This window comes from Paenibacillus agricola, from assembly GCF_011440305.1.
Lineage (GTDB): Bacteria > Bacillota > Bacilli > Paenibacillales > NBRC-103111 > Paenibacillus_S > Paenibacillus_S agricola.
In genome coordinates, this window is record NZ_JAAOIW010000021.1 from 1 (window position 1) to 57671 (window position 57671).

Below are 57671 nucleotides of genomic sequence, written 5' to 3' on the forward strand. Positions count from 1 at the left end.
AATCGAACTCTTTCCTTATAAATCGGGTTATAAGAAAGAGGGGGAAGGCGAGCGAGTCCCCTTACTACAGCAGCGCAAATGGTCGCATGCATGGCTTATCGAAAAATTTGTGCACTGGTTGGATGGTGGGGAACCCATGGAAACGAATGTGGAGGATAACCTACAGTCGGTAGCCTTAATTTTTGCAGCCATTGAAAGTAGCCGAACCGGACAGCCTGTAAAAGTTCAAGAACTTTTGGCTAAAACCAAGAAGGATATCGAAATGGGCATCATAATTTAGTCTCAAACAGTTTAAGGGGGGTTAAGCCAGTGACCAGGAAAGATAGAAGATTCGTGTCTCCGGATGATGTCGAAACTTTAGTCCTTCCTTGGGGAAGGATTAAATGGCTGTCAGAACCAGGGGTTACCGGATCTGGCATCATGACGACCGGCGTGGTCGATCTAGAGGTTGGAAAAGGGCATGAGCGTCATAATCATCCCGATTGTGATGAGATTATTTATGTTACACAAGGTCAAGGCGAACAGTTCATTGAATTTGGAGATGGGAAGGTTGATACAAGAAACGTAAAATCGGGAGATCTAATTTTCATTCCCGCAGATTTATACCATGGCACATTAAACACGGGGGAAGGGGTCATGCAGCTTCTCGTCGTATACCAATCGGCCGGTCCGGAAGCCTTGCTGAAAACATTGCCTGAATGTGAAATTATACCTGCCAATCCTACTATCAAAGGATGATACATGATGGCCAAGAAAGCTGTTTTGATCGGAGCTTTAGATACGAAAGGTCAAGAATTCTCTTTTGTTCGGAACATACTTCAGGGCGCTGGTATTGAAACGCTGGTTATGGATACAGGGGTGCTTGGCACTCCTGTGTTCACCCCTGATATATCCAGCGATGAAGTGGCTGTTGCTGGGGGAACAACGGTTGCTTTGCTCCGAGAAGAGCAAGATCGCGGGAAAGCGATTGCCGCCATGACCTCCGGTGTTGCGAAGCTTGTCGCTCGTTTGGTGAAGGAAGATGCAGTTGCTGTGTTATTCGGAATGGGAGGTTCGGCCGGAACAACTGTAAGCGCATCAGCGATGCAAGCAGCACCGGTTGGTATCCCAAAGCTACTGGTTTCGACCGTTGCTTCGGGCAACACTCGTCCCTATGTCGGTGAGAAGGATGTCATGATGATGTATTCCGTTATTGACATTGCCGGTTTAAATTCATTATCCATACGTATTCTAAGGAATGCCGCTTATGCGCTTATCGGAATGGTCCAAGGCTTGCAGGCTGAAGCGCCAATTGCCGTTGGAACCAAGCCAATGCTCGGGATGACGATGTTTGGCGTTACAACACCCTGCTGTACCCAGGTTCGCGAGTCTCTGGAGGCCAAAGGCTATGAAGTCCTTGTCTTCCACGCAACAGGTACTGGTGGGCGGGCTATGGAGGATTTGATACGCAGCGGCTTTATACAAGGGGTATTAGACATTACTACAACCGAATTGGCTGACGATTTGGTCGGCGGCATATTCACTGCCGGGCCTACCCGCATGGACGCCGCAGGTGAAAGAGGAATTCCACAAATCGTATCCGTGGGCGCACTTGATATGGTGAATTTCGGTCCGTCTGAAACTGTGCCGCCGCAATTCAAAGATCGTACCTTTTACCAGCATAATCCAACAACAACGCTGATGAGGACAACAGTTGAAGAAAATAGGGAGCTAGGGAAGCGGCTTGCCCAGAAATTGAACAATAATGCTGCACAAACCGTAGTTATCTTTCCGCATGGTGGCGTCTCTCTGCTGGACATGGACGGAAAACCATTCGCTGGCGTCGCAGAACGCATGGCATTATTCGAGGGCCTTAAATCCGAGCTCAGCCCAGAAATTTTTTTGATTGAGACAGATGGGGCTATCAATGATCCAGCAGTCGCCGAGCGGATCGCCACCGAATTCCTGACCTTATTTAACAAGTAATTTTATTAAACAATTTAGAAAGGATGTTACGAATGCCAGTAGTTAGAGCGGAAGCATTGAGACGGTTACAAGCCCAGGTTGCAAGCAACCAATCCATTATCGGTGGGGGTGCCGGTACAGGGCTATCTGCCAAATGTGCAGAAGCAGGAGGTATCGACCTAATCATTATATATAATTCCGGACGTTTCCGAATGGCAGGAAGAGGTTCCCTGGCAGGGACTATGCCTTATGGCGATGCCAATCAAATCGTTGTTGATATGGGCAGCGAGGTTTTGACGATCGTGAAGGATACTCCCGTGCTGGCAGGTGTATGCGGCACTGACCCTTTCCGATTGATGGAGGTATTTTTACCTGAATTAAAACGAATGGGCTTCTCTGGTGTGCAGAACTTTCCAACAGTCGGATTAATAGATGGAGTATTCCGCCAAAATCTTGAGGAAACAGGAATGGGCTATGACCTCGAGGTCGAAATGATCCGCAAAGCACATGAACTTGACCTATTAACGGCACCTTATGTGTTTAATGAAGAGGAAGCCAAGAAGATGGCTGCAGCAGGTGCGGATATTCTGGTTGCCCACATGGGACTGACTACCAAGGGCAGCATCGGAGCCCACACAGCTTTATCATTAGATGAGTCAGTAGATCTTGTCCAACGCATCCACGATGTCGGTAGAGCTGTAAACCCCGACATTATCGTGTTATGCCATGGAGGACCTATCTCAGACCCTGAGGATGCCGCTTATGTTTTGCAACGCACGAAAGGGGTTGCCGGCTTCTTTGGTGCTTCCAGCATAGAACGGCTGCCCACAGAGGTTGCTATAACCGAGCAAGTCCGTAAGTTCAAGGAAGTCGCGCTTAACGGTTAACTGCAGCACATACGACGCCCGACTAGGACTTTCCTTCCCTTTGGAGGGCACCTGGTTGGCGTTTTTGTGTTATAATTTTTCACTAGCGTTTTAATCTGGCTAACTGGCCTTCCGACAAGGGCGAGCACGTTGTAACGGTGAATCCGGCCACCACCAAACGAAACAAGGAGAACTGCGATAATTCACCCTCTAAGAGTAACCCGAAGGATGCGCTTGCCATCGCTGACGTGGTCAGCCGAGGCTATTACTATGAATACTCGCGACAGGCTCATAGGATTCCATTATATGTTAATATTAGAAGACAAATTAGATAAAAGAATTGCCATGAGGAGGACATTAATGAAGCCATGGAATTGGATTGATGGGATATTGCTCATTCCTAATTTGACGATACTCACTCGAAAAGACATGGAGGGGCTCATTCATCATGAAATTGATGTGGAACATGGTTCTGTTATTCATCCGTTTATTAAGGAGAATAAGCTTGTGTTAGCAGATGTTTCGAGAATGGACTCGCTTGCAAATTCTTCATAGGAGCTGGTTGGAGGGGAAACCATTAGAGCAATTGCCTGAATCATAAAGCCGATCAGTGACGCTGTTTTTAATTAGATCATCCAGTTTTCCCCTCACATTGATGTTATATTTATTGCTATTGTTAATTTTTATTATTACTAATCCAATTACCGAGTAGTATACCACATAAAAATTGCTCTCAAACCAGCAGTGATACGTTACATATTTTTCAAAATGCCAGCCACACTTTGCCATCAAAACGGTTACGGCACGGTGGGCGTCTGGAAAGTACGCATAGTATGGACGATAAAAAAATAGTTCTTAATGGCCTGTTCTAGGATTATCACCTGATACTAGGTTCGATCTTTGGGGTGTATATAAGGTTACCGAATTTCATTTAGGAACCTATGAAATTGCTAGTACAAGTGCAACTATAACCAGTTTTAATAGTTCTGGCACAGGGTCATGGTTCCCAGGAAATCTAATTGCATTTCGCGATCAGTGTAACAATTACAAGTTTTTGCGTGAGCCGGCACTAGAAGACATGGAAGCGTTCAAGGAAAAGCCAAGAAACCATGGTATTCCTGTATTATTTCCACCTAACCGTTATGAGGATGGCAGCTTTTCCTTTAACGGCAGGATGTATTCGTTCCCCGTTAACGAAGAAAAGACAGACAGGCAATCACATACACTGCTTCTTTTATAATCGGGTTTGGGATGTGCTTGAATACGGTAATTGTTTTGCATCAAGATGTGAATGAAACGCATGAGGTCTACTCTTATTTTCCACATATCTTCAAATTTAGCATCAAATATACACTCTCGGACCATGGATTATCCCAAGAGGTAGTGATACAGAACTGCGGGGAAGACCCTATGCCTTGTATGCTGGCTTTTCATACTGCACTCAATGCACCTTTTTCGCCGAATTCCACTATTGAAGACTGCCAAATTACCATCGGGGAGAGGTAGGAGTTGGATGCACGCATGCTTCCGACTGGCCGTAAACAGCCGTTGGATGAGCGGGAGCTGTCGATGAAACACGGATCCGTCTCTCCATTTTTTGAGCCTATGGACAATCATTATACCGCTGTGCCGCAAAATGGAAAAAATTATGTCGAGCTTATAGACACACGTGAGAAGGTTCGCTTGATCTATGATGTGGGAACCGGATAGCTAGTTACTAGCCCAAAGAGGAGGTTAGGTAATTATGGACGTACACACATACGAGCGATGGCAGCGGGTATGGACTTGGTGGAAAGAGACAGCAACATTCAAACTGGAGCCCAACTGGTACACGAGTATAGCGGATGCGCCTATGGATGCACCGGACGGTACGAAAATCAGCGTCATGGATGAAGTACGGACGGATTATGATAGGCGTGGAGGCAAGTGGGACAAGGTACAGGAAATTACAGAGGAAGATTGCAAGCGAATATATGGACAAGATTAGACTGCTCAAAGAGCAGTCTTTCTTGAATTACAAGCTATAAATACGAGCCTCGTGTGGGCGAAGCATGACATGAGCTATGGAAGCTTCCTGTTGCACATCTATATAATTGGCAATAACCAGTTTTTTATTCGGATTATCAAAACCCGCCATACATGTAAAAGGAGTTTCGTGGTCAGCGTGGTTTAAAATAATCAACCAGCGAATGCCATCAAGCTCACGCGTATATACATAAAGATGCGGGTCTCCCTCGGAAAGATCTTGATAATCCCCATAAACCATCACTGGATTGGCCTTACGAAGTGCAATTAATTTCTGATAATATCGATAAATGGAATTTGGGCTTTCGAGATCCCGCTTTACATTGATTTCTTTGTAATTGGGATTCAATTTGATCCAGGGAGCTCCTGTTGTAAATCCAGCATTTGGCGTTTCGTCCCATTGCATAGGCGTTCGTGAATTATCCCGACTTAAGGGCAGCAGGCTTTCAAACACAACCTGAGGGTCGCTTCCTTTAAGGATTTCCTCCTCGTAACGATTCTTCATCGCGATGTCATTATAATCCCCGATCGAAGGAAAACGGACTCCTGTCATTCCAATTTCTTCGCCTTGATAAATATAGGGCATACCCGGCAGTGTATGCAGCATGGTCGCAAGCAGCTTTGCGGACTCTACGCGATACTGTTTATCATTTCCGTAACGGGTCACTTGACGAGTATGGTCATGGTTGTTCAGGAATTGCGAATTCCATCCTTTTCCGTTCAATCCCTCATACCAACGGTTTTGTATATCTTTGAACCGAAGCATATCCCATGATGGCATTTCATCAGCAACTTCAAAATGAAAAAGAGTATGGAGCTCATTACGGTCTTCTCCGACATACTTCAAGCCTTCTTCGGGCGTGACATAGGCTGCTTCTCCTACAGTCAGGATATCAAAATGGCTAAGTACCTTCTCGTTCATTTCCTTGAGATAGGTATGCAGACCGGGGTTATTGGTCAAATACCGGATATCCTGCGGATCGGCCGCATTGGGATAGCCGTCCGGTTTTGCCAGCAACGCGATAGCGTCAAGACGGAAGCCGTCGATACCTTTTTCCAGCCAAAAGCGCATCATCGCATATATGGCTTCACGAACTTCGGGATTTTCCCAATTTAAATCCGGTTGCTCCACGGCGAATGAATGAAAATAATACTGCTCTGTACGCTGGTCCCATTCCCACGCTGAAGGAGAAAAGTAGGACCGCCAATTGTTCGGTTCTTTCCCGTCCTCCGGCTGCTTCCATATATACCAGTCCCGCTTAGGGCTATGTGGCGATGACCGGGATTCAACAAACCATGGATGCTGGTCAGAGGTATGGTTTACGACAAGATCCATGATTAATTTCATTCCACGCTTATGTATTTCCAGAAGCAGGTTGTCCAAGATTTCAATCGTTCCCGCCTTCTCCATAATTGTATGATAGTCGGAAATATCGTATCCATTATCCTTGTCGGGTGATTGGTAAGCAGGATTCAGCCAAATGATATCCACACCGAGGTTCTTGATATAGTCAAGTTTTTCAATAAGGCCTTGAAGATCGCCGTAACCATCACCATCCGTGTCCAAAAAACTGCGCCAGTATACTTGATAAACTACCGATTCTTTCCACCATGTCCGTTTCATGTTGACAACTCCATTCCCTGTTTTGTTAAAAAAACCTTTCAAACTTAGAAAGGTTAAACTTTGTACCCTATTATTACTGAAAAGTATATCCCTTGTAAAGTAGGTGGCATGCTATTGATTTCTAGCTAATTTCCATTATAATAATTGTTTAAGCAATTTTTCGTTGCCCGAAAAGCATGAGGAGGATAGCAGATGTGGTTAAAACGAAGTTTATTTGCAAAGTTGCTGCTGGGCATGTTAGTTGCGTCGGTCATCCCCTTTTCGTTATCTAATATTGTCTCTTATCAAACTACCTCTCAGGGGATTGAACAAAATTCCATTCAATTAAATCAAAAAACGATGAGCTTAGGCATGGACAATGTTAAACAATACTTACAGGAATTAACCCTCGATTCGGTGGCTTATTATCAGGATGATGCGCTTATGAGCAACTTAAGACGAACGGAGGCATCTTCTTCCTTACTTATACAAATTAGGGAGCAGTTGAACAAATTATATGGAAATCGTCCTGAGATGCGTGCGGTTATGTACAAAAATGTCAGAATCAATCAAACATTCACTTTGCATGACAAAGTCGAGCTCGGTACAGAAATTAATTTTCCTGATATAGCGGTTCCCAAATTAAAAGGGCAGTGGGATGAGCGCAAGGAATTTGAAGTGAGCACCATCGGGAAAGAAAAAGTTTTGGCGTTGCACCGGTTGCTTGTAGATTACCCGGATTCTACGGTTTTGGGGTTGACGTCGCTTTACGTGGGCCTCGATAAAATTTCCTCAATGATGGATCCTCTGTCAGATATATCCAAAGGAGAAGTCACCTTTTTATATTTGCAGGATGGACAGACACTTCTCTACACTTCCGGCAAGGGAAATTCATTATTACATATCGATCAAGCTTCTTTTACAGACGCACAAGGCTCTCTAGCTGGAGAATTTAATGGAAGAGAAGGCATTTTTATTTTTCATAAAAACCAATACAAAGAAATGCCTCTAACCATAGTCAAATTTGTTCCAAGAGAAGCGATCAATGAGTCTGCCAATCAAATGCTTAACCGTGTTTTGATCATTCAAGTTCTGGCTATTGCCTTTGTTATCGTGTTGGCTTCATTGTTATCCTATATCACCATTTCACCCATAAAGCGGCTGCTTCAAATGATCGGGCAGGTAGAATCCGGTAATTTCAAAATGAAGCCGACTAATAACCAGGCTGACGAATTGGGCATATTGGAGCAGCGTTTTCAAACCATGATTCACAATCTGGACGAGCTTGTCATTCGGGAATACCGAAGCCAGTTGGAAATATCTACAGCTCGCCTTAAAATGCTTCAAGCACAAATTAATCCCCACTTTTTGTACAATACCCTGCAGTCTATAGGAACGTTAGCTTTACGTAATGGAGTCGAAGAAATTAGTGATAAAATTACGGAGCTTGGTTCCATTCTTAGATATAGTATGGATATTGAGACTGAACACGTCCCCCTATTGAAGGAAATTCGCCATGTCGAAGATTATTTATCGCTACAAAAAGGCAGGTTCAAGCATAAATTATCCTATACCCTGTCTTGTCCGGAAGAAGCTTTACAAGTGCTTGTGCCTAAGATGGTATTGCAGCCATTGGTAGAAAACAGTATTGTGCATGGAATTGAAAAGGGGAATGGCACTGGAACCTTGCACATCGGAATTGAAATGACCGGAGAAAAGCTTAATATACGGGTCATTGATAATGGAAAAGGAATAGATATGCCCACAATTCAGCAAATCAAGAAGGAATATGCCAGCTTCCAGCAATACAGAAAGGAAGGCGGCATTGGTTTGATGAATGTACTTTATCGCCTGCAGCTATACTACGCCGCCGGTTTTGAATGGGATATCGAAAGCATCCCCTATACTTCTACTGTCATATCATTGGGAATTACAACAGAAATCGTACAGGGGGGCAACGGGAATGAAAGTATTGATCGTGGATGACGAAGAGCATGTTCGGGAAGGAATTATGTTGGCTTTGGATTGGGAGAAAATTGGTGTCCAGGAGCTATTGTTCGCGGAAAATGGGTTGCAAGCTTTGGAATTGATTAAATTGCATGATTTTGCCGTTATTTTCTGTGATATGAACATGCCGGGAATGGATGGAACCGAGTTGCTGCTGCAGCTACGCCAGTTTAATCAAACGACACAGATCATCGTAGTAAGCGGTTATGATAATTTTGCATACACACACGCGGCACTGCTGGCAAAAGGTGTGGATTACCTGCTTAAGCCCTTACGAACAAGAGAGCTGGTGCAATCGCTTGAACGGGCTATGTCCGCATGGAAAGAACAAACAAGCCATTTGGATAAGGACATTGAAGCCGGGGAAAAGCTACGCCGAGCAAATGCCTTATTGGACGAGCAAAAATTAGTCGGATATTTCAAAGGGGAAACCGCATTTAACGAAGAAATCCGCCGTTTATTTTCGAGAAGGGGTCTTCGAGTCAACCAAGTAAAAGTGGCACTGATTTTGCCTATTAACAGATCCGAGCTCCTTTATGATCGCTTCCGTGGGGATTCGGAATTGCTTATTTTTTCACTGAATAATATTGCCCATGAAGTGCTAAACCGTTATGGAGCCCATTATTTATGCCGACTTGATGATTATCAATGGCTGCTATTGACCTTTTCCGAGGATCCTATGGGGGAAAATCAACATCATTATTATTTAGAGAAGGTGGCAAGCTCCTGGTTGAATACGCTGGGGCTTAAGGTTCTGGTCGGGCTTCATGAAGGAGTAGCCACGGTAGAGAATTTGCCTGAAGCCATCGGGGGAGCGAGGTTTGCCTTGCAAAGATGCGACATCCTTAATAACGAACCCGGCAACAATGTCCTGTCACATAAATTGCCTCGATTGACTGAACAGCAGCTATTATTGCATACGGCTTTTACACGGAAGGACAAGTCATTGGCGGTGGCTACCATCCGTTCATTTACCCGTATTTTGAGGGAAAGGATGTCTTTAAGGCTGAGGGATCTTCAAGGGTTTACTCATGAGGCGAACCTGATGCTCGAAAAGATGGGCGGTATTCAGCATGCGGAAATGAAAACAACCAACAAAATTATACCCTTGTGGATCGCGGATTTGGATGAATGGGAACGGCTATTAATCGATTTATATTCATCTCTTATTGATGAGAGCGAGGGTGAATTCAGTGCCCGCAGCATCGAAGCGATCTATGATTATATAACGAATCATTATGAAGAGGATATTTCCTTATCCATGCTGGGCGCCAAATTTAATTTTAATCCATGGTATATTTCAAGGAAATTTAAGGAAATTTACAAAACGACGGTAATAACCTACCTGACTCAGCTCCGAATCGGCAAATCCAAATCATTACTTTCAAGTACGAACATCTCCGTATCTGAGATGGCTAATATGCTGGGGTATACGGATGAAAACTATTTTAGTAAGGTATTTAAAAAACAGACGGGTATTTCTCCACTTCAATTTCGAAAAAGCCAAAGGGATGAAAATGGCCAGAATCCTGAAAAGTAAACCGTTCTATGAAAACCAGTCCCGATTTTCCCTTTTTAGGTTAAAATATTCTCTTCCGATACTTCTCGCTAACCAGTAAAGTTAGAGAAGAACGTGATCAACTACTTTGGGGGAATAAAGATGAATAGCTTTAGGAAAAAGACAATGAACCAAATATTGTTGCCTTTTATGTCAGTCGCTCTGCTCGCAGCGGTTGTTTCTGGCTGCGCTGGCGGGACGGAAGCCAACGATAATAAGGGCGCAAGCACTAAAGAGGGCACAAGCACTAAAGATACAGCGAAAAAGGCGACCATTAAAATCCTGCAAAACAAAATCGAAATCACTGATAAAGTAAAAGCTATGGTGGCCGATTATATGGTGCAGAATCCGAATGTCAACGTCGAGGTTCAAGTTGTTAAAGATTACAATACACTGATCAAAACCCGCTTCGCTGCCGGGGATGCGCCTGATATTTTCACCACTGCGGGATATAGCGCCATGGAGTCCTGGTCAGAAAATTTGTTAGATTTGTCGAATGAGCCATGGATGGCGAAGGTTTCCCCGATGACGGTGGAAGGAATGACATTCAAAGGGCAAAAATTAGGCTTCCCGATGGCCTACGAAGGCTTTGGCGTTGTTTATAACAAAGAATTGTTCGAAAAGGCGGGTATTAATAAGCTGCCAGCAACATTAACTGAGCTTACACAGGTAGCTGAGAAATTAAAAGCTGCCGGCATCACGCCTTATAAAGAAGCTTACCAAGAAACGTTTCCTTTGTACCATATTTATAATTTGGCATTTGCTTATGAAAAGGATCCAGCCGCCTCTTTGCTAAAATTACAAAAAGGTGAAATGAAAATTAAAGATCTTGCCAACATTAACAAGATGTTTGACGTTCTAGATTTGGGTATGAAATATGGAAAAGGACAGGAATCGATCGGCGTGAGCTATGACAGCCAAGTAGCAGATTTCGCTACAGGTAAAATTGCCATGATCCATAATGGAGTATGGACGATTGATCCTATCACGAAAGTAAATCCGAATGTTAAGATGGGGATGTTCGCGCTTCCTATCAATGACAATGCCGATGAAACGAAAATGCCCGTATCCGTACCAGGCTATTATGTCATCAACAAAGAATCGAAGAACATCGAAGAGAGCAAGAAATTCCTTGCTTGGCTACATACCAATGGCCAAAAATATCTGGTTGATTCCTTCAAATTTATCCCGGCATTTACGGATTTGAAAACCACCCCTGAACTTGGACCTTTGGCGGTTGATATGTCCCCGTATGTTACGAATGGAAAAGCTATTCCGTGGACACAAAATGCTTGGCCGGTCGGATACAAGGAAGATTCACCGAAACGGCTGCAAGCCTATATTGGCGCCCAAACCAACAGAGAGCAGGCCATTGCTGAATTGCAAAAGGATTGGGATAACCGAGTAAAAAAATAACATGATATACGAACAGGTTCCTGGTGAATGACAGTGCCGGGAGCCTTTTCATTTCCTTAATATAACTTTATTTCCTTAATATAACCATAAGAAAGGAGAGCGTAATTTGAGAACAAACACGAGACAATTCCTCGCATATCTAACTTTTGTCGCCCCGGCGGTTATTTTTTTTGCCCTGATCATCCTTATTCCGTTAGCTCGAGCTGTCCTTTACTCTTTCCAGGACTGGAATGGGATTAGCAGCCACATCGGATTTGCCGGCTGGGGAAATTATAAGCGGCTGTTTCAAGACGAGGATTTTTTGAAGTCCTTTATTTTCACCTTTAAATATGTGGCTGTTACGACCCTTTTATTCAATTTAGCGGGTCTTCTCCTTGCTTTGGTGCTCAATATGGCGTTCAAAACGAAAAACTTGCTTAGAACCAGCTTTTTTTTACCGCATGTCATTGGATCGGTCATCATCGGCTTCATTTGGCAATTTATCATTGTTCAACTGTTCGGCGAGATTGGAAAAGCAACAGGCTGGGGACTTTTTGAGAAAAATTGGCTCAGCTTGCCAGATTATGCATTCTGGTCGATCGTGCTCGTTGCTGTTTGGCATTCAGCAGGCTATTTTATGGTTATTTATTTGGCCGCTTTACAAGGAGTACCACAGGATCTGCTCGAAGCCGCAGAAATTGATGGCGCTGGCCGTTGGAGAAGATTTTGGAATGTGACGCTGCCGCTTATTCGTCCAGCTATGACTGTGTGTCTATTCCTGGCCATCTCAAGCAGCTTCAAAGCCTTTGACTTGAATTTTTCTTTAACAAGAGGCGGACCCTTTGGATCAACCGAATCGTTGGCATTGCAAATATATTCGGACGCCTTCGTGAAAAACCTGTTTACTTACGGAGCGGCAAAGGCCGTTATCTTTTTCCTGGTTTTAGCCAGCATAACCTTAGTTCAGGTTGGTGTTATGAAGCGCAGGGAGGTAGAAATGTGAACAATCAGCAGCATTATGGATTAAGCAAATTGACTTTGGAATTAATGATGATTGTATTGGGTTTGCTTTTTCTGTTCCCCCTTTATATTACATTTATCAGTGGATTTAAAACTTATAATGAAATTATGCAATCTGCATGGTCGTTGCCCCAGAGCTTTGATTTCCACAACTTTGCGACGGTCTGGAAGCAAATTAATATACCTGGCGTATTTATGAATTCATTAATAGTAACGGTTGCTTCAGTTGTATTCATTTTGCTGATTAGTTCAGCGGCAGCCTATCAATTGGTAAGACGGCCGGGGATTATTAGCAACATCGTTTTTTATTCCATTTTGTCATCCCTTGTTATCCCTTTTCAAACCTTAATGATCCCCTTGGTTAAGATTGCAAGCGAGTTGAGATTGATCGATTCTCTGTATGGACTTATTTTCGTCTATTGTGGTTTCGGTATTCCTCTAGCACTTTTTCTGTACCACGGATTTATTAAAGCCATACCGCGAGAATTGGAGGAAGCCGCCCATATCGACGGATGTGGGGTATTCGGTGTCTATTTTCGGATTCTACTGCCGCTTATGAAGCCGATAACGTCTACAATTGCAATTCTTCATACACTGTGGATATGGAACGATTTCTTGCTCCCGCTTATTATGCTGACCTCTGCCAAAAACAAAACGCTACCCTTAGCGTCCTCGATTTACTTCGGAGAGTACAGCAATGAATGGGGACTAGCAATGGCAGCTTTATCGTTCGCGATTATACCGATGGTTGTGTTCTTCCTGATCATGCAAAAATATATTATTCAAGGGATTACCTCAGGAGCCGTCAAGGGTTAAGCTAAGCTGCTGGCTCTATCAACCAGCAGTGGCAACTCGGTTCTATTTAATTTGTAAAAGTAAACTAGATAAAGGGAGAGAATGATGATGAGAATCGTGATTCTGGGTGATTTTCATTTAAAGCCCGAAGATTATGAGCTTACCCGATCAGCGATGGAGGATATTGCCAACTGCAAGCCGGATCTAATGATTCCGCTCGGAGACTTCGGAAGCCAAGGGAAAATCGGCTATATTTCTGGACTAGAAGAGGCTGAACCCTTTTTAAGGCAACCGGGAGTTCCTTTAAGACCGATTTTAGGTAACCACGATTTGGAGAGAGAATCAGGCAATGGTGAACAACTGAAAGGGACCATCGAAGAACATTTTTGCCAGATGTTTGAGTTAGATAAGCCTTATGGAGTGCTGGAATACGAGCACGTTCGATTCTTTTTTGCCTCAACTGAGCCCCAGCAGCCGGATTCCTGCTACGACGTGCAGGAGGTTTTTGCCACGGATGAACAGTTTGCCTGGATTAAGAATAAGTTAAAAGAGCGCCCAAATGTTCCTGTCATTTTCTTCACGCATGCTCCCCCGGTTGGGTCGGGGTTACGTACCGTACCGCGTGTGCATGTACGTTCGACAAATGCTTACTTGGATGAGAACCATGATCCTTACCGCTGGTATCATTTATTCAAGAATACGCCAGAGATCGTCATGTGGTTCTCAGCCCACTATCACTTAAGCCACATTCACCCGGATTCCCACACATACCGATTCGGTACACACTTTTTTATAACGGGGGTTCACGGAGGTTCCTTCACGCGAGATGGGATGAGGCAATCCAGAATCGTGGACATTCAGGAAGATTCCGTGCAGGTGTTAACACTTGATCACATCAAGCGGGCTGTGACCCATGATGTTGAATGGTTCCATAAGGGTCATATAAGGTCCTTGCTTAAAAAAACCGAGGTTTCTTTGTCCCGGGTTACCTCGATGTCAGTTGGCGAAGCCTCGGCCTTTCAAGGCGGTATTATCCCATTGTCTGGTGGTCGCTGCCTGGTCTCGACGGAAGATGGCTTTACCTGGGAGGCCGAACCCAAATACGAGGCTGTTTTCGGTACGTACCATATCGGTCCTGTATTAACGGGAATTGCAGCAACGGATGATTATATTTGGATGTCTTGGGGAAATTCGCTCGGTCGCAGCGAACGTCAAAGCCCTTGGCGGTTTGTTCGTGATGCCAATGGGGCGTGGCCGTTTACCAAACAGCAATTTAACGAAGAAGTCAGCGCTATGGCTTTATGCCCGGATGGTGGAGTGTGGGCGGCTTCAGGCTTGGCTTTGTGGAAGGTTTATGATTTCTCGGAGGTTGGGAAGCTATCCGTAGTAAGGGTAGCAGAGCTTCAGGAACAAAGCCGGAAATTGATTTCGGATGGACACTCGTTATGGTCATTGAGTAGCTCTGGAGTCTTGTATGGCTATGATGGCCAGAAGCAGTTGTTCGAGCCCTACATGGAAAATGTGCAGGCATGGGATTGTTGGAAAGTATGGGCAGCCGGACTTTGCATAGAGAATGGGGAGCTTCTGCTGAAGTCGTGGGAAGATCAAGATGAATATACAATGTCACTGAAGACCTTGCCCGTACAAAATGATGACATGAATCTCTTGGTATTATGCTTAGGAAACCACCATGTTTTAGTCCTTGTCGACGGACAGGTGTTCTTTGTCAAAGTGAACCAGCAGTCGATGAAAAGGCTTGAAACGGCGGAAGGGCGTGTGACTTCGATTGCGAGATCCTATAACGGTAGTCGAGAAGATGAATGCTCTTCGTTTTATATGGGATTGGATGCGAACAATATAGATACTCGACCTAAGCTTGAATTGTGGGAGAAGATTGTCCATCATTAAGGTTCTATCAGTATGGACCTGTAAAACAAAAGAGGCGAGTGAAATGGAAAGTATAGATCAACATCTTTGGAGCATCACACATTGGGAACTTTTTTGGAGATTGCTGTTATCCACGATATTAGGTGGCCTGATAGGAATCGAACGGGAATGGAGCAACCATGCAGCAGGCTTTCGCACCCACATCCTCGTTTGCCTGGGCTCTACCACCATTATGCTATTATCCATTTATGGGTTTTCTGAATATGTGAATGAACCCAATGTGCGAATCGATCCTGCCCGTCTTGCTGCACAGGTTATCAGCGGGATCGGCTTTCTCGGTGCAGGTGCAATAATGAGAAACGGTAACATTATCAAAGGATTAACAACTGCTGCATCCATATGGGTTGTTGCTGCTATCGGTTTGTGTGTAGGTGCAGGTTTTTTTACCGGGGCTTTGTTATGTACACTATTTGTCTTAATCAGCCTATATGTATTGAATAAGCTGGAAAGGTTTAAATTGAAGGATCGTAAAAACCGTGAACTTGAAATCGAAGTTATCGATCAAGCAGGTATTCTGGTGAAAATCAATTCCACCTTCAAGGAATATGGCATTGAAATAGTCAGTATGAAAGTTGTTTCTGACTATTTCACGTCCCGTACTGATAAAGAATCAACCACTTTAGTTATGCAATTCACACTGCAAGTAAAAAAACAAGAGAAGTATATGGCAGCTATCGATACCATCACCTCCTGGAAAACTATAGTTTCGATGAGCTACTGACCCATGCACTTAACATACTTTAAAAAACGCGCATAGCGCGTTTTTTTTATTATTGTTGTCTAATAATCCCTTATCACTTAGAGAAGGGGATACCCAACAATAGCCTATGTTGGCTGTTTCGTGATTCCAACTAAGTCTAGTAAGCGTGTCGAAAGTTTCAAATGAACTATTAGGAAAAGCTAGCATTGTCGGATAAATTGGAGGTGATGGATATTTTGATGAACCAACAAGAATTAGCACCTCACGAATCAATGGAGCTTCACGAAGTTCTGAACTTTAAAACGCTTTGCCTAGCCAAGTCGAAATTGATGCAAGGCCTCGTTTTTGACCAAGATCTCAAAGCACTAATGCAGAAAGATGTAGAGCAATCCATTCAAGCCATTGGTGAGCTGAAAGCCATCTATGCGAGAGCCCCTTTCCAAGTGCCGGTTCCACAAAGCCGCCCCACACGCATTTTAAATTGAGGTGAAATCACATGAATAACGATTATCAAGACCCAATTAACGCTTTAAATATGCCGGAAATGGCGGATATGACCTTTGCCATGGATTTCCTCTTGCGAGCTAAGGAAGGGGTAAGGAACACCGCAATCGCTTTAACGGAAACCGTATCCCTAGATGCAAGAGCGCTCCTGAAGAATCAACTCCATCAGGGCCTAGCGCTGCATCAAGAAATTTCTGGCTTTATGATGGGCAAGAAATGGTTCCACCCTTATGAGTTGGGTAAACAATACCAATTGGACCAACTTTCGGCGAAAAATACAGCCATGATCGGGCAAATGAATCTGTTCCCGGGCGATACGTCTCGCAAAGGCATGTTCGATCGGGCGCCAGATGAACACATTGGGGGAAGCCAAGTATGAAAGCGGTAACGTACCAAGGCATTAAAAATGTCCTCGTCAAAGAGGTGCCGGACCCGAAAATCGACAAGCCCGACGATATGATCGTGAGGATGACAAGTACCGCCATATGCGGATTGGACCTCCACCTTATTCACGGCATGATCCCTAACCTGCAGGAGAATTATGTCATTGGGCATGAGCCCATGGGCATTGTGGAAGAGGTAGGTCCCCATGTCACCAAGCTAAAGAAGGGCGACCGGGTGATCATCCCATTCAATGTTGCTTGCGGGGATTGCTTTTATTGCAAAAACCAATTGGAAAGCCAATGCGATAACTCCTACGAAAACGGGGAAATGAGCGCCTATTTCGGTTATTCTGGAACGACTGGTGGCTACCCTGGCGGGCAGGCTGAATATTTGCGTGTACCCTTTGCGAATTTCACACACTTCAAGATTCCCGATAGCTGTGAAGAGTCGGATGAGAAGCTGTGCTTAATTGCTGACGCTATGACTACTGCATCCTGGAGCGTGGACAACTCCGGGGTGAAGGATGGGGATACGGTTATTGTGCTGGGCTGTGGTCCTGTGGGGCTACTGGCGCAAAAATTTTGCTGGCTGAAAGGTGCGAAACGGGTCATCGCTGTCGATTATGTCGATTACCGCCTGCAGCATGCGAAACGGACGAACAACGTGGAAATTGTCAATTTCGAGTCAGGGCCGAATATAGGCAGCCACTTGAAGGAAATGACTAAGGGGGGCGCTGACGTCGTCATTGATGCGGTAGGGATGGACGGCAAGATGAGCGACCTGGAGTTCCTCGCAAGTGGCTTGAAGCTGCAAGGTGGTGCAATGGGGGCGGTTGTGATTGCTTCTCAAGCGGTTCGAAAAGGCGGTACCATCCAAATTACAGGTGTATATGGCGGGCGCTATAACGGCTTCCCTCTGGGCGACATCATGCAACGCAACGTCAACATCCGCTCTGGGCAAGCCCCTGTTATTCATTATATGCCTTATATGTACGAGTTAATTGCGTCAGGCAAAGTCAACCCGGTGACGTGTGACTCACGTAATCCCACTTAGCGAAGCGAAACATGGAAATGAAGTATTTGACACGAAGACTGATAGTTGCATCAAAGTTATTCTGAAGCCATTCCAAAGCAGATTAAGCAGTTGCACACCCCTTTTCTTAAAGGGTTCAAACTCTTCTTTGTAGTACATCTCTCCCAACAAATAAGCATCAGCAGCATCCGTCTTCACTTTACGGAGGCTGGACTTTCTAAGCCGATTGGAGATAAGCGGATTAATGACAATATACAGATAATGATGTTCCTCCAAGAACTGAACCACCGGACTTTGGTAATGCCCAGTAGCTTCTAGAACAAGCAAAGGACGTTGTCCGGACGTATGCTCTACATCGTGAACAGTTTGAAGTAGCTTCGCCAGTCCTTCACGGGTATGTTCGAATTGAAACGTTCCTCTGTACGGTTTACCGCGCTCTAAAAAGGCTTGTCCATGGCTCTCTCCTTTAGAAATATCTAACCCGATAACAGGATTCATCCAATCTCTCCTCGATATAGATTTACCGGTAGCCCCTAAGGGTACAACTTGTCGCTCCATAGCATCGCTTGGTATACGGGATCTCAGCCCTTAATCCTGAAAGCAAATGCAAAAAGGATCAACCAGAAAAAACTGGTTGACCTTATAATACGAACGGGCAGTTATGCTCAATGAGCGGTTGTGATAAAATGGAAAAAGAGGTGATTCCATTGTTGAGAAATATCGCGTTTACATTCTTACTAATAATTGGAGCGTTATTTCTGTTTATTGCTTCTATTCCGCTTTTTAATGCCTATCCATATAGTGATGGACCGAATTCAGGCCCTTCGAGCATTTGGGATCTGATTCGAATGATCTCATACCAATCATGGGCATTGTTTTTAATTATTGGACTAGTGTTTTTGATCTCTTCGGTTTTAGGGCTAAGAAAAAGGTTTCTCTTAAATAATTTTTTGCGCTAACTGGGAACTATAGCTCAATAATCATCAGGACGAGGCTGCTGGCATGAATCGGCAGCTTCGTTGCGCTAACGGGCAGTATAGCATGATGATAATACAGCTTAAAACAAACATATGCATAGCAATCCCCCCCCATATATTGTAAAATCCTTACTAGAGATAAGCAACGATAGCATTGGGGGAGTTGATAATTGTGGAAAAATTAATTTCACAAGCTCGTACATTTTTTAATGATCGTAGATTTGATTGGTCAATATGCGGTGGTGGGGCAATCGATTTATTTCTTGGTAAACAAACGAGGACTCATAAAGACTTAGATATTGTTGTATTTTGGGAAGATAGAAATTCAGTTATTGAATTAATGTTAACCTCGGGCTGGAAGGTATTCGAGGCATGTGGTGGTGGAGTAGTTCACGAGTTGTTTAACAAGCAAGAAATTCCTTTTGAAAAGCGAAATTTATTTTGTTTTACAGCAAATGAGAGCCGATGTAAGCTAGATCCTATTGGGGATGACAGGTATCGATTCGGACTTGAAGAGAAGGAGCAAAATGATTTTACATATGTAGAATTTCTTTTCAATAAGCGAGATGATGAATATTTTTATTTACCTGGTAAAGCGAATGTTAAACGACTCCTAAATAAGGCTTTACTAGTATCAAATGAAGTACCGCATTTAGCTCCGGAAGTTGTTCTTTTTTACAAATCAAGTTACTTAGATGGTTCTAATGCAATTGATCATAATCAGGATTTTGATCTATCTTTATCATTTTTTGATGAAGAGCAAAAACAATGGCTAAGAGAATCTCTTCAAAAGGAGTATCCTAACGGCCACACCTGGCTACAAAGACTCAGCTAACGGGTACGAGAGCTGAATACCAGAAAGGTTGCCTCGTCAAAAAAATTTAACAATCACGCGACCAAGGAGAGAAATAATTGGACAGCAAGCAATTCATTGAAAATATTAGAAAAACCAATAAACTCTCTTGGAAATAAAAATAAAAAGCCTTAGAGCAAGTATTTTAAGACCCGCTCCTCGGCTTTTTTTGGTTTTATTTTCTTTACGAAAGGACTTTAATTCTGGATGTCTTTTTTGTCAGATATCACTCCGAAACTTAGGCTTTAATGTATGGTTGCCCCTGTAAAACTTTTAATTGTTCAGATGTCCCCGTTACAAATTTTATAGGCGGGGCAAAAGTAGTGGAAATTCGCAGAAGTGGCAATGTAAAAAGTGTAAGAAAATAACTAATGTCATGCCTAGCCGAAGAGAATCCACAACTTATCATCAAAAACAAATGATATCTTGCCTGATTTAGCTGCTCAACTTTTAAACAGAACTCCTGTTAAACGCTCGTGTGAAATGTTAGGGATTGGTTCCAAGACCTATTACTCTAAATTAGAATGGCTTTATAGAAGATGTTTGGAGTTTCTTGAACGACACGAAGCAAAGGCTTTTGAATCGATAAATTTAGATAAGATGTGGGGTCACGATACATCTTCCGTTCGGATGTGGCATACGATTGGGATGTTCGAGTTGAAGATATCTACAATGACACAATCCTATATAAAGATGACCATCTTGATGATTTCTCTCAAAAGAATGCAAGACTTCGCTTCTCTTTCTCTCCTCAACCACCAACAAAGAATGATACGGACTCTTACTCGGATTATTTGAATGCCCTTCATGAGTTTGATCGAAGAAACAAGTATATCGAAGGACTTCATGTTAATTCAGCCTATACGTAAGGTGAAGGCTATACCAGCTCAAAGATTGGGGATTGCCGATAAACAATTTACGATGAAGGATATTATTTATTTTAATGATTTACTTTATCAAACTATTTGGAAGTTTTGTTGAACAAGTTGTAAATTTAACATTTTAAAGTAAGAGCATTTCTTTGTAATGAGAAATCCTTTTTATTTTTGTCAAAATTAAAAGGATATTTCAATAACAATAATAATATAATAAAAAAGAATACTAATTTATTGTAAAACGATAAATCATATGATAAAATCATGTTGTCATTAAATAAGTGAGGTGTTTTAAATGAATGTTAAACGAGGTTCAACCACTTTCTTAAAGGTAATTATTTTTCTGGCTGGAATTGCAGTGCTTGCTTTGTGTATCTGGTTGCCTGAGATAGCCGTTAGAGATGCAAGAGTACATCCAGATACGGCTTACTTCCTAATCCCCTTTTTAGTATGTGCATACGGATTCTGTATTGCGTTTTCTGTTGCGTTGTATCAAGCATATAAACTATTAACCTACATCGAAAAGAACAATGCTTTCTCTGAATTATCCCTTAAATCTTTGAAGATTATAAAGAAATGTGCTTTTACAGTCATTTTCCTCATTTTGTTAGGAATAGTAAGCTTAAGGGTGCTTGCTAAAGTTACAGATAGTGATGATGCAGCGGGTCCTACATCATTATGTCTAATGGGTATTTTAGCAACAAGTATCATCACAGCCATTGTGGACGTACTTCAAAAGCCATTAAAAAACATCCTTGAATTAAAACCAGAAAATGATTAACGTTTCGGTAAAATTTAATTAACGAGGTGCTTTTTATGAAACAAGTTACGACACTCTTTTTAAAGCTAGCTGTTATTTTTATAGGAATCCCAGTTCTTGCATTGTGCATATTTTTGGTGCCTAAGATCGGGAATTTTGCTGGAGAATTGTATCCAGATATTGCTTATATGAAATCTCTCGTTTTAATCGATATGTACGCGGCAGCGATACCTTTTTACTTTGCTCTGTATCAAGCTTTTAAACTTTTAAGCTATATTGATAAGAAGCAAGCGTTCTCGGAATTATCGGTAAAGGCTTTAAAGAATATAAAATACTGTGCCATCACGATCAGTACCTTGTACCTGCTAGGTATGCCACTCTACTATCTCATGGCGGAAAGAGTTGACCCTCCAAGTTTCATACCAATCGGATTGGTCATTATTTTCGCCTCTATGGTGATCGCCGTTTTTGCTGCTGTTCTCCAAAGACTTTTACAAGAAGCTATTAATATAAAATCAGAAAATGATTTAACGATCTGAGGTGAATATCATGGCGATTATCATCAATGTTGATGTGATGTTGGCAAAAAGGAAAATGAGCGTAACAGAACTTTCGAAGAGGGTTGGAATTACTATGGCGAATCTTTCCATTCTGAAAAATGGGAAAGCAAAAGCGGTTCGTTTTTCAACATTAGAAGCGATATGTAAGACTTTGGATTGTCAGCCGGGTGATATTTTGGAGTACAAAAGTGACGAAGACAGTTAATAAAAACAGACAACAAGTTTCTTCAACCAACGGGATTAGATAGTGAAATTAAGATGAAGGGATAGCGATTAAGCTATCCCTTCTCTGCGTTTATTATTGTTATTTAATTAGAGAATTCCATTGAGAATTGCATTGATATTAGTGACAATAAATGTGATGTGATTTGCAATGTTTGCACCTCAAAAGGGAACCCGTTAGCCTTATAGCGGCTCCTTTTTTGTTTTCGTTGAAGTAACTGGGCAGGATAGCTCAATACTTTAAGATACAATTAAACTTGAAGGGAGGAAAATCATGGGGGTAATAAATGAAATAAAGAGACTTGAAGAAAAGCAAGTGTCCTTTGTCAGGCTTGCGGGTAACTCGTTAATCATTTATTTGGAATGTTTGCCAGGTGAGACCGATATTGGTGCCAGCATTTGGCTCGAACCAACATGGCACTTCAGAAGTCTTAATAAAGTCATTACTGGCTCAAGGCAGGCTCAAACAGATGACAAAGAAGAACATGAAGTTCTTTCACAAAAACTAGGTAATATGGTCATGAAGCGAGTGAAATGTATAAATATCGAGAATGGAAGCAATGATTTAACACTTGAACTAGACGACGGTTTCTCTGTAAAAACCTTTGTCTCAGACCCTACTGATGAAGAGTCATGGCATGTCCTTGACCATGAACAAAAAGTAAAGATTATAGGTAATCCTGAAAAGATAATCCTAGAAAATGTTGAGGATTCATTGAACTAACGAATACCGATAGTGGAGGGGCTCGTCACGCAGAAAGCTCCTCCTTTGTCGCTGAAGTAACGGGCAGATTAGTGAAATCATTGCATACATATTGTATTATTTTAATTGATAATGTTTATGGGGGGATATGAATTGAACAAACAAAATAAAAACATAGTCTACCTTATATCGGGTCCTCTCGGGGTTGGTAAATCAACGACTACGAAAGAACTTGCACGAAATGTTGAGCAATGCGTTCTTATTGAGGGTGATGTTCTTCTTAATATGTTAAATGACGAATTATTACTTTCGTGGGAAGAGCGCTTACGACTCACATGGGAAAATATAGTGGCTTTGACGAGGAATTCTTTGAAACATGATTTAAATGTCGTTATTGACTTTGTAGTAGAAGAAGAACTTGAATGGTTTTGTGAACATTTATCCGACTTAAAAAATGTGAGTTTAAAATATGTTGTATTAAAAGCAGATAAAGAAAAAATAATCGAAAGGCTAAAAATTCGAGGGGATATTGATTCTTTAGAACGTTCTTTGTTTTTATTGAACAAAATGGTGAGTTCACCTTCTATTAACAAATTTAGTTATGACACTACTCTTAAACAACCCTCAGAAACGGTAAAAGAAGTAATCAAAAGCACTCGTTTTTATGTGACTATTGAAGCCTATTAGATTAAACTAACGGCGAACGATAGTTCAATACCGCCATGCGGCAGTCCTTCACATGCAATTGACCATTGGAGGGAAATTATGAACAATTCCATTAAAGTTCGTCAAATGACTGATTCAGATGTGGAACTTGTATACCAAGTTTTTACTGAACATGATATTAAAAAACCTAGGGATTACATCTTGAGGTGCTGGGAACAGAACGTGGCAGGAGAAAGAATAACTTTATTAGCCTTTTACCAAGGGCAGTTTGCGGGAAGCTTACATTTGCTTGCTACATCTCATTATCCTTACTTTGTTGGAAATGGAATACCTGAAGTTAATGATTTTAATGTTATTCCTCCATTACGAAATCATGGAATTGGACATACATTAATAGAGGCTATCGAGAACATTGCATTTGAGAAATTCGAAATAGTTGGAATTGGCGTTGGACTATACAAAAGCTATGGCAGCGCGCAACGTTTATACGCAAAAAGGGGATATATACCAGATGGCAGGGGAGTTATGTACAAAGAACAACCAGTTGACCCTGGTGCCATGGTTTGTGTTGATGACGATTTGAATCTGTATTTCACTAAAGTTAAACCATAATTGTTGAGCTATCATGAAAGAACTGATTAACTTTCATCCTCTGTGGTGCAGCACTGGTGTTGCGGGAGCAAGCCAATGAAATAATGGTCCAGAACAATACCCTGGAGGAAAAGGTGGAATGGAACTATGGGGTGGAGGAAGATAAAAAGGAGGCTATTAAAACATGGAGAAATTAATAAAATTACGTGAAATACTTGTCAATGTAGAGGACCTCACGTAATCTTTATCCATCATACACTCGCTCCCATCTGACTGCTAGGTGGGGGCTATTTGACGCACACGTTATATTCGAAGTACCACACCATGCAAACATACCTCTAAGTGTAATAAAAAGGGAGCAGCTGCCGTATTGGCTAACTGCTCCTTGATGCATTTTACTTTTCCAAGTCGATCTTCCCTCTGGGTGTAGGGTGTACAGGGCAAGTTATTTTTTCGACACATGAGACAACTAAACTTAATATCCTACATTAGCCCATTATTTAAAGGAGAGTTTTGATGGAAAGAAAATTAATTTTTGATTACATTATTGTGGGTACAGGACCCGCAGGAGCGGTAATCGCGAAAACCCTATCCGATGATACAAGAACATCCGTCCTTGTTTTAGAAGCGGGCGGAAACAACGATAAAGACAAACCGATTAGCGACTCGACGATGGCTTCTGAGCTGGAAGAACAGTTCTTCCCTCAGTATTTCTGGCAAGGAGAAGGTGTCCCGCAAGCGAGGCTGGACGATCGAACGTTTGAATGGACAACAGGACGCCTCTTGGGCGGTGGTTCATCGATTAACGGAGAACAGTACGTTCGCCCAACAGGCAGGGTATTTAAAGAATGGGAAAGGCTGCTCGGGCCTCTCTGGTCTCCTAATCGAGCGGTTCTGCGATTCAAAAGACTTGAAAAATATAATGGGAAAACAAATAATGCCTCTGCACGCGGGTATCGTGGGCATATTGACATTCGTCAGGCTCCTGTAAATCCGACATCCATGGCAAAAAAATTAGTTACTGCAATCGAGCGAGCTACCGGCTTCCCTGAAATTCTCGATTATAATAACCCGAAAACCACAATTGGCCCCTTTACTCGATGGCAATTATATCAGAATCCGAATGGCAGAAGGGAAAGTTCCTCCACTGCATTTTTGTCTTCGGATGTCTTAGCGTTGAATGGTCGGGGAGTAAATGGTCGTAAATTAAGATTATTTTCTGATTCGACCGCATTACGGGTGATTTTTTCTAATAAGCGCGCCCGCGGAGTGGAATTTTTAAAAAATGGCAAGCGCATAATCGCACGCGCAAGGAAAAAGGTCATTATTGCAGCAGGTATTAACAGCGCTCAGCTCTTAATACTATCCGGGATAGGATCTGCAAAAATACTTAAAGAAGCTGGTATTCGCTGCATCTTTCATAATCCAAACGTGGGGAAAAGCTTAAGAAACCACACACTTAACTTTGCAGTATTTCAATCGAATCCGAGCGACAGACCTTTACCTTCAAATGATCCAAATGCCCTTTATACCGGCGGGGCTTTCCTGCCTGACCCTTTAGAAATAGATAGAAAGCGTCGTCGAGCGGTTCAAATTTTGGGTATTGTTTCTGAAGGCGATACTTTAACGTTAGGTTTGATTTATCTGCGTCCGAAGAGTCGCGGTTCCATTAGAATCCAAAACAAAGACCCGCTTAAAATTGTGCTCGCAGATGAAGGATTTCTCGATAATCCGATTGATTTGGAAGCCGTAAAAAACATTTATAAGATCTATGTAAAGAATATAGCTGCTGAGCTATTCTCCATTGATCCAACATACCGCCTCATTTCACCAACTCCTGAAACGATAGATGATGATACCGAACTTGAGCAATTTATTAAAGAAAATTTTGAACACAATCATCACCAACAAAGCTCGCTTCGTATGGCTCCTTTAAAAAATGGAGGGGTCGTTGATCGGCGGGGAAACGTTCATGGGGTAAAAGATTTAATTGTTGCAGATGCTTCGATCATCCCATTTACTGTGGATGGAAATACTTCAGCGGCAGCATATCTAATCGGATATACGATCGCTAAACAAGTCATATGGATAGATAAAAGGAAACAGCGGAGGAAGATTCGAGAAAGATTCGAAAATTGCGAAGAATAACTGAAATCTCTTACGTTCAGTTTTCATAAAGGCACTCTATGTTCAGAGTGCTTTTTACGTGTTTTTTTGGGTCTATGGAATTCGCACATTTTTGAAACAATAGGGATTGGTCCAATTCTCTATTCTTCTTTGATCATACGTTATGTTGAACATGATTAAAGGAGGATTTATATGGCACAACAAGTGAAAGTAAGTCCGCAATTCAGAAAACTTTGTATGCAATTTGGGAAAATCTTAGGAGGCGAATCAGAAATTGATGCAGGTCCGGTTTGTTTTGTGACGCGAATGACGAATTTAAAAGAAACGATCTTAGGAAGAAGAACGCGCTCCCCTCTGGTTCAAATGCAAATGTTCTCATTTGAATCGCTAGATAGTTCGGGTCGTGCGCTATGCTTGGGTGAGACTGCCGTTCATCAAAATCAGGTTAATCGTTTAATAACGAACCTTCGTAAACGCGGGATAAAAGTGACTGCAATTCATAATCACTGGTTAAAAGAAAATCCTCGATTAATGTATATGCACTGGGAAGCCATCATGAATCCTGTCATATTTGCGAAAAGAACCAAAGAGTCCATTGCATTCTTGGGTTAATTGCAGTTGAGTTTTGTTCGTATCTTATTATGAAAGGATGATTTCATATGGCGGTGCAAGTAAATGTAAGTCCTGCCTTTAGAAGACTATGTGATCAATTTTCAACCATTTTAGGTGGAACCGAGCATGAAATTACAAAAGGCCCGGTTTGTTTTGTTACTAGAAATAGGAGAGTAAACGCAGCTATTTTAGGAAGACGTACAACATCTCCTTTAGTCCGTTATCAACTGTTTTCGTTTGAATCATTGGACAAGTCGGGGCGCGCACTCTGTTTGGGGGAAACGGCTCTCTTCCAAAACCAAGTAAATCGATTGCTCTCAAATCTTCGCAATAACGGGATTAAAGTAACAGCAGTCCATAATCACTGGCTGTTCGAGAACCCGCGTCTTATGTATATTCACTGGGAGTCGATTGATAATCCTATTGAATTTGCAAAGAAAGTAAAACGTTCTATCGCTTTTCTGGGTTAGCTAATTATAAAAAATCATCGAAATAATATTTCGATGATTTTTTTAGCCATACATGCAGCGCAAGCGCCGCACCACAGATGATGAAAATGGAGTACAGAATCCGTCCATACTGTTACCATGGCTGGGAGAGGAAGGTCGATGAGCTTAGCTTCTTCGTCATGGACTTCTCAAAGCAAGTTTCATTCCAGATCAAAATCAGCGAGAGCTTCGAGAACTAGTTCGGTATCGTCGCAGTATCATTGAAGAAAGGGCCAGACAACACAACCGAATTCAAAAAGTGTTTTAACTCACATTGATTTTTTGAGTGTACAGGTTGAAGGTAAGCGTCAAACCCAATACACCTGTTCATAATAAAGCTAATCAATCATAATGAAGCCATCACGCACAAGAAAGGATGGACTTCAAATGGAAACGAATCTGCAAGAGATATGGACGGAGCGTATTCGCGCCTACCAAGCCAGCGGACAGACGATGAAGGCTTGGTCCGAGGAACATAACGTGACGCTACATCAATTCAAATAAATGAAGGCTATGCGAATGGAAAACGAATCCCTCACCCTCGAACAACTCCAGCAGCAAAACGCTCAGCTGGAGCAACAAAATACGAAGCAAGCCCGTGAACTTGCCGAGCTATCAGCCAAACTCCAATGGTATGAAGAGCAGTTCCGGCTGGCGCAGCAGAAGCGCTTTGGCGCTTCTAGCGAAAAGACGCACCCGGATCAACTGGAGCTGAACCTGTTCAATGAAGCCGAAGTGACAGCTGCGCCAGAACAGGAGCCAGAGAAGGAAGAGATCACGGTTGAGCGCCGAAAAACGAGCGGCAAGCGTGAAGCTGCCTCTCGAAGCTTCCAGTGGAAACGGTGACCTATGCCCTTGCCGAAGGCGAGCAAACCTGCGGCTGCTGCGGCGGACCCCTGCACGAAATACACGGAGACTCGCCGGGAAATCGCAGTGGTGCCTGCACAAGTCAAGGTGGTCGAGCATGTATGGCAGGTGTACGCCTGCCGCCACTGTGAGCGCCATGGACTGCAAACGCCGTCATCACGGCACCGATGCCACGGCCGGTCTATCCGGGGAGTTTGGCCTCTCCATCGGTAATGGCGCACATCATGTGCCAGAAATATGTGAATAGCCAGCCGCTCTACAGGCAGGAGCAGGAGTTTGTCCGCCATGGTTTTCCCCTATCTCGGCAAACGATGACAAACTGGATGATTTACGGCGCCAAGCAGTGGCTCTTGCCCGTCGTAGCGGAGATGAAGCGCCATCTATTGCGACAGGGAGCGCTGCATGCGGATGAAACCACGCTGCAGGTGCTGAAGGAACCGGGCAAAGCGGCACAGTCGGACTCCTACATGTGGTTGTATCGGACAGGCCGAGGCGTAGAGCCCGCGGTGATCTACGACTATCAGCATGGTCGTGGAGGTGAGCATCCGCGCGATTTTCTGGCAGGATTCAAGGGATATTTGCACGTGTATGGCTATGCGGGTTACCACTAGGTCAAGAATGTGACGCTGGTGGGGTGCTGGGCACATGCACGCCGTAAGTACGACGAGGCGCTGAAGGCCGCACCGGAAGCGAGAAGCAATCCGCACAGTGTGGCGGCACAGGGGCTCGATTGGTGCAACCAGCTATTTGCGATTGAACGTGGGCTCGTCTAAGTCACGGTGCGCTTGAGATCGACAACAACCGCAGTGAACGCTCCATTAAACCATTTGTCATTGGACGAAAAAATTGGCTTTTTGCGAATACACCGAGCGGAGCCAAGGCCAGCGCAGCTATCTACAGTGTGATCGAGACAGCCAAGGAAAACGGGCTACATCCATTCCGGTACCTGATGTACTTGTTTGAGCAGTTGCCACAGATTCTGGTCTGCAAGAGCCTCGGGTATTGGAGCCGTTTATGCCGTGGTCACCACAACTCCCGGATTTTTGTCGCCTAAGTTAATCTATGTTCATCATACGCTCTCTCCCATCTGACCGCTAGGTGGGGGCTATTTGACGCATACTGTTAAACGACACATGGTATTATTGACCGTAAATAATGAAGATTTAGACTATATAATAATGTTTTTATACAATGAATAATAAACTAATACTGACTGCGTCGCTCAACTATACCAGCTAATAGCTTGTCAAGATTCCCAGTAAAATGAACTTAAATAATATGGTATAGTTAAAATAAGCATGCCAAATAACCCTCCAGGTCATCGATGTTTTGGAAGGTTATACCAGTTATGTGGGTTAAGTTAAACGGAATGCTTTTTTATTTCTCAAGATGGCGTAAAGCCAATGAACCAGCTTATTTGCACAGGCCACTAGTGCTACTTTGTGTGGTTTTCCTTCGGCTCTTTTGCGTTCGTAGAACTCTTTGAGTCGTGTGTTGCGAGAACGAATGAGCCCGCATTGGACAGCCATAACCAGCGCATATCGAAGCTGCCTTGAGCCGCGTTTGGTGATTCGATTGCGGGTTGCTGTGAACTTGCCTGAAGCGAAGACGCTCGGGTCAATGCCCGCAAAGGCAACCAGTTTTTTAGGATGATCAAATCGGTCGACTTCTCCAATTTCCGATAAAATTGTTGCCGCAATTTTATGCCCAATACCGGGAATCGACTGGATTAAATCATACTCTTCGATTTCTTCAGCCAGTGGATCTATGTTCTGTTCCAACTCTGTAAGATGCTCCTGGTACTGAAGAATGAGGGTGATCAGAACGTTTAAATTGGTCAAGTGGCTGGCGTACATGGTTTGGTTGAAGGGGTTTTGTTTTGCGCCTCCAGCACCCGCTTTACTCGCTCGTTAATCCACACTTCTGAACGTCCTCGCCTTGAGGAAAGCAGTTCTTTAATTTTGGCATTAAGCGTTTCTTTGTCCGTTTGCAAGATCGAATAAGAAGTTGGAAACGACTTTAAAAACCGAAGTGAAACGCCTGAATACATAGCCCCGAAGACACTTTTGTAAAGCAGGGAAGACCTGATCTAAAACAGCTTGGAACTGCAATTTAGTCTGCACACACATCTTTGAAAGAGACTCATATTGTCTCGTCAGATAACGCAGATTAAGCAGTTGCACACCCCTTTTCTTAAAGGGTTCAAACTCTTCTTTGTAGTATAGCTCTCCCAGCAGATAAGCATCAGCAGCATCCGTCTTCACTTTACGGAGGCTGGACTTTCTAAGCCGATTGGAGATAAGTGGATTAATGACAATGTACAGATAATGATGTTCCTCCAAGAACTGAACCACCGGACTTTGGTAATGCCCAGTTGCTTCTAGAACAAGCAAAGGACGTTGTCCAGACGCATGCTCTACATCGTGGATAGTTTGAAGGAGCTTCGCCAGCCCATCACGGGTATGTTCGAATTGAAATGTCCCTCTGTACGGTTTACCGCGCTCTAAGAAGGCTTGTCCATGGCTCTCTCCTTTAGAAATGTCTAGACCGATAACTGGATTCATCTCATCTCTCCTCCATATAGATTTACCGGTAGCCCCTATGGGTTCTTTTTGTCGCTCCATAGCATCGCTTGTTATACGGGATCTCCGTCCCAACCAGCCTCAATCATGGTCATGACAAGTAGGGGTGAACATTATAGCGCTCGGGATCAAGTCCCACGGGCAGGTACGTTCGACCCGGTACCTTAATCCTCCAAGCAAATGCAAAAAGGATCAACCAGTAAGTTCTGGTTAATCTCATAATACGATCGGGCAGATTAACGAAGTGAACCAAATTTGAAGGACAGGTAAAATATGCCAATATATGGTATGATAAAATTGGCAGTTAAATGATGGGATTCTGATTTGGAGGTATGATGATGCTTGGTGTGCCAGGTAGTAAAGTATTCTTAGTCCCTTGGACGGAGGAATGGGAAAGAGAGTTTTTAGCAGAAAAGCATGAAATCGAAAACAAGATAGGTCACCATATTCTTGCGATTCACCATATTGGAAGTACCGCTATTAAGAATATTAGTGCAAAACCAATTATCGATATTGCCATTGAAATTGAAAATGAAAATAACACACCTACAAGTATTCAGGCTCTTGGAGAATTAGGATATGTACATAAAGGAAATACCAATCTTCCAGAACGTTACTATCTAACAAAAGGATTACCAAGAACACACCAGATTCATATGTACTACAACAAAGGAAATCGTTTCCTCAAAGGCACTTTGCTTTTAGAGATTATCTAAGAACAAACGATATTGATCGAATCAGGTATGAGCAATTAAAAGTTAAACTAGCAAGTATTTATAGTAATGACAGGATAGCTTACGCAGAAGCTAAATCAGATTTTGTTAAGGAAATACTACAAAAAATTGGTCTATAATAATGTTTGGAATAATCTTTTTAAAAAAATATCCCGAAAAAACCACTCCATTGCAGGTTATATGCTTTGGTCATTCAACTATCGGGTACGATAGTGCAGGGGTTGCCTTATAGTTTCGTTGAAGTAACGGGCAGTTATGCGTGGTATAATTTGGCTAAAAAGGATAGGGAAAAATAATGAGTGAAGGTATTAATTATAAAATATGGACTGTTTGTATGATACAAGATGGTGATAAAGTTTTATTGCTTGATAGACAACATGATAATTTTAAAGGCTATATTCCTGCTGGTGGGAAAATTGATTTTCCTGAAAGTATAGTTGAGGGAACAATCAGAGAAGTTTGGGAAGAAACAGGAATTGAAGTATCTAATCTGGTTTATAAAGGACTTTATGAATATGTAAATCCAATAAAAAATGACAGATATATGATTTTCAACTATATTACGAAAGATTTTAAAGGTGATTTACTTGTAAGTTCGCCAGAAGGGAAACCACTTTGGGTAAATATTAAAGAAGCGTACAGTCTGCCAATGCAACAATCTATTCGACGAAGATTTCCATTGTTTTTTGAAGAGGGTACTTTTGAAATCCAGGTCACATGGGATGAAGAAAATAATAGAGAAGGTAATGTAAAAATCACAAAAACCTAACACTCAGTATTACGAACGGATACGATAGTGGAGGATCTTGCTACGTGGCAGCTCCTCTTTTCCATTGAAGTATACCAGCTAATAGGCTGTCAATATTTAATTATTAATGAACGAAACGAAGGATGCTATACTGGAAAAAGGGTACGACAAATAACCGCCCCACAATATTTGGGAAGGTTTTCCTCAATGTCTAAGGCTTGCTAATTCAGTCTAAGCGGAAAGCTTCTTTCTTGGTTAAGATGGCATAAATCCAGTGGATCAGTTTATTTGCACAAGCAATCACAGCTACTTTAAACAGTTTGCCTTCAGCACGCTTTTTATCGTAATAAAGCCTTAGTTTTTTATTGCGTGAGCTTCGCAGACCACAACGAACAGCTTGGTATAAGGCTGTTCGGAGCTTTCTAGAACCGCGTTTAGTAATTGGATTTCGAGTAGCAGTAAACTTTCCGGAAGAAAAAACGCTAGGATCAATACCCGCAAATGCGATCAGTTTCTTTGCATGATCGAACCGATCGATTTCCCCGATTTCGGCCAAAATTGTTGCCGCAAGTTTAGTGCCAATGCCGGGGATCGATTGAATCAAATCATACTCCAATAATTCTTGAGCCAAATCCTCTATGGACTGATCAAGTTTCGATAGATGGTCTTGGTATTGAAGAAGTAAATTAATAAGTAGTTCCAGAGAGATTAAATGACTTGGGAAAGCTGTCTCCTTAAAGGGATTACGCTCTGCTGCAGCCATTAACTTTTGTGCCTTTTCTATCGTCCAACCGTTGGGATTAACATATCCCGCAAGATTCTGAATGCGCGTCATGACTTCTTTCTCGGACATCGCTAGCACCACTTGAGACGTTGGATATAGAACCAGGAAACGAAGGGAAACCTTCGCATAAAGGTCACCAAACACGCCATGATACTCCGGGAACACTTGATCTAGCACCGCTTGGAATTGTAACTTTGCTTGAACGTACATACCGGTTAGAGACTCGTGTTGCCTTGTCAGGTAACGCAAATTCATCAGATATTGACCTCGTTTTTTGTAAGGCTCCAGTTCTTCTTTGTAGAACATTTCTCCCAACTGGTATGCATCAGCGGCATCCGTTTTTACCTTGCGTAAATTAGCCTTTTTCGCTTGGTGTGAAAGTAACGGATTAATGACGATATGCACAAACTGATGCTCATCCAAGAATTGAACAACTGGACTATGATAATGACCCGTTGCCTCTAATACGACTGCCGCACGTTTCCCAGTAAAAGATTCTAAATCTTGGGCATAACGAAGAAAAGACGCAAGTCCATCAAGATCATGATTAAAACGAAAAATCTTTCCATAGGGCGTTCCTCTGTCTGCAAAAGCTTGCGCGTGACTTTCCCCTTTGGACACATCCAAACCAATGACAGGGTTCACATCATCACTCCCATTATATTTTTCACCGGCAACCCCTAACCTTCTTGTCGTCCACATTATCGCATGTGATTCGGGATCATTGTCCCAACCAGCCTAATCATGGTTTAACAAGTAGGGGGGATGAACTGTATAGCTCTCGGGATCCAGCTCCCACGGGCAGAAACGTTCGATCCCCGGCTACCGCTATCTTACGACCACACAAAAATAAGGTCTACCAGAAAGATCTGGTGACCTCATAATACGAACGGGCAGGATTGCGCAATTAATTGTTTGTTGTTTAGGTACTACTTACTGGTATATTTATGTAATAATGGAGTGAAAAAGTAGGGGGATAGCATATGACGAAATGTCCTTTTTGTAATGTTCATGAAGATTCAGAGCAGCAAGTTTACTTTGAAAACGAATATTGTATGTTCATTCAGAAGGAGAACGAGCAAGATGTTTTAGAGGGTTGTGGTCTCATTGTTCCGAAAGCTCATAAAGAGAATGTATTTGAACTTTCTAGGGAAGAATGGAACGCTACGTATGACATCATGCAGCAAGTTAAGGAGCTTATAGATAATAAACATATACCTGATGGATATATCCTAGGGTGGAATGTAGGAAAGGTATCAAATCAGCATATAGACCATGCTCATTTTCATATTATCCCGAGGTTTAATGATGAGCCCCATGCTGGTAAAGGTATTAGGTATTGGATTAAGCAGTCAGAGAACAAAAGAAAATCCAAAACATTACGCTAATCTGCCAGGGAGCAGACTGCAGTGATAACATCGGTTTAATCCTGCCCACCAGTCTATGTTCCGGTCAGGTGGCGAATATGATTGCACTGCGGTTGAACAAACAGGGGCTGGGTCAACCCGGAAATCTCTCGTGTTTTATATCCTTGGCTCACACGGAAGGATGCGGGAATTCGGGTGGTCAACCCGAGTGTCCAGGCTCTCGCATCAATGGCACTCGGAACTGCGACCATCTCTCCCGTGGATATGCTGGTTGGACCGGGTAATTATTCGGCAGAGTAGGGATAGATCTGCTGGCAGGGCCCTACGGAAACGCTTGTCATTGCAGATGAAACAGCAGATGCAGAAATGATAGCCACGGATTTACTGGGGCAGGCCGAGCACGGGCCAACTTCACCGGGAGCCCTAATAACCACCTCCGAGCCGCTTGCGATGGAAACGCTGAAGGAAATCGAACGCCAGCTGCAAACATTGCCGACGGCAGATGTTGCTGGGGTGGCATGGCGCGACAATGGTATCGTCATTGTGGTGGACAATGAGGAAGAGGCTCTAATCGAAGCGGATAAGCTGGCATACGAGCATGTGGAGGTGCTGACCCAGGATCCATCGTACTTCCTGGTTCGGCTGACCAATTACGGAGCCTTGTTTCTGGATCCCGAAACTAACGTGGCTTACGGCGACAAGGTGATTGGAACCAACCATACATTGCCAACCAAGGGGGCGGCCCGGTATACTGGAGGTCTGTGGGTTGGGAAATTTCTGAAGACCGTTACATACCAACGCTGCAGTCCAGAAGCAAGTGCCATGATTGGAGAATATGCGGCACGCTTATGCGAAATTGAACGGTTTATGGGACATCGTGAACAAGCGCTTTTGCGAGTTCGCCGTTATGGCAAGAGTGAATAACATGAATAGAGGGAGATCGTCTTATATGGAAATAAGCTTGAGTATTCTCCATATAGAGCGATTTTTGCGTTCTAAATGCTTCACGCCTTGACCAGCCACACTTTCAGTGAGGGTACGATATCCTTAGTTTGCATCATCCTTTTTATAGATGGAGGCGTCTATGGCTAATTGGATTAACCATGCGTTCCGAATATTAGTTCTCGGTAAAGGGGACCGTATCGGAAAGTATTGGCAGCGCTTTATTTGGGTGGGGTGTCTTTCGGTATGTATTCCGATTGTGGTGGCAGGTATTATCTATTATCAAATCTCCATGGAGCGTACGAAGGAGCAAATTATTAATGAAAGTAACTCCTCCCTAGTATTATCGAAAGACCGGACAGAACGCATGCTGCAGAATATTGAAAAGGAGTCGCTTGAACTTGCCGCAGATAACATCATTAATGATGTATTCGCTAACCGGGTCATCGATCATCCATTGATCTGGCATCTGGATTTCTTGAGGAAAATAGCCCGTACCAAGAACGCTAATGATTTAATCGGAGAAATTTATTACTTTAGCAACCTGGAAGATATCGTTTTGTCGAATAATTACGGATCTATCGAGCTCGATGCGTATAAATATAAAATAGATGTTGAGCTACTTATGAACGATAGTAGTTTAACGAAGTGGACTTATTTACCTTCGAGCCAAGATGAAGGCTTTATTACGTTTTTTAGAAAAATACCTGTTGCTGCTAGCAGCACCACACAGGGCATTCTTGCTTTTCAAGTCCATACTTCCAACGTTATCCGGTTCATGCCTGAGCATACATCCGTTATACCGAATGGAAAGGAGCTCATATTCGTCAGCTACCCTTATGAGAGCAGGCCTATATCCGAACTCACAGGGGGATCTGCCAAACCATTTGATCCATTAGCTGCTTATCAAAAAAATATATCAACCCAAAGCATCGACAATTTCTATACGAAGGATCCGTCCGGACAAATCATGTATATTTCATTTATGAAAGGAATGTTCGGCCGAACCTTCATATCGGTAATTCCTGAGCAATTGATTGCCAACCGGCTTTTATGGATTCGAATCATTACGATAGTGACGATTGTATTTTTCATTATTTTAGCGTTGATTTTCACTTATTTTAATGCGAAGAGAGCCTATAATCCCATCGAGCGTTTGATCAAACACAGTAAATTGCTGGGCGCGGGCAGGGTCCAAGCGAATGAGGATGAAATTGATTACATTCGTGCTTGTTTGGACTACTTGAGTAAAGAAACCCAGGAGTTGGGAAGTTACATGGATAAGGTTCAGCCTACACTTCGCGAGAGGTGCTTGCAGCAGCTGGTTAATGGCGATTATTTCCTGAGCGGTTCTTTGGTTCAGGATTGTGAAACCTATGGACTGGCGATCAGGTCCACGTATATGGTTATGATTGTAGAGGTTGCCAATCTGGTGAGAGAAACCCGTTTTCTGCCTGGTGATAATCCGATCATCGCTTTCGCTGTGTCCAATGTCATTCAGGAGCTGCTAGACAAAAATCTTGATTTAAAAGGCTATGTGTTCCCCTATCAGGGTAAAGGTATTGGCATGCTGCAATGGGATGAGGATGTGGAGCAAGCAAGGCTGCCGCAAAGAATGATTGAATTTGCTCAATCCGTTTGCGATGCTTTAAAAGCTTTTCTTTCTTTTGAGGTTACTGTAGGGATAGGGCGGTGCTACTCCAATATCGCAGACGCTCCCGTTTCCTATAAAGAAGCGGAGGTTGCGCTCCAGTACCGAATTTATCAGGATACGGCTGCGGTCCTCTATATTGAAGATTTGGAAAACTCCAAGACACGGGCTGTGTTCCGTTATCCCCGTGAACTTGAAGGCACTATTATTGATTCATTATCAGAGGGAGAATTAAATCAGGCGGAGCAGTCGTTAGAAGGGTTTACCAAAGCTCTGCAGCTTTCACAATCGGTCCATTTTATACGTCAGAGCTATTCGGTACTCTTGTCTGCTGTTATTACTTCCTTGGAGAAACAAGGTGGGAATATTCTGGATATTCTGGAGCATAATCTGTTCGGTCAGTTGGAAAGCAAGCAAACCTCAAGGGACATCATGGATTGGTTCAAGGTTGTGCTGTTCCCGCTTCATAAGAAGCTGACGGAGAATTCACTTAAGGATGCCGGACAATCCGCTATTCTGAAGGTATGCCAGTATATCAGGGAAAATTGTAAAGGAGATCTTTCTTTGGTTCAATGCGCTGAATTGGTCGGTATGAGCCCTTCTTATGTCAGCAGGCTTTTTAAAAAGGAAATGGGCATCAACTTCTTGGATTTTATTGTGGAATGTAAGGTGGAGGAAGCGAAAAGACTGCTTCTTGAAACGGATCAAACCATTAGTGAAATTGCCACGATCATGGGCTATTCCGAGCGACAATTAATTCGCATATTTCAACGCAATATTCAATTGACGCCTACCATGTTTAGAGCAACATACCGATAAGGTTATGGAGATCTAAGTGCTGTAAACAGGCTAGATCAGGCCGAGGCCGATATAGGATCAAGGGATGGCTTCTGCATTTTTCAGGAGCCATCTTGTTGTTGTTCCCTGATATCATCATCCCAAACAACAGGTTGCGTAATCACTAATCAACTGACATTTTTTGTCCAATCTGCATTAGAATGCCGTATTCAAGAAATGTCAGTTTATTTGTTAATGAAAACCTGTTAACAATGGAGGCATAAGGTAGATCTACTACAAATGAGAGAGAGGTGAATAAATGATGGATTCTGCAAGAGCCGCAACCATAGTCAAAGCTTCTAAACCATCTGGTTATTGGTATCGATTGGGGATCCGCATGCTGCAGCACAAATATATGTATATGCTCGCGCTGCCTGGAATTCTGTATTTTATTCTGTTTAAGTTGGTTCCGTTGTTAGGCTTAATGCTCGCTTTTAAAGACTATAATCCTTTTAGTGGTTTTGTAGGAAGTAAATGGGTTGGCTTGATGCATTTCAAGGAGTTGTTCGCCGACAATAATTTTTATATGATGCTTCGGAATACGTTTGCGATCAATATCTTCGGTCTTGTTTTTATGTTCCCGCTGCCTATTGTACTGGCATTAATGCTGAATGAAGTTCGTCATGAGGTCTTTAAGCGTATTAACCAATCTATTGTTTATTTGCCGCATTTTTTGTCCTGGGTAGTTGTTGCGAGCATGACATTTTTTATCCTTTCTACAGACGTCGGTATTGTGAATAAGCTGATCACTGAATCGGGTCGTGAAAGCGTTGCCTTTTTATCTAACCCGAATTATTTTTGGGGATTAATTACGGTTCAGAACATGTGGAAGGAAGCGGGCTGGGGAACCATCATTTTTCTGGCTGCTATGGCTGGTGTAGACCCGCAAAGATATGAGGCGGCTGTAGTGGACGGTGCGAACCGCTGGCGGCAAATCTGGCACATTACGCTTCCTGCCATTCGGCCTACGATCTTCATTTTACTTATTTTGCGACTGGGTCACATGGCAGATGTAGGCTTTGAACAGGTGCTGTTGATGATGAATCCGCTGGTCTCCTCGTTAGCGGAGGTTTTTGACACCTACGCGTATACTCAAGGTATTTTGAGAGGGCAGATTAGCACGGGTGTAACGGTAGGGATGTTTAAAGGAGTAGTTGGATTTGTGCTCGTATTGGTTTCCAATTATGTCGTTAAAAAGCTCGGTCACGAAGGAATCTATTAATACAGGGAGGGGGGGATTGGAATGAGCTTTGTATCGCGCAAAGGGCTGACATTGTTTGATTATGTCAATTACACGCTGTTAGCTTTGATTTCACTGATTTGCGTATTTCCCTTTATTTATGTATTCAGCGTGTCCTTTACGGATCCGCAGGTATATGTTCCGTTGGAATTTTATTTATTTCCAGAAAAATGGTCGCTTTCCGCTTATAAATACATTTTATCGACCAATAGCTTCATAAATGCGCTGAAAAGCACAACGTTTATCACGGTGGTGGGCACGATCCTCAACCTGATCGTATCCTTCTCATTGGCTTATGCATTGACCAAAAAAACGATGCCAGGACGCGGAGCTATGCTGGGTTGTGTCATATTTACCCTCGTTTTTAGTGCCGGTATTGTCCCGAACTATATTCTGGTCAAAGAACTCGGATTGCTTAATTCCTATTGGGCTTTGATCTGGCCGGCACTTACCAACGCTTGGAGCCTGATTGTGATCAAAAGCTTTCTGGAGTCACTGCCTCCCGAGCTGGAGGAATCTGCAAAAATCGATGGTTCCTCGGATCTCGGAGTGTTTTTGCGGATTGTTATTCCACTCTCTTTGCCTGCTATCGCGGCGTTTACTTTGTTTTTCGCCGTTTCCCATTGGAATACCTATTTTAACGCGTTGATCTATATCTCAGATTCGAAGAAGTGGACACTGCAGGTATTGGTGAAATCGTTGGTTATCGATTCGGATGCTACCGGTATTAGTGGATCGTCTGGTGATGATCGGATGGTGCCGCAGGAAACGATTCGGATGGCTTCCATTATGCTCGCGATGGCGCCGATTCTGGTGATCTATCCATTCCTACAGAAGCATTTTGCCAAAGGCGTTATGCTGGGTTCTGTCAAGGGATAGTCGGGTTGGTCACTGTTTATCAGGAGCTTGGCTTTATGAAAGGGGGTGGTCGCTTCCAACCAGACACGACAGAGCGTAAGGGGATTCTGCTCGGAAGAAAGTAAAGCAGTATAAAGGCGTTTCACGAACAGATGATGTAAATAAAATTTCAGGAGGGTTCGTATGTTGTCAAACCAACGGTGGAAGAAAAGAGCGAATTTGTCTGTAACCGTTAGTTGGTTATTGGCCGTTATGGTGAGCGGCTGCTCAGCAACTAATAATGTGGTTCAAGATAGTGGAAGCGGAAGTGCGGATAAGGATAAACCCGCCCAAGCTGCCCCTAACGCTGGAAAACCTCTCGAGCTCCAAATATTCGGCGGACTATACAATGAGATGCCTGACATGAATAATGCATATTGGACTGAATTTCAAAAACGTATGAATGTAAAGCTGGATGCAAACTGGGTGCCTTCCGGTGACGTGATCACCAAGCTGGATCTGGTTCTTGCCTCTGGAGATATTCCTGAAATTATCGCTTACCCGAACCAAGGATTAACTGCGTCCATGATTAACGCTGTTCGGAACGGGGCGTTTTGGGATTTGACTCCTTTCTTGGGAGATATGAGCCAATATCCAAATCTCAAAAACAATACTCCGCCTAACTGGACGAAATATTTATCCGTGGATGGTAAAATCTATGGGCTACCTCGTTCCAGATCCTTAATCGATAGCTCCATCAACATTCGGAAAGATTGGTTAGATAAGCTGGGTTTAGCGGTGCCGACCACAATTGAGGAATACCAGAATGCACTTAAGCAGATTGTGAACGGAGACCCGGATGGCAACGGTAAAAAAGATACCATGGGCTTGATCGGAATTAACGAAGGGACAAGTTCGTTTGCGGCAGCATTTGGTGCATTTGCCCCGAATTACGATAGCGATGGCGGTCTGATCTGGCATCAATTGACGAACCCGTATACGGATATGGTCGGTTGGTTCAGACAGCTTTATCAAGAGGGAAGCTTGCCGAAGGAATTTATGGCGATGAAAAGAACCCAGATGGAAGAAGCTATAGGGACAGGAAAAGCCGCAACTTACATTCGCAGCACCCGCTATCATTACGATTTTGAAATGCAGGCCAAAAAGGTACAGCCTGATGCCAAAGTGATTGCTCTGCCTCCTTTAAAGGGACCTGGCGGTTATGCAGCCGATTTGTCAACAGGGGTTAACGGCGGTATTTACATTTCGAAGAAGGTGCCAGAAGCCAAGGTTAAACAAATGCTGAAATATTTTGATGAAACAGCTTCCCAAGAGATGACCGATTTTGGATACAGCGGAGTGGAAGGCGTCCATTACAAGCTGGTCAATGGCGAAAAGGTTCCTACAGAGCTCTCCATAAAAGAAGTGAATACAACCAGTTTAGGAGCGTCCGTATTGGCTTATGTTAAGTGGGGGAAGGTCGACAATCCGGGAGCACCTAAGGAATACAATGCGGACAAAAGAAATCAAGTCGCCGAATATGAAAAGGTGGGTGTGTACAACATCTTTACTTGGTTGATATCGGATACTTGGCTCAAAACCTGGACTAAACACTCAACAGAATGGGAATCTATGATGACGAAAGCGATTGTCGGACAAATTTCCATGGATGAATACAAAGCCTACGTCAACAAATTGAACAATTCGCCGGAATTTAAACAAGCTTATAAAGAATTCGCTCAAGCCTACAGCTACTACAAATAAACTAATTTGGAGGTTTACCCATGCACACATCATGCCTGCAATACAGCTTAACCGACGAGGAACGCCGGATATTTGACGAAACCGGCTATTTAATTATCGAGGATGCGCTCTCGGCAGAGCAGGTCAAGGAGCTTACTGAACAGGTAGACCTGATCAGCGAACGCAAAAAAAATGAAGGTCAAGATCCTAATAAAGCGATGTTTTACACCGATTTCATCAAGGATCACCAGCTTTTCATGGATCTGGTCGATTATCATAAAATTCTTCCGAAGGTTTGGGGGGTTTTGGGCTGGAATATTTATATGTACCATACGCATATGATCGTTACGCCTCCGTCGGGGCAGGAAAAAAGCGATAAGACCTTTGGCTGGCATCAGGACAGCGGAAGGGTTAATATGGAAATAGAGTCGCATCCGCGTCCTCGACTTTCTTTGAAGGTAGCTTACTTCTTATCTGACTTATCCGAACCAGGACGCGGTAACTTTTGGATCGTACCAAACAGCCATCTAACGGATCATATGCCCTTATCTGAAACTGGAACTGGTCAGCCTGAAGGCGCCATTCCTGTTGTTGTTAAACCGGGGACGGCTGTGTTTTTTGATCGACGCCTGTGGCATGCGGCCAGCACGAACTGGTCAGATGTGACACGTAAGGTGCTGTTCTACGGGTATGGCTACCGGTGGATTCGCAGAAAGGACGATATGACGATGGATGGTCTTCTGGAGAAATCAGACCCTATCCGCCGACAAATGCTTGGCGACGGGTTGAGCTGCAATGGATATTATACACCTACGGAAGAAGATGTGCCTCTGAAGGTATGGATGAGGGAGCAGGGGTTGACGGTGTAAACGTCAACCCCGCCGATCCTGATCGTAAATCCATTTTTGCAAATATTTTACCAAAGGAGAGGTACGTTGTATGAACAAGGAACAAGCTGCTAACAGCCCGTGGTACAAACGAACTGTCCGCTGGGGACAAACCAATCTAACGGAAATGGACCCGATCCACTGTGACATGGAGTGGTGGAGAGGCTACTGGCACCAAAACCGGGTCCAGGGCATCATCGTAAACGCAGGCGGTATTGTGGCTTATTATCCTAGCTCTTTCGAGCTGCATTACCGAGCAGAAGGATTAGGGGATCGTGATCTATTAGGGGATTTCGTAACGGCGGGGAGACAAGATGGTTTGGCCATTCTAGCCAGAATGGATATTAATCGGGCAACACAGGACTTCTATGATGCCCATCCGGACTGGTTTGTCGTTAATTCCGCGGGTGTACCCCATAAGGTCGACGGACGTTATTTCTCCTGCATCAACAGTGACTATTACAAGCGCTACATCCCAGAAATATTGAAAGAGATTATAACGAAATACCAACCCGATGGTTTTACTGATAACAGCTGGACAGGGGTATCGCGTCAGATCATTTGTCATTGTGAGAACTGCAAGAAGAAATTTAAAGCGGAAGTATCTGGAGCCGATCTCCCTGTTGCTGCTGACTGGAATGATCCTATTTATTTAAAATGGATCAAATGGAGCTACAAATGCCGGATCGAGAATTGGGATCTGTTTAATGACATTACCAAGGAGTTTGGCGGTCCTGATTGTTTGTGGTTAGGGATGGTCAATGCGAATCCAGTGGGTGGTCATAGCTCCTTCTGCGACTTGAAGGAAGTCGGAGAGCGCTCACAAATCGTCATGTGCGACCATCAATCGAGGGACGCACTGAACGGATTTGAGCAGAATAGCCTCAATGGCAGCCTGCTGCATGGACTGGCCGGCTGGGATAAAATCATTCCTGAAAGTATGGCTAATTATATCCGCGGCGTTCGAAGCTTTCGTTTGGGCAGCAACCCGCCCAAGGAAACGCAGCTATGGGTGATCGAGGGCATGGCCGGAGGTATTTCCCCTTGGTACCATCATATCGGAGCTGTCCATGAGGATCGCCGCCAATTTGCTAACCTTCCGCCCCTCATGCAGTGGCACGAGAAGAATGAACAATATTTATACAATCGGCTGCCTGTGGCCAATGTCGGCTTAATCTGGAGTCAGGATAATACCGAATTTTATGGGCGCGGCGCTGCAGAGGAGAAAGTCTCCTTACCCTGGCATGGCTTCGTCCGGGCATTAACACGTGCCCGTATTCCATTCGTACCCGTCCATGCAGACCATGTCGCCAAGGAAGCCGCTCAATTAGATGTGCTGATTTTACCTGATCTTGCGGTGTTTACCGATACTCAGTGCCAGGCCATTCGTGATTTTGTCGAAGCAGGAGGGAGTCTGGTCTTCACAGGGGCTTCGGCAACTCTTGACGAGTGGGGAGAGGTGCGAAGCGAATTTCCATTGGCCTCTATAACCGGTATCAAGCACCAATATGAGATTGAAGGTGCTGTGAAGAACCAAACCTCAGATTGGGCATTTTATGATACGCACAATTATTTCAGGCTGCCGGAGCAGCGGCATTCTTCATTAAGTGGATTTGAAGATACGGATATTCTCCCGTTTGGTGGACAGTTCCATCGGGTTGACACTGGGGAGCAGATGAAAGCGATCGCCACCTACATCCCCGCCTTTCCCATTTATCCACCTGAATTCAGTTGGATGAGAGAGCCGCGGACGGACATTCCAGCGATGCTCGTGGGAGAGCACGCATCAGGAGGACGCATTTATTACTTCGCGGGTGACGTGGATCGTTGTTACGGACGCACGCATCTACCAGATCTCGGTGATTTATTGGCCAATGCGGTGAAATGGGCAGCAGCCGACACGCTTCCTCTTCAGGTAGAAGGTCCGGGATATCTGGATTGTAAGCTGTACCGACAAAACGGAAGATACATTCTGCACCTGGTTAATCTTAGCGGAACCAATCAAAGCCCGGGTTATGTAGAGGAGTTCCTGCCGGTAGGTCCGATTGCGGTTTCCGTTAAAGTGGAAGGACTAGAGCTAAAGCATGCCCATTTGAAAGTAAGTGGAGTAGAGGTGCCGCTTGAAATCAACCAGGGTTGGGCAAGGTTTCAAGTCGCTTCCTTGAACGACCATGAAATGATTGTATTGGAGTAGAATTAAAGCGATGAATTCATTCCTTCCACTTAACCAGTCGGCAGGATGATCCATAAAATGGAAGATTGGGACTGCGTTTAACGTTCCGATTTTCCGTTTTTTTGGTATTATTCACTCCCTTGGGGTGACGACATAGAAGAGGGTAGGGTTGCTGCTCAGATAATCAGTGAAAAAATATCTTACTTAAAAAGCAGGTTCTTGCATCATTCTAAAACAGAACCCATAACGCAAAATAGAATAAATCAGCTTTACTGGATAATTGACAAAATTACAGTGAATTTCAGCTTCAACTTTTTCGGACAATGGTTACAGCAAGCAGGGAAAGGGGTTTGTGAAGTCAGAGTACCTAACTGGCATCAAATAAATCAAATGGTTGAATGCAGTTTTCCGCAAATGGCATTTAATTATAGTGTGGCTCCAGGTGATGGCACTCTAATTGAATGCTATTTCAAACCTGAAACCACAGAGCCCTTTAAATACAAGTGTCTGTTTATAACTGGGGCATCAAAACATGCACTTCGCAAAATGAAATCGTATACTCCACCAGCAGTGGCTATGATGGTGTATAATAACCCCACTGAGCAGAATAAAGAACTGCAGCGATATGTCGATAAGTATGTTAGAAAACTACTGACGTAAGCGAACTGACATGGTCTCTAGCAGCAAGCAATGAAGATCGTGAGTTTGGCGGCAGCACCATACATATATAGTTAACTCTATACAAAAGCGCTGCCGGCATTGCGCCAGCAGCTTTATTTTGTTGTAATGAAAGAGCAGAGAGAAAACTGTACAACTTCTTGTCTTTTATCGATAGTTATTCTTGTCCTCCGACAGCTGGAATTGTCGGAAGTCAACATCATTGTTACATTAAAGGTGGCGTAATTTGCGGTTTATTTTAGTTATGTAATAAGGTTCTTGTCATCTGTCGATGTCAAGAACCTTATTACATTTCCGATAAATGACAAGAACTTTATTACATTCCCGACAGAATGACATAATTAATATTATGTAAACTTATGTTGTCGGTAATCTCTCAGCCCCCTCAGAGAAGAGTGGAATGCCGTGACAACAGCTCCACTTTTTTTCATTGAAGTAACTGGCAGCATAGTTTAACTATATGGATAATAAATTGAAGGTGGTCTAAGATGAACAATCCTTCCTACAATCCATTCAATGACTAGACGATTCACCTTACCTTGAAACTAACGCAATCGAATATTATAGACGAAAGGGATGCCTTTAACGATGTAATTAAACATGGTGATAGTGTTCAAGGCTTCCGGGCACCTAAAAAAATCGAACAATTTCCAAAATGGTATCAAAATTCGCAAAGAATATATGGAACTATCTCGGTACTTGTTTTCGCCTCATTTATGATATATCAGATTTTCCAAATTATCGGGGATATTGCATCGGGGAAGTAGCCCTTGTGTATATCGACGACAGTCATAATTGTTATAGATACGAGAATTATAATTATAATCAATAGGAGAAGGCAGCCGGTTAAAGTGGATCGGCTGCCTTCTCTCAACTAACGGGATAGTGTCAATGCAGGATTTGGAAAAATTAATTTCATTGTTATCTCTTAGCGTTATGGAATTTGGAATACAGTCAGCATATCATATCGAGCCATTTTCTTTGTTCCTATAGTTTTAAACAGTAAAGTCACAACATATTTGACACTTTGATGTTCTCGGATGCGCCCTGGGGTTCGCCGATCGAAACCGGGAAACGGGTGACGATTTGCATTACGTAGAACGAGGTTGAGAAGTCAAATCGAATCTTCGATGCTCTGCAGCAAGACGGCCATGTCAATATGCCGTTACAGGAGGAATCCTTCTGCCCTGGATTCGGCGACGTTACGGACAAGTTCGGCGTGACCTTCCAGGTCTACACGGAGATGTAAACCATACCTCACGAAGAAAGAGTTGCCCACCATCTGGTCGCGCTACACTTTTTTTATATACAAACGAATTCTTCAATAGGTATTATAGTATTGAAGAATTCGTTCCATGAAGGGTGGACACCGCAATGAAAGTAACCGCACCAGAACTTCAGTTATTTGACGAGTTGAAGCTGGGGTTAACCTCGTTCTGTTATAGGATGCTAGGGTCTATCGATGACGCAGACGATGCCGTGCAGGAAACCTTCATCCGCGTCTGGCAAAGCTGGAGCTCCTTCCGACAGGAATCCTCGTTTAAAACGTGGGTCTATCGGATCGCTTCAAATGTATGCCTGGACAAGCTAAGACAAACGAAGCGCCGCATTCGCCCCGTAGACTTCTCCGGCCCAGCGGAATCCATTGTCGAACCTCGCGAGACGCTGCCTGACTCATCTTGGATTTGGCCAGCCCCTGAATTTTCGAATAATCCGGAAGATATTTTCATTCGTAAAGATACGCTGCATATCTGTTTTATTACACTTTTACAGCTCTTGCCTCCCCGTCAACGTGCGGTGATGATTCTGAAGGATGTATTCGAGTGGCCTTCTAAGCAGATCGCAGAGACGTTAGGCATGTCGTCGGCAGCGGTAAACAGCGCTCTGCAGAGAGCCAGAGATACGTTGGAGCGGGAACAACTCCGTTCCGATGAATTCAATAGGAGCGAAGAGGCACCTGATCAGGAATTGCTGTCGCGTTATGTGGAAGCCTTCGAGCAATTCGATATCAATGCCCTGGTTGCCTTGTTTCATGAAGAAGGTCGGATGTCTATGCCGCCTTTCCCTATGTGGGTGCGCGGCAAGGACGATTTGTTCAAGTTCTTCACGCTTACGCGTTGGCATTGCGAGGGATCCCGGTTTGTGCCGGTTACGGCGAATGGCGGTTTTCCTGCGTTAGCGCAGTATATGTGGAGTAGGGAAGAGAACGGCTTGGTCCCTTGGGGGATTCACCTCTTAGAAGTGAAAGACAACAAAGTATACCACGTCCAAAATTTCATCAATAGAAAATTATTTGCCCGTTTCGGACTTCCGGATCGATTGGACCGATGAATTTCGTCGATTGGCTTCGTCTATAGAAGTGAAAACTAAAAACAAGAGAGGTTGTTATTACAATGGAAACGAATCAATCGACGAAAGTTACCGTGCAAGCACTCGTTCAAGCACCAGTAGAGAAGGTATGGAGGTACTGGTCCGAGCCGGAACACATCACGAAGTGGAATCAAGCTTCGGAGTCGTGGCACGCACCTAAGGCGGAGAATGATCTGCGGGTTGGAGGCAAATTCCTTACCCGAATGGAAGCAAAAGACGGCAGCATGGGGTTTGACTTCTTTGGAACATACGACGTCGTGAAGCTACATGAGCAGATTTCATACACAATGGAAGACGGGAGAACGGTTGAGATCTCCTTCCTGAATCAAGGAAACGAAACCAAGGTGATTGAAATATTTGACGCGGAAAGCACGCATTCCATAGAAATGCAACAGGTGGGATGGCAGGCGATTTTGGATAATTTCAAGAAATATACGGAGGAATCCCGATGATCGAGACGAATATGAAAACGAGGACACCGCCAGTAAAAGAAATCTCTAATGCGAGGCTATGGACAGCGGGTGCCATGAGAGGGATTGTCATTCTGTTCATGCTGTTCGATGGGATCGGGAAATTCACCAAGCCCGTACCAGTGGTAGAAGGCACGGCCACGCTCGGATTCGCGGAGCACCACCTTGTAACGTTGGGCGTATTAGTATTGCTCTGCACTGTCCTGTATGCCATTCCGCGAACTTGGTTCCTGGGGGCGCTACTGCTCACGGGTTACTTAGGAGGCGCGGTGGCTACACATCTCAGGTTGGATAATCCGTTGTGGTCTCATCTGCTGTTTCCCGTCTATGTCGCCATACTGGCTTGGGGGGCGCTGTGGCTGGTCGATCGAAGATTGCGCAATCTTCTCTGGGAACGCGAATAATATATATACTGCCGCCGAGGAAAAAAACGGCGGCTTTTTTGTTGCGTCGCTACGGGATTAGCCCCATCAGGAGGCTGCCGCCTTTTTCAATCGGTTGGCTTTGCTGTGTTGACAGGTTTTGAATTTCACCATGAGAGTAGATACTATAGGATTGCAGCCCCATTAAGTTAACGGATACAATAGTGGAGGAGATTGCTTCGGGTATATCCTCTTTTGCCTATTTAAAGTAGCGGGAGGATAGTTACAGTATTCAAGTCCTGGCGTGAGGTATTGCGAATTATTTTGGGTTAATTTATTGGTTATTGAATTATTAGTACGATCGTGCTAAATTTATCCATGAGTACTAAATCTGATAAAAAGTGCTGGCAAGCGATCATGGACAATTTCAAAGCCTATACCGAACAAAACTAATCATCGCGAAGAAGACGTCGGGGAAGATGCCCGGCGTCTTTCTTTTTGAACCCTAGTACGAGCGTGCTCTCCGTTAGCCTTAACCTTGTGCCGCATCCATGTTCATGTAGTTAATGGCCCACAGATGGCCGTCCAAGTCTACGAAGCCCCAATGATACATGAACCCATGATCTTCAGGTTCAGCGTGCAATTTCCCGCCCAAGGAGACCGCGGTATTCACGATTTCATCGACCTTTTCCCGGCTCTCGAAGGCCAATGCGATCGTCATCTGCGCATACTTGCTCGTATCGACGGATTCCTTCTCCGTGAGCGTATTAAAGAATGCTTGATTGATCAGCATGACCTGCAGGTTGTCGCCGATCACGATGGCTACCGAATTCTCGTTCTCGGGGAATTGCGGGTTGAGCTCGAATCCGAGTCCGGTGAAGAACGCTTTCGATTGTTCTACGTTTTTTACAGGCAGGTTGAAGCTCGTGAATGCGGACGTTAATGCCATTTTCAAAACACCTCTTCGTCAAATTAGTTTGTGTTCATTTATGCCTTCGTTTATATAGACGACAGCCGATCCGGGAATTCATCGGTCTCATGGATTCGGAAGCGTAAATTTTGAAAAATAACTTGTCTGCGCCGCTAATGCTTGCGTTAAGTCCTGTCCACTTCATCGCCCGTGCAATCATCGCCATCGCTTCTTGGCGTGTGATCGTTTTGCTTGGGCGGAATGTTCCGTCCTCGTACCCTTGGATGATACCATACTCCTGCGGTAGACAGGTGAAATAATAAATCCTGTTACTGTAAGGGGAGTTTTTTGTGCATACAAGAAAACATACAGCTTCAGAGAAGCTCGCCATCATTCAAGAGATTGCAAATGGACATATCGGTGTAATGGCTGCAACTCAAAAGTTCAGCATCACGAAGACAACACTCGCTAAGTGGCGCCGACGCTATGGTGTGTATGGGCTTAAGTAATTTTATTTTTTGTACTGTCTTACAGACTGACAATGTAAAGAATTGAAACGAAAGGCCACTAGCAGCCGCGAACCCATCGCACGCTGCTTTTTTTTATTTATCGGGAATATTACACAGCTTACTGACATGGAAAAGCCGCCGCTTCGCCTTCTTAATAGGCAAAGATGCTGTGACTATGCAAAAGCAGCACAGGAAGCCCGCGCAGAGTCAGACGGGGAATGGCGACACCTAAGTGAGTCGGTCAGCTTCACATCATAATATTTCGTAATAACCAGGGGGCACGTAGTAGCTGCCTCCCTAGTGAATGTGGGGGGATTTACGTGAAAATAGCCATTTTTGGAGACAGTGGCTGTACAGGTTTGCAGGTCATTGAACAAGCTTTAGACAGAGGTCATTCTGATAATCGATAAATGAGACAAGAACCTTATCTCATTAAGAGTCGCGTAATTCGCGGCTTTTTTGTTTTATGGGATTGTTATAAAGGGGGTCAAACCATAAAAAAGGTGTAAAGGCTTTATCCTAGAAAGAATGCCTATTAAAATTGTACCCCGATAAAAAACACAGGTACTTGTATAAAAATAAGGATGAACAAAACATGTTCATCCTTATTTTTATGTTCTCATTAAAAGACCTGTGGGGAATGTCACTTTGCGGCAAGAAGTGAATGGGGCTGTGCTGTTACCGCTAGAGAGCATGGCTTATGGTTACACGGACAAGCCGTTGGAGCGTTGGGACGCCAAAGGGAACCGCACCCAGTATGGCTACGATGCATTGGGACGGCTGGCTCAGGTTGTCCAGGCCAACGGGGATACGACCTCCTATGGCTATACCATGGCTGGGCTCTTGGGGGAGCTCACTTACGCAGATGGCAACAAGCTGTTGAAGCAATATGACGAGCGGGGGCGGCTGGTCCGCAAAACCGACCCCTTGCAGCAGGTGGAGACCTATAGTTATGATGCGAACAACAACCTGTCGAAAAAGGTGGACCGCAAAGGCCAGGCAACGATGTATGGCTATAGCAACCGCAACCGGCTTACGGCTAAGAGCAGCCCGGGCGAAACGGTAAGCTACGCCTATGACCTGGCAGGGCGCAGGATGTCGATGACAGACCTGACCGGGACGACCAGCTACGCATATAAGGCAACGACTGGCGAGCTGCAGCGGGTGACGTCCCCGGATGGGCACTACATCCAGTATGCGTATGACAGCATGGGATTGCGGACCTCGATGGTGGAGCCTTTTGGGCAAACGAGCACGTACCATTATGACAACCGCAACCGGCTGGATGGGGTGGGGCCAGCGATTGGCAATTACGATGCGACCTATACGTATAAAACCAACAACCTGCTCAGCAAGGCGGATTGCGAAACGGGAATACGAGCGAATACAGCTATGAGGGCAAGAAGCTTAACACCTTGGTACACAAAAAGGCTGACGGAGCCGTGATCAACAGCTACAGCTATGGATATGATGCGAATGCCAATATCACCAGCAAAACTGAGAATGGGGTGGCTTCTGCTTTCGGTTACGATGTATTAGACCGCATTACGAGTGCAACGGCCTATAATCAAGCCTATTCATATAACAGCCGCGGCAACCGGGCGACGATGCAAAGCGACTATGCACCGAGTATGGAAAGTGCGGAATATGCCTATGATGCTTCAGACCGCCTTACCCAAGTGCAAGAAGAAGTGGCGCTGGTCAACTACCGGTATAATGGGGATGGGCAACTGGTTGAGCGTACGGAAAATGGTGTAACCATGCGGTACTACTATGATAACGGCAACTTGGTTGCAGACGGCATCGTGGCGGCGAACGGAGCCGTATCGTTAAATGCACGATATATCCGAGGGAATGGGCTGGCAGCGCGTGCTGCGGCAGATGGGAGCCAAGCGTATTATTTGTCCAACGGGCACGGGGATATCGTGGAGCTGCGGGATGCAACAGGCAACACCCGCTTAAACAAATATGCGTATGACCTGTGGGGGAACCTGACGGAATCTAGCGAACAAGTGGCAAACCCATTCAAGTACAGCGGCGAATTTTGGGACAACAGCACGAGCTTGCAATACTTGCGGGCAAGGTGGTACGATCCAAGTGTAGGGCGGTTTATGAATCAGGATACTTATGAAGGGGATATAAATAATCCGTTGAGTTTGAATTTGTATACGTATGGGCATAACAATCCACTAAAATATAATGATCCCAGTGGGCATAATCCAGCTATAGTTGAAGCAGCTGTAATTGTGGATTCTATATTAACTAGTGCTATCGCTGGTGGTGTAGCTGGCGGATCAACTTCTTCAAAAACAGATGAATATACGGAGTCAGCTATCATAATTGCAGTTGTATTATGGTTCGGTATTACTGATAAAATAAGTTCTATCCTGAGTTCCGATAAAACGGAGTCAAACAGATTAAAGAAGGACGTGGGAAGGGAAACAATATTAAAGGTTAAATCTAAGGAAGATGCTGAAAAGATATTGAAAGAAGGGAAACCAAAATTAGAAGAAAAAGAAAGATATACTGAAGAAAAATATAAAGATGGATATGAACATCATCCTGCAGAGCCCAATGTTGGCAATAATTTGCCGCATATTAAGTGGAAAGAGTGGTCAGGGGGGAAATCCAAAGGTGCCGATGGTCATATATTCGGTTGTGGTGCAAAGATCTAATTCATGATAACGTAATTGATAATGAAGTCATGGGATGGAGCAACTTACTTTGGAAACCAAATTGGATTTATTTAAATGGAAGCAATATGAATCAGCAATCATTTTACTAACCGTGAGATGGTATTTGAAATATAGTTTAAGCTATCGAGACCTAGTAGAAATGATGAGCGAGCGGGGTTTAAAGATATCTCATACAACGATCATGAGATGGGTTCATGAGTTTGGGCCGGAAATAGACAAACGAATCCGCAGCTATTTGAAACCCTCAAACGATTCGTGGCGAACGGACGAAACCTACATTAAAGTCAAAGGTCAATGGAAGTATTTATATCGGGCAGTTGATTCTATGGGGAAAACGATTGATTTCATGTTATCTGAAAATCGGGATATGCCGGCAGCTAAGCGTTTCTTTACAAAGGCTTTGTCCTCTCCACATAATAAATTACCTCGTGTGATTACTTTGGATAAAAACCCGGCATATCCACCAGCCATACAAGAATTAATAAATGATAAGGTCTTACCAAAAGAAACCTTGATTAGACAGACAAAGTATCTAAACAACATTGTAGAGCAAGATCATCGATTCATAAAGAAAATCGCAAAACCGATGCTTGGATTCAAATCATTTCTAACTGCTGAACAGACGTTAAAGGGAATCGAAGCCATGAATATGATTAGGAAAGGGCAGGCCGAATATAATTCGTCTGTCCTCTCTGCTGTTGAATGGCTCAATAAAATATTTGGTATTGTCTCATAGTTAATTACACTTTATTAAGTAATTGCTATCTTTTTTAATTCTTGCACCACAACCACTATTTGAATTATCTAAAAAAAATTGGCTCGGTATCAGAGATTGTTCATGGTATTAACGATGTCGAAGATACGGATACATTAAGGGCGCTTCTGACATACTTTGTGCGTCAAGAAAGATTTTGTGATGGATTGTGGGCTAAGGCCGTTGAAGACAAGATATTTCTTCAGATTTTATTAAAGCTACGAGAATTAACGGATTCTGAGTAATTGAACAATGAGGATAATATTAGAGATTTAGCCTTCTCCCATTACACGGTGAAGGTTTTTTCATGCGAATATACGCTTGCTTGCGAAATGTTTAATCCCACTCCACAACTTTTACAAAACGATGTTCACATTGGTTGCAATATATCCTCGAAATTAAACTGTTCGTTGATTTCATTTCGATAGTACAATCTAGAGAATCAAGGGCTGCTAAGCATTTTTCGCAAATAATGGTTTCAAGTATGTTTGCACGCTTTTCAAGAGATATGAAGTCCCAAAGCTCCTTTTCGACAGCATCGCACCGTACCCCCTGTTCCACCCAGAAATAACCTTCATCTTTGCGTATAAAAAACTGTGGCTTCAATAAATATTCCAATGGATAAATATCATCTCTCGCTGAAATTAATCCTTTGAATAAAGCGACTGGACGTTTCTGATCGTTTTCATCGGTGTATTGATATCCAAGCTGCTCTGGTTCTACAAGCTGAACAATAACAAAAGCATCTTCCCCATCTGTCAATTTATAAATGACATTCTCCTTTTTAAATACCTCATTAGCATAATCGAACGTAACAAGATGATACTCCCTGTTTCGCCATTCAATCTTGAAAACTTTAAAAACCTGATTTTTGACAAGATCAATAAATCGATCATGATATAGCGTTAATTCGATCCCAGTTATGTAGCCATGTTCATCTATATCATTTCCAAATTGAGTGTCGTAGCCTTCTTCATAATCCTCTTCAAATGTGTGCGCCGCTATGGTCATACGATCAAGGAACGGGGATACAACTTCATCTATAACGTAGGGAATAGTGATCTGATCTGGCTGCATATGCTGGCTGATTTCGTTCTTACTCCACTCATACTCATCGAATTGATTTTCTGATACTGGCTTCAAAGAAATATAGCCCATATCAGAGTGATCACCATAGTAGCAAGTAATTTTCATATTTTTCCGCTCCTTCAAGTGTTGTGTCGTATTAGACGCATGAATAATAAAAAGGTTTCCAAATACTGAGATTAATAAACTGCGAACATATGCTTGCTGACAAGTTAGTGGCGGTTGAGTGATGTATAATGATGGAAATAATCTGTCGAATAAAGGAATTTCCAGTTGGATTGTGGAATAAGTCTAAAGGACTATATTTCCAGTAATCATTCGCAAAAAGATGATCTCTCTAGCGAAAGAAAATGTGCAGACTATATTCTTTACTATAAAACCAATTACCATAAAGATCTATTAATTAAGGTTAAACAGTATTACATCGAATTATATGAAAATAACGGATTACAAAATATATATGTACTTAATTCGATGAGGTGAGACAGATGTCAGAAATCAAAACTGTTAGGACTTCAGTAAATGGAATTGAGTATCTAAGACAGACATTGCAGCAGAAGCAACTTGTAGCTACAAAAGTATGTCTTTGGGGGATTAATCATAATAGTACAGATAAAACAACCTCTTTAAAAATCGGTAGGTATAAAAAGGTTAATGGTTCTGACAGTGTAGAGTGGATTAGTCCTAAAAGCGAAATGACACTTGATAATACTGAGTTAGAAGGTCTCTGCGAATTTTTGAACGATAATTATGAACCTTTTAGGCTAGGAATTAAATCATATGTTTCTGTCGAAAATGATGTGCAAAAGAGCTTGATGAATATCATTACTTCAAACAAGAATGAAAGAATTATTGCCGCTTTATCGGATGTCGATGTCATGTCTGATGAGATATTTGTCGGCATCCAAATGGCTAAAAGAATTAATGCACTTAACAAGTTTGAAGAGATGCTTGATAACGACTGTAGAGAAGAAGCATGGCAGAAGTGGTTTGAGATAAATTCTTGGATACTGGGAAGTGATTATGTTGAAATACTAGAGGAAAGACGTATTGATACTCATAATATAGCAGACTACCTTATGAAAGCGTTTGATGGATTTTTAGATATTATTGAGATTAAAAGAACATCATCCGATATCAATTTTTGGAGTAATACATTGGATCATGGCAACTACGTCCCATCTACTTTTCTAATCAAAGCGACTACCCAATCATTGAATTATTTATATGAGATTGAAAGAGAAGCAAATAATATTAAGACCCATGAAAGATTGAACTATACTAAAATTGTTAAGCCAAAATGTATTTTGATATTTGGTAGATCAAATGATTGGAATGAGGAACAGTTTAAGGCATATAGAATTTTGAACGCAAGTTATACAAACTTAACTATTATGACCTACGATCAAGTGTTATTTAGAGCAAAGCATATTCTTGGCGAGAATAGTAATTGAATCTAACTGAATAGGCATTTTGAGGTACAGCAAACAAGCTGAGGTGAGTATTACATGTCAAAAATAAGCTTTAATGAACTTCAATACATAGAGAAGATGCTAGAAATGGACGGAGGGTATGTGCTGAATTTCTCAAACAGCACATTCCAAAGATTTATATTTGATTCATTAGAGATAGATATTTATAAAAAATATGTTGGGTTATCAAAAGCTAAAATTCTTAGAAGAATTATAGATGAGAATGATGATGTCCCTGTTGGAAAATTGTTTTTGCAGCTTTTAGAATATAAAAAATTACACTTAGTAATCAAAGAGGATGAAAAAGAATTATTTTTCAAATGTGTAGAAATCAGTTATCGATTGATAGGGAAAAGTACATTACCGAAAGTGAAATCTGCTCCAATTGTCCAGAGGTTAAATTTTGATTTTGATGCAAGCTATAAGTCTTATACGAAAATGGTAACTAACAAAAACGCTCAAGAAAGAGGATATGAATTCGAAAAGTATTTATTTGAATTATTTATACAGAATAACTTAGAACCCCGAGAAAGTTTTAGAATTCACGGGGAACAAATTGATGGGAGTTTTTGCCTCGCTAACGAAGTTTATTTATTAGAGGCTAAATGGCAATCAACGCCAAGCAATAAAAACGATTTAGTTATTTTCAATGAAAAGGTAAGCTCTAAGTCAGCTTTTACTAGGGGCTTTTTTATTAGTCATGCTGGATATTCCCCTCATGCGGTTGAAACATTTAATTCGGGTAGGACAGTCCATATTGTCTTGATGGATGGTCAAGAATTAGCAATTATTTTAGAAAGAAAAATTGATTTTAAAACAGCTTTAGAAAAGAAAATAAGATGTTTAGCTGAAGAAGGTAATTGCTATAAGAATATCAATGAATTATTTTAGTCAGTAATCTCGGATGGGGAGGTTAATTGGTTGAGATTTGAAGAAGAATATCCATCCTTAGAATCATTTTGGAGAGCAGTAATCCTTTTCGGCAGAAACAGCGCATCATATAAGTTTTCAATGGCAAAATCGTTAATCGAATTGATACCAAGTGGTAAGTCCTTCATCACCTTGGAAGAACTAGCTGTTCCATTTTCAAACAATCTAATTCTACACTTGAAACTCAATGATAAACAAACCACTTCCCAATCGAGTACTATGCTCAATGCTTGTCGGCAATTTATTGCTGGAGAAATTACACATGAACAACTGATACAGCAAACTGTAAAATATGGATTTGTAAATGTACTGGATGCATTTCATGTTGTTAACCAGGGGGATATCCCAGTAAAATTTTTCGAGAGTGACAGGAAGGCAAAGCAAAAAGGCATTGTCATAACTGATGATTTGTTTAAACTTCATGAAACCAATCAATTCACTAATTTTAATTTGAGGTTGAAGCCAGATGGAGATTAGTTGAAACTGCATGGTCAATAGGGATTGCACCGTCACTTATACAAGTGAAATTTGAAGAAGATTCAAATCTTTTTTACATAAACAATAACCTGCGTAGGATAGATGTCACTTCAGGCCGTGATGCACTCAACGGCTATCAAAAAGGTAAATGTTTTTATTGTTTCGATGATATTACAATTAATCCTTTATCCGAAGACTTAGCGGATGTGGATCATTTTTTCCCTCATATGATTCAAAGCGAGTTGAACATCAATTTGAACGGTGTATGGAATCTTGTATTAGCTTGTAAATCTTGCAATAGAGGTGCAAATGGCAAGTTTGCCAGAGTCCTAAAGCAAGATTTCTTGATCG

Annotated in this window: 55 protein-coding genes and 10 pseudogenes (1 of these 65 running past the window's edge); 58 read left to right on the top strand and 7 right to left on the bottom strand. The window is 43.0% G+C overall.

The genetic code is table 11. The annotated features are described in order from the left end of the window. From G9U52_RS33230 to G9U52_RS33275, 9 genes and pseudogenes are all read left to right on the top strand, one after another. A pseudogene (locus tag G9U52_RS33230) lies at nucleotides 1–280 on the top strand (hypothetical protein); the annotation flags it as partial. Nucleotides 281–309: 29 nt separating this feature from the next. Next, nucleotides 310–738 (top strand): cupin domain-containing protein, encoded by a 429-nt coding sequence (locus G9U52_RS33235; RefSeq protein WP_207953359.1) that lies wholly within the window; start codon nucleotides 310–312, stop codon nucleotides 736–738. Between the two features lie 3 nt (nucleotides 739–741). After that, nucleotides 742–1965 carry a Tm-1-like ATP-binding domain-containing protein gene (locus G9U52_RS33240; RefSeq protein WP_243767706.1) on the top strand — a complete coding sequence of 408 codons (1224 nt, stop codon included), beginning with the start codon at nucleotides 742–744 and terminating at the stop codon, nucleotides 1963–1965. Nucleotides 1966–1997: 32 nt separating this feature from the next. Next, nucleotides 1998–2831, top strand: a complete 834-nt coding sequence (locus G9U52_RS33245; RefSeq protein ID WP_166155886.1) for a phosphoenolpyruvate hydrolase family protein — start codon at nucleotides 1998–2000, stop codon at nucleotides 2829–2831. Between the two features lie 89 nt (nucleotides 2832–2920). Further along, nucleotides 2921–3100: pseudogene (locus tag G9U52_RS40425) on the top strand (IS110 family RNA-guided transposase); the annotation flags it as partial. 70 nt (nucleotides 3101–3170) lie between these two features. Continuing rightward, nucleotides 3171–3365 carry a hypothetical protein gene (locus G9U52_RS33255; RefSeq protein WP_166155889.1) on the top strand — a complete coding sequence of 65 codons (195 nt, stop codon included), beginning with the start codon at nucleotides 3171–3173 and terminating at the stop codon, nucleotides 3363–3365. A 696-nt stretch (nucleotides 3366–4061) separates the two neighbouring features. Next, on the top strand, nucleotides 4062–4316 hold the full coding sequence (locus G9U52_RS41935; protein ID WP_375790307.1) for an aldose epimerase family protein: 255 nt from the start codon (nucleotides 4062–4064) through the stop codon (nucleotides 4314–4316). Between the two features lie 3 nt (nucleotides 4317–4319). Then, nucleotides 4320–4520, top strand: a complete 201-nt coding sequence (locus tag G9U52_RS33270; protein WP_166155898.1) for a hypothetical protein — start codon at nucleotides 4320–4322, stop codon at nucleotides 4518–4520. 34 nt (nucleotides 4521–4554) lie between these two features. Beyond that, nucleotides 4555–4797 (top strand): hypothetical protein, encoded by a 243-nt coding sequence (locus tag G9U52_RS33275; RefSeq protein WP_166155901.1) that lies wholly within the window; start codon nucleotides 4555–4557, stop codon nucleotides 4795–4797. 27 nt (nucleotides 4798–4824) lie between these two features. Here the strand turns inward: G9U52_RS33275 and G9U52_RS33280 are convergent, their stop codons facing one another. Further along, entirely contained in the window at nucleotides 4825–6459 is a 1635-nt protein-coding gene (locus tag G9U52_RS33280) for a glycoside hydrolase family 13 protein (protein WP_166155904.1), read from the bottom strand. Between the two features lie 192 nt (nucleotides 6460–6651). Here G9U52_RS33280 and G9U52_RS33285 point away from each other — a divergent pair, with 192 nt between their 5' ends. The 10 genes and pseudogenes from G9U52_RS33285 to G9U52_RS33330 all read left to right on the top strand — a co-directional run. Continuing rightward, nucleotides 6652–8424, top strand: a complete 1773-nt coding sequence (locus tag G9U52_RS33285; RefSeq protein ID WP_166155907.1) for a sensor histidine kinase — start codon at nucleotides 6652–6654, stop codon at nucleotides 8422–8424. Then, nucleotides 8402–9985 carry a response regulator transcription factor gene (locus G9U52_RS33290; RefSeq protein ID WP_166155910.1) on the top strand — a complete coding sequence of 528 codons (1584 nt, stop codon included), beginning with the start codon at nucleotides 8402–8404 and terminating at the stop codon, nucleotides 9983–9985. Before G9U52_RS33285 ends, G9U52_RS33290 begins: the two co-directional genes overlap by 23 nt. A 144-nt stretch (nucleotides 9986–10129) precedes the next feature. Then, nucleotides 10130–11419 carry an ABC transporter substrate-binding protein gene (locus tag G9U52_RS33295; RefSeq protein ID WP_207953360.1) on the top strand — a complete coding sequence of 430 codons (1290 nt, stop codon included), beginning with the start codon at nucleotides 10130–10132 and terminating at the stop codon, nucleotides 11417–11419. A gap of 106 nt (nucleotides 11420–11525) precedes the next feature. Further along, nucleotides 11526–12401, top strand: a complete 876-nt coding sequence (locus tag G9U52_RS33300) for a carbohydrate ABC transporter permease (RefSeq protein WP_166155916.1) — start codon at nucleotides 11526–11528, stop codon at nucleotides 12399–12401. Continuing rightward, complete coding sequence (locus tag G9U52_RS33305) at nucleotides 12398–13234, top strand: carbohydrate ABC transporter permease (RefSeq protein ID WP_311764968.1); 837 nt, start codon at nucleotides 12398–12400, stop codon at nucleotides 13232–13234. The genes G9U52_RS33300 and G9U52_RS33305 overlap by 4 nt, the downstream gene beginning before the upstream one ends. An 87-nt stretch (nucleotides 13235–13321) precedes the next feature. Beyond that, on the top strand, nucleotides 13322–15121 hold the full coding sequence (locus G9U52_RS33310) for a metallophosphoesterase family protein (protein ID WP_166155919.1): 1800 nt from the start codon (nucleotides 13322–13324) through the stop codon (nucleotides 15119–15121). Between the two features lie 43 nt (nucleotides 15122–15164). Beyond that, a complete protein-coding gene (locus G9U52_RS33315) occupies nucleotides 15165–15881 on the top strand; it encodes an MgtC/SapB family protein (protein WP_166155922.1) in 717 nt (238 codons plus the stop codon). Between the two features lie 218 nt (nucleotides 15882–16099). Further along, a complete protein-coding gene (locus tag G9U52_RS33320; RefSeq protein ID WP_166156201.1) occupies nucleotides 16100–16345 on the top strand; it encodes a spore gernimation protein GerQ in 246 nt (81 codons plus the stop codon). A gap of 11 nt (nucleotides 16346–16356) precedes the next feature. Then, nucleotides 16357–16743 carry a spore coat protein gene (locus G9U52_RS33325; protein WP_166155925.1) on the top strand — a complete coding sequence of 129 codons (387 nt, stop codon included), beginning with the start codon at nucleotides 16357–16359 and terminating at the stop codon, nucleotides 16741–16743. Next, a pseudogene (locus G9U52_RS33330) lies at nucleotides 16740–17871 on the top strand (zinc-dependent alcohol dehydrogenase); the annotation flags it as partial. The gene G9U52_RS33325 and the pseudogene G9U52_RS33330, both read left to right, overlap by 4 nt. Before the next feature lie 8 nt (nucleotides 17872–17879). Here G9U52_RS33330 and G9U52_RS33335 read toward each other — a convergent pair. Beyond that, nucleotides 17880–18278 (bottom strand): annotated as a pseudogene (locus tag G9U52_RS33335) (IS110 family transposase); the annotation flags it as partial. 188 nt (nucleotides 18279–18466) lie between these two features. Here G9U52_RS33335 and G9U52_RS39495 point away from each other — a divergent pair. The 14 genes and pseudogenes from G9U52_RS39495 (at nucleotide 18467) to tnpC (ending at nucleotide 29140) form a co-directional block, all read left to right on the top strand. Next, nucleotides 18467–18739: a hypothetical protein gene (locus G9U52_RS39495; RefSeq protein ID WP_207953361.1), complete on the top strand. Its 273-nt coding sequence runs from the start codon at nucleotides 18467–18469 to the stop codon at nucleotides 18737–18739. Nucleotides 18740–18929: 190 nt separating this feature from the next. Beyond that, complete coding sequence (locus tag G9U52_RS33340) at nucleotides 18930–19592, top strand: nucleotidyltransferase domain-containing protein (RefSeq protein WP_166155928.1); 663 nt, start codon at nucleotides 18930–18932, stop codon at nucleotides 19590–19592. Between the two features lie 1188 nt (nucleotides 19593–20780). Beyond that, nucleotides 20781–21266, top strand: a complete 486-nt coding sequence (locus G9U52_RS33345) for a DUF2975 domain-containing protein (RefSeq protein ID WP_166155931.1) — start codon at nucleotides 20781–20783, stop codon at nucleotides 21264–21266. 35 nt (nucleotides 21267–21301) lie between these two features. Beyond that, nucleotides 21302–21784 (top strand): DUF2975 domain-containing protein, encoded by a 483-nt coding sequence (locus tag G9U52_RS33350; protein ID WP_166155934.1) that lies wholly within the window; start codon nucleotides 21302–21304, stop codon nucleotides 21782–21784. 10 nt (nucleotides 21785–21794) lie between these two features. Next, complete coding sequence (locus G9U52_RS33355) at nucleotides 21795–22010, top strand: helix-turn-helix domain-containing protein (RefSeq protein WP_166155937.1); 216 nt, start codon at nucleotides 21795–21797, stop codon at nucleotides 22008–22010. Nucleotides 22011–22301: 291 nt separating this feature from the next. Beyond that, the gene (locus G9U52_RS33360; protein WP_166155940.1) at nucleotides 22302–22751 is read left to right on the top strand and encodes a hypothetical protein; all 450 of its coding nucleotides are present in this window, start codon (nucleotides 22302–22304) and stop codon (nucleotides 22749–22751) included. A gap of 132 nt (nucleotides 22752–22883) precedes the next feature. Next, nucleotides 22884–23417, top strand: coding sequence for a P-loop nucleotide/nucleoside kinase family protein (locus G9U52_RS33365; protein WP_243767707.1), 534 nt, complete (start codon nucleotides 22884–22886; stop codon nucleotides 23415–23417). Between the two features lie 78 nt (nucleotides 23418–23495). After that, nucleotides 23496–24008 (top strand): GNAT family N-acetyltransferase, encoded by a 513-nt coding sequence (locus G9U52_RS33370; RefSeq protein WP_166155945.1) that lies wholly within the window; start codon nucleotides 23496–23498, stop codon nucleotides 24006–24008. Between the two features lie 495 nt (nucleotides 24009–24503). After that, on the top strand, nucleotides 24504–26135 hold the full coding sequence (locus G9U52_RS33375; protein WP_166155948.1) for a GMC family oxidoreductase: 1632 nt from the start codon (nucleotides 24504–24506) through the stop codon (nucleotides 26133–26135). 171 nt (nucleotides 26136–26306) lie between these two features. Next, nucleotides 26307–26726, top strand: coding sequence for a DUF1259 domain-containing protein (locus tag G9U52_RS33380; protein WP_166155951.1), 420 nt, complete (start codon nucleotides 26307–26309; stop codon nucleotides 26724–26726). Nucleotides 26727–26773: 47 nt separating this feature from the next. Further along, a complete protein-coding gene (locus tag G9U52_RS33385; RefSeq protein ID WP_166155954.1) occupies nucleotides 26774–27196 on the top strand; it encodes a DUF1259 domain-containing protein in 423 nt (140 codons plus the stop codon). A gap of 148 nt (nucleotides 27197–27344) precedes the next feature. Further along, nucleotides 27345–27473, top strand: a pseudogene (locus G9U52_RS33390) (IS110 family transposase); the annotation flags it as partial. A gap of 128 nt (nucleotides 27474–27601) precedes the next feature. Then, nucleotides 27602–27718 carry an IS66 family insertion sequence element accessory protein TnpA gene (gene tnpA, locus G9U52_RS42135; protein WP_446430488.1) on the top strand — a complete coding sequence of 39 codons (117 nt, stop codon included), beginning with the start codon at nucleotides 27602–27604 and terminating at the stop codon, nucleotides 27716–27718. Between the two features lie 15 nt (nucleotides 27719–27733). After that, nucleotides 27734–29140 (top strand): annotated as a pseudogene (gene tnpC, locus G9U52_RS33395) (IS66 family transposase). A gap of 296 nt (nucleotides 29141–29436) precedes the next feature. Here the strand turns inward: tnpC and G9U52_RS33400 are convergent. Continuing rightward, nucleotides 29437–30645, bottom strand: a pseudogene (locus G9U52_RS33400) (IS110 family RNA-guided transposase). 356 nt (nucleotides 30646–31001) lie between these two features. On the opposite strand from G9U52_RS33400, the pseudogene G9U52_RS33405 reads away from it, so the two are divergent. Both G9U52_RS33405 and G9U52_RS33410 read left to right on the top strand, forming a co-directional pair. Then, nucleotides 31002–31516: pseudogene (locus tag G9U52_RS33405) on the top strand (GrpB family protein). 176 nt (nucleotides 31517–31692) lie between these two features. Next, nucleotides 31693–32166: an 8-oxo-dGTP diphosphatase gene (locus G9U52_RS33410; RefSeq protein ID WP_166155957.1), complete on the top strand. Its 474-nt coding sequence runs from the start codon at nucleotides 31693–31695 to the stop codon at nucleotides 32164–32166. A 205-nt stretch (nucleotides 32167–32371) separates the two neighbouring features. Here G9U52_RS33410 and G9U52_RS33415 read toward each other — a convergent pair whose 3' ends face one another. Then, a complete protein-coding gene (locus G9U52_RS33415; RefSeq protein ID WP_166155960.1) occupies nucleotides 32372–33574 on the bottom strand; it encodes an IS110 family RNA-guided transposase in 1203 nt (400 codons plus the stop codon). 338 nt (nucleotides 33575–33912) lie between these two features. Between G9U52_RS33415 and G9U52_RS33420 the strand changes: the two genes are divergently transcribed. From G9U52_RS33420 to G9U52_RS33475, 13 genes and pseudogenes are all read left to right on the top strand, one after another. Then, nucleotides 33913–34317, top strand: a complete 405-nt coding sequence (locus G9U52_RS33420; protein WP_166155963.1) for an HIT family protein — start codon at nucleotides 33913–33915, stop codon at nucleotides 34315–34317. A 174-nt stretch (nucleotides 34318–34491) separates the two neighbouring features. After that, a pseudogene (locus G9U52_RS33425) lies at nucleotides 34492–35220 on the top strand (histidinol dehydrogenase). 160 nt (nucleotides 35221–35380) lie between these two features. Beyond that, nucleotides 35381–37708 carry a helix-turn-helix domain-containing protein gene (locus G9U52_RS33430; protein WP_166155966.1) on the top strand — a complete coding sequence of 776 codons (2328 nt, stop codon included), beginning with the start codon at nucleotides 35381–35383 and terminating at the stop codon, nucleotides 37706–37708. A 280-nt stretch (nucleotides 37709–37988) separates the two neighbouring features. Continuing rightward, nucleotides 37989–38948, top strand: coding sequence for an ABC transporter permease (locus G9U52_RS33435; protein WP_243767712.1), 960 nt, complete (start codon nucleotides 37989–37991; stop codon nucleotides 38946–38948). A gap of 21 nt (nucleotides 38949–38969) precedes the next feature. Continuing rightward, nucleotides 38970–39845 (top strand): carbohydrate ABC transporter permease, encoded by an 876-nt coding sequence (locus tag G9U52_RS33440; protein ID WP_166155969.1) that lies wholly within the window; start codon nucleotides 38970–38972, stop codon nucleotides 39843–39845. A gap of 162 nt (nucleotides 39846–40007) precedes the next feature. Beyond that, nucleotides 40008–41567: a type 2 periplasmic-binding domain-containing protein gene (locus G9U52_RS33445; RefSeq protein WP_166155972.1), complete on the top strand. Its 1560-nt coding sequence runs from the start codon at nucleotides 40008–40010 to the stop codon at nucleotides 41565–41567. A 20-nt stretch (nucleotides 41568–41587) separates the two neighbouring features. Further along, nucleotides 41588–42415: a phytanoyl-CoA dioxygenase family protein gene (locus tag G9U52_RS33450; protein WP_166156025.1), complete on the top strand. Its 828-nt coding sequence runs from the start codon at nucleotides 41588–41590 to the stop codon at nucleotides 42413–42415. 70 nt (nucleotides 42416–42485) lie between these two features. After that, nucleotides 42486–44627 carry an alpha-amylase family protein gene (locus tag G9U52_RS33455; protein WP_166156028.1) on the top strand — a complete coding sequence of 714 codons (2142 nt, stop codon included), beginning with the start codon at nucleotides 42486–42488 and terminating at the stop codon, nucleotides 44625–44627. Between the two features lie 198 nt (nucleotides 44628–44825). Then, nucleotides 44826–45266, top strand: coding sequence for a hypothetical protein (locus G9U52_RS33460; RefSeq protein WP_166156031.1), 441 nt, complete (start codon nucleotides 44826–44828; stop codon nucleotides 45264–45266). Between the two features lie 1045 nt (nucleotides 45267–46311). Continuing rightward, a pseudogene (locus G9U52_RS40430) lies at nucleotides 46312–46533 on the top strand (VOC family protein); the annotation flags it as partial. Nucleotides 46534–46658: 125 nt separating this feature from the next. Continuing rightward, the gene (locus G9U52_RS33465) at nucleotides 46659–47615 is read left to right on the top strand and encodes a sigma-70 family RNA polymerase sigma factor (protein WP_166156034.1); all 957 of its coding nucleotides are present in this window, start codon (nucleotides 46659–46661) and stop codon (nucleotides 47613–47615) included. Between the two features lie 62 nt (nucleotides 47616–47677). Then, the gene (locus tag G9U52_RS33470; RefSeq protein WP_166156037.1) at nucleotides 47678–48106 is read left to right on the top strand and encodes an SRPBCC family protein; all 429 of its coding nucleotides are present in this window, start codon (nucleotides 47678–47680) and stop codon (nucleotides 48104–48106) included. Further along, nucleotides 48103–48528: a DoxX family protein gene (locus tag G9U52_RS33475; RefSeq protein WP_243767708.1), complete on the top strand. Its 426-nt coding sequence runs from the start codon at nucleotides 48103–48105 to the stop codon at nucleotides 48526–48528. The genes G9U52_RS33470 and G9U52_RS33475 overlap by 4 nt, the downstream gene beginning before the upstream one ends. Nucleotides 48529–49018: 490 nt before the next feature. Here G9U52_RS33475 and G9U52_RS33480 read toward each other — a convergent pair whose 3' ends face one another. Continuing rightward, nucleotides 49019–49435 (bottom strand): VOC family protein, encoded by a 417-nt coding sequence (locus tag G9U52_RS33480; protein ID WP_007729208.1) that lies wholly within the window; start codon nucleotides 49433–49435, stop codon nucleotides 49019–49021. Between the two features lie 34 nt (nucleotides 49436–49469). Further along, a complete protein-coding gene (locus G9U52_RS33485; protein ID WP_166156040.1) occupies nucleotides 49470–49790 on the bottom strand; it encodes an S-layer homology domain-containing protein in 321 nt (106 codons plus the stop codon). Between G9U52_RS33485 and G9U52_RS40435 the strand changes: the two genes are divergently transcribed. From G9U52_RS40435 to G9U52_RS41940, 6 genes are all read left to right on the top strand, one after another. Then, the gene (locus tag G9U52_RS40435; protein WP_166156043.1) at nucleotides 49747–49905 is read left to right on the top strand and encodes a helix-turn-helix domain-containing protein; all 159 of its coding nucleotides are present in this window, start codon (nucleotides 49747–49749) and stop codon (nucleotides 49903–49905) included. The two genes, G9U52_RS33485 and G9U52_RS40435, sit on opposite strands and share 44 nt — an antisense overlap. A gap of 42 nt (nucleotides 49906–49947) precedes the next feature. Then, complete coding sequence (locus tag G9U52_RS39500; RefSeq protein ID WP_207953363.1) at nucleotides 49948–50163, top strand: hypothetical protein; 216 nt, start codon at nucleotides 49948–49950, stop codon at nucleotides 50161–50163. Nucleotides 50164–50553: 390 nt separating this feature from the next. Then, on the top strand, nucleotides 50554–51351 hold the full coding sequence (locus G9U52_RS33495) for an RHS repeat protein (protein ID WP_166156046.1): 798 nt from the start codon (nucleotides 50554–50556) through the stop codon (nucleotides 51349–51351). After that, a complete protein-coding gene (locus G9U52_RS33500) occupies nucleotides 51321–52580 on the top strand; it encodes an RHS repeat domain-containing protein (RefSeq protein WP_166156049.1) in 1260 nt (419 codons plus the stop codon). The genes G9U52_RS33495 and G9U52_RS33500 overlap by 31 nt, the downstream gene beginning before the upstream one ends. A gap of 49 nt (nucleotides 52581–52629) precedes the next feature. Beyond that, on the top strand, nucleotides 52630–53337 hold the full coding sequence (locus G9U52_RS33505; protein WP_375790308.1) for an IS6 family transposase: 708 nt from the start codon (nucleotides 52630–52632) through the stop codon (nucleotides 53335–53337). A gap of 59 nt (nucleotides 53338–53396) precedes the next feature. Further along, on the top strand, nucleotides 53397–53600 hold the full coding sequence (locus tag G9U52_RS41940) for a DUF6508 domain-containing protein (protein WP_375790309.1): 204 nt from the start codon (nucleotides 53397–53399) through the stop codon (nucleotides 53598–53600). 91 nt (nucleotides 53601–53691) lie between these two features. Here the strand turns inward: G9U52_RS41940 and G9U52_RS33510 are convergent, their stop codons facing one another. Further along, nucleotides 53692–54549: a hypothetical protein gene (locus G9U52_RS33510; protein WP_166156056.1), complete on the bottom strand. Its 858-nt coding sequence runs from the start codon at nucleotides 54547–54549 to the stop codon at nucleotides 53692–53694. A 380-nt stretch (nucleotides 54550–54929) separates the two neighbouring features. Here G9U52_RS33510 and G9U52_RS33515 point away from each other — a divergent pair, with 380 nt between their 5' ends. The 4 genes in view from G9U52_RS33515 to G9U52_RS39510 are tightly spaced (at most 54 nt apart) and all read left to right on the top strand, a layout consistent with a single transcriptional unit that may run on beyond the window. Continuing rightward, nucleotides 54930–55895 carry a Shedu anti-phage system protein SduA domain-containing protein gene (locus G9U52_RS33515; RefSeq protein WP_166156060.1) on the top strand — a complete coding sequence of 322 codons (966 nt, stop codon included), beginning with the start codon at nucleotides 54930–54932 and terminating at the stop codon, nucleotides 55893–55895. Nucleotides 55896–55949: 54 nt separating this feature from the next. Further along, nucleotides 55950–56804 carry a restriction endonuclease gene (locus tag G9U52_RS33520; RefSeq protein ID WP_166156063.1) on the top strand — a complete coding sequence of 285 codons (855 nt, stop codon included), beginning with the start codon at nucleotides 55950–55952 and terminating at the stop codon, nucleotides 56802–56804. Nucleotides 56805–56834: 30 nt separating this feature from the next. Beyond that, nucleotides 56835–57320, top strand: a complete 486-nt coding sequence (locus G9U52_RS39505) for a hypothetical protein (RefSeq protein WP_207953364.1) — start codon at nucleotides 56835–56837, stop codon at nucleotides 57318–57320. Between the two features lie 44 nt (nucleotides 57321–57364). Beyond that, nucleotides 57365–57671: the 5' portion of an HNH endonuclease domain-containing protein gene (locus tag G9U52_RS39510; RefSeq protein WP_207953365.1), read on the top strand. It continues 26 nt past the right edge of the window; only the first 307 of its 333 coding nucleotides appear in the window; it begins with the start codon at nucleotides 57365–57367; its stop codon lies beyond the right edge, outside the window.

Coding starts and splice junctions, on each gene's coding strand:
- G9U52_RS33240 (WP_243767706.1), top strand. CDS start 742: ATGATGGCCAAGAAAGCTGTTTTGATCGGAGCTTTAGATACGAAAGGT.
- G9U52_RS33245 (WP_166155886.1), top strand. CDS start 1,998: ATGCCAGTAGTTAGAGCGGAAGCATTGAGACGGTTACAAGCCCAGGTT.
- G9U52_RS33255 (WP_166155889.1), top strand. CDS start 3,171: ATGAAGCCATGGAATTGGATTGATGGGATATTGCTCATTCCTAATTTG.
- G9U52_RS41935 (WP_375790307.1), top strand. CDS start 4,062: ATGTGCTTGAATACGGTAATTGTTTTGCATCAAGATGTGAATGAAACG.
- G9U52_RS33275 (WP_166155901.1), top strand. CDS start 4,555: ATGGACGTACACACATACGAGCGATGGCAGCGGGTATGGACTTGGTGG.
- G9U52_RS33280 (WP_166155904.1), bottom strand. CDS start 6,459: ATGAAACGGACATGGTGGAAAGAATCGGTAGTTTATCAAGTATACTGG.
- G9U52_RS33285 (WP_166155907.1), top strand. CDS start 6,652: ATGTGGTTAAAACGAAGTTTATTTGCAAAGTTGCTGCTGGGCATGTTA.
- G9U52_RS33290 (WP_166155910.1), top strand. CDS start 8,402: ATGAAAGTATTGATCGTGGATGACGAAGAGCATGTTCGGGAAGGAATT.
- G9U52_RS33295 (WP_207953360.1), top strand. CDS start 10,130: ATGAACCAAATATTGTTGCCTTTTATGTCAGTCGCTCTGCTCGCAGCG.
- G9U52_RS33310 (WP_166155919.1), top strand. CDS start 13,322: ATGAGAATCGTGATTCTGGGTGATTTTCATTTAAAGCCCGAAGATTAT.
- G9U52_RS33315 (WP_166155922.1), top strand. CDS start 15,165: ATGGAAAGTATAGATCAACATCTTTGGAGCATCACACATTGGGAACTT.
- G9U52_RS33320 (WP_166156201.1), top strand. CDS start 16,100: ATGAACCAACAAGAATTAGCACCTCACGAATCAATGGAGCTTCACGAA.
- G9U52_RS33325 (WP_166155925.1), top strand. CDS start 16,357: ATGAATAACGATTATCAAGACCCAATTAACGCTTTAAATATGCCGGAA.
- G9U52_RS39495 (WP_207953361.1), top strand. CDS start 18,467: ATGGAAAAAGAGGTGATTCCATTGTTGAGAAATATCGCGTTTACATTC.
- G9U52_RS33345 (WP_166155931.1), top strand. CDS start 20,781: ATGAATGTTAAACGAGGTTCAACCACTTTCTTAAAGGTAATTATTTTT.
- G9U52_RS33350 (WP_166155934.1), top strand. CDS start 21,302: ATGAAACAAGTTACGACACTCTTTTTAAAGCTAGCTGTTATTTTTATA.
- G9U52_RS33355 (WP_166155937.1), top strand. CDS start 21,795: ATGGCGATTATCATCAATGTTGATGTGATGTTGGCAAAAAGGAAAATG.
- G9U52_RS33360 (WP_166155940.1), top strand. CDS start 22,302: ATGGGGGTAATAAATGAAATAAAGAGACTTGAAGAAAAGCAAGTGTCC.
- G9U52_RS33370 (WP_166155945.1), top strand. CDS start 23,496: ATGAACAATTCCATTAAAGTTCGTCAAATGACTGATTCAGATGTGGAA.
- G9U52_RS33375 (WP_166155948.1), top strand. CDS start 24,504: ATGGAAAGAAAATTAATTTTTGATTACATTATTGTGGGTACAGGACCC.
- G9U52_RS33380 (WP_166155951.1), top strand. CDS start 26,307: ATGGCACAACAAGTGAAAGTAAGTCCGCAATTCAGAAAACTTTGTATG.
- G9U52_RS33385 (WP_166155954.1), top strand. CDS start 26,774: ATGGCGGTGCAAGTAAATGTAAGTCCTGCCTTTAGAAGACTATGTGAT.
- tnpA (WP_446430488.1), top strand. CDS start 27,602: ATGGAAACGAATCTGCAAGAGATATGGACGGAGCGTATTCGCGCCTAC.
- G9U52_RS33410 (WP_166155957.1), top strand. CDS start 31,693: ATGAGTGAAGGTATTAATTATAAAATATGGACTGTTTGTATGATACAA.
- G9U52_RS33420 (WP_166155963.1), top strand. CDS start 33,913: ATGACGAAATGTCCTTTTTGTAATGTTCATGAAGATTCAGAGCAGCAA.
- G9U52_RS33430 (WP_166155966.1), top strand. CDS start 35,381: ATGGCTAATTGGATTAACCATGCGTTCCGAATATTAGTTCTCGGTAAA.
- G9U52_RS33435 (WP_243767712.1), top strand. CDS start 37,989: ATGGATTCTGCAAGAGCCGCAACCATAGTCAAAGCTTCTAAACCATCT.
- G9U52_RS33440 (WP_166155969.1), top strand. CDS start 38,970: ATGAGCTTTGTATCGCGCAAAGGGCTGACATTGTTTGATTATGTCAAT.
- G9U52_RS33445 (WP_166155972.1), top strand. CDS start 40,008: ATGTTGTCAAACCAACGGTGGAAGAAAAGAGCGAATTTGTCTGTAACC.
- G9U52_RS33450 (WP_166156025.1), top strand. CDS start 41,588: ATGCACACATCATGCCTGCAATACAGCTTAACCGACGAGGAACGCCGG.
- G9U52_RS33455 (WP_166156028.1), top strand. CDS start 42,486: ATGAACAAGGAACAAGCTGCTAACAGCCCGTGGTACAAACGAACTGTC.
- G9U52_RS33465 (WP_166156034.1), top strand. CDS start 46,659: ATGAAAGTAACCGCACCAGAACTTCAGTTATTTGACGAGTTGAAGCTG.
- G9U52_RS33470 (WP_166156037.1), top strand. CDS start 47,678: ATGGAAACGAATCAATCGACGAAAGTTACCGTGCAAGCACTCGTTCAA.
- G9U52_RS33475 (WP_243767708.1), top strand. CDS start 48,103: ATGATCGAGACGAATATGAAAACGAGGACACCGCCAGTAAAAGAAATC.
- G9U52_RS33480 (WP_007729208.1), bottom strand. CDS start 49,435: ATGGCATTAACGTCCGCATTCACGAGCTTCAACCTGCCTGTAAAAAAC.
- G9U52_RS33485 (WP_166156040.1), bottom strand. CDS start 49,790: ATGATGGCGAGCTTCTCTGAAGCTGTATGTTTTCTTGTATGCACAAAA.
- G9U52_RS33510 (WP_166156056.1), bottom strand. CDS start 54,549: ATGAAAATTACTTGCTACTATGGTGATCACTCTGATATGGGCTATATT.
- G9U52_RS33515 (WP_166156060.1), top strand. CDS start 54,930: ATGTCAGAAATCAAAACTGTTAGGACTTCAGTAAATGGAATTGAGTAT.
- G9U52_RS33520 (WP_166156063.1), top strand. CDS start 55,950: ATGTCAAAAATAAGCTTTAATGAACTTCAATACATAGAGAAGATGCTA.